The sequence below is a fragment of the Fulvivirga sedimenti genome, from assembly GCF_020328055.1.
Genome location: NZ_JAIXNE010000004.1, coordinates 634,385 through 692,055 on the forward strand (window position 1 = coordinate 634,385; position 57,671 = coordinate 692,055).

Annotated in this window: 54 protein-coding genes (2 of these 54 running past the window's edge); 43 read left to right on the forward strand and 11 right to left on the reverse strand. The window is 44.3% G+C overall.

All coding sequences use genetic code 11. The features are described 5' to 3' along the window. The 7 genes from LDX50_RS20830 to LDX50_RS20860 form a co-directional block, all read left to right on the forward strand. A protein-coding gene (locus LDX50_RS20830; protein ID WP_225698137.1) for a hybrid sensor histidine kinase/response regulator transcription factor crosses the window boundary here: on the forward strand, positions 1 to 3,088 show its 3' portion. Its footprint begins 980 nt before the window's first position; 3,088 of the gene's 4,068 nt are visible here — the last part of the coding sequence; the start codon falls outside the window, past its left edge; the stop codon is at positions 3,086 to 3,088. Positions 3,089 to 3,296: 208 nt separating this feature from the next. Continuing rightward, positions 3,297 to 3,767: a hypothetical protein gene (locus LDX50_RS20835; protein ID WP_225698138.1), complete on the forward strand. Its 471-nt coding sequence runs from the start codon at positions 3,297 to 3,299 to the stop codon at positions 3,765 to 3,767. 204 nt (positions 3,768 to 3,971) lie between these two features. Then, on the forward strand, positions 3,972 to 5,240 hold the full coding sequence (locus LDX50_RS20840) for a hypothetical protein (RefSeq protein ID WP_225698139.1): 1,269 nt from the start codon (positions 3,972 to 3,974) through the stop codon (positions 5,238 to 5,240). 149 nt (positions 5,241 to 5,389) lie between these two features. After that, on the forward strand, positions 5,390 to 6,139 hold the full coding sequence (locus tag LDX50_RS20845) for a DUF6090 family protein (RefSeq protein WP_225698140.1): 750 nt from the start codon (positions 5,390 to 5,392) through the stop codon (positions 6,137 to 6,139). Between the two features lie 20 nt (positions 6,140 to 6,159). After that, complete coding sequence (locus tag LDX50_RS20850) at positions 6,160 to 6,975, forward strand: alpha/beta fold hydrolase (protein ID WP_225698141.1); 816 nt, start codon at positions 6,160 to 6,162, stop codon at positions 6,973 to 6,975. A 13-nt stretch (positions 6,976 to 6,988) separates the two neighbouring features. Beyond that, entirely contained in the window at positions 6,989 to 7,915 is a 927-nt protein-coding gene (locus LDX50_RS20855; RefSeq protein WP_225698142.1) for an alpha/beta fold hydrolase, read from the forward strand. 182 nt (positions 7,916 to 8,097) lie between these two features. Continuing rightward, positions 8,098 to 8,763 carry a hypothetical protein gene (locus LDX50_RS20860; RefSeq protein ID WP_225698143.1) on the forward strand — a complete coding sequence of 222 codons (666 nt, stop codon included), beginning with the start codon at positions 8,098 to 8,100 and terminating at the stop codon, positions 8,761 to 8,763. Between the two features lie 46 nt (positions 8,764 to 8,809). On the opposite strand, the gene LDX50_RS20865 is transcribed toward LDX50_RS20860, so the two are convergent. After that, on the reverse strand, positions 8,810 to 9,703 hold the full coding sequence (locus tag LDX50_RS20865) for a LysR family transcriptional regulator (RefSeq protein WP_225698144.1): 894 nt from the start codon (positions 9,701 to 9,703) through the stop codon (positions 8,810 to 8,812). Positions 9,704 to 9,797: 94 nt separating this feature from the next. Here LDX50_RS20865 and LDX50_RS20870 point away from each other — a divergent pair, with 94 nt between their 5' ends. From LDX50_RS20870 to LDX50_RS20885, 4 genes are all read left to right on the forward strand, one after another. After that, the gene (locus tag LDX50_RS20870; RefSeq protein WP_225698145.1) at positions 9,798 to 11,453 is read left to right on the forward strand and encodes a proton-conducting transporter transmembrane domain-containing protein; all 1,656 of its coding nucleotides are present in this window, start codon (positions 9,798 to 9,800) and stop codon (positions 11,451 to 11,453) included. Between the two features lie 40 nt (positions 11,454 to 11,493). Then, positions 11,494 to 13,998, forward strand: a complete 2,505-nt coding sequence (locus tag LDX50_RS20875; protein WP_225698146.1) for a YbcC family protein — start codon at positions 11,494 to 11,496, stop codon at positions 13,996 to 13,998. Positions 13,999 to 14,004: 6 nt separating this feature from the next. After that, on the forward strand, positions 14,005 to 14,844 hold the full coding sequence (locus LDX50_RS20880) for a DUF6671 family protein (protein ID WP_225698147.1): 840 nt from the start codon (positions 14,005 to 14,007) through the stop codon (positions 14,842 to 14,844). Between the two features lie 116 nt (positions 14,845 to 14,960). Continuing rightward, positions 14,961 to 15,599, forward strand: coding sequence for a hypothetical protein (locus LDX50_RS20885; RefSeq protein ID WP_225698148.1), 639 nt, complete (start codon positions 14,961 to 14,963; stop codon positions 15,597 to 15,599). Between the two features lie 4 nt (positions 15,600 to 15,603). Here LDX50_RS20885 and LDX50_RS20890 read toward each other — a convergent pair whose 3' ends face one another. Next, on the reverse strand, positions 15,604 to 16,401 hold the full coding sequence (locus LDX50_RS20890) for a 3-keto-disaccharide hydrolase (RefSeq protein ID WP_225698149.1): 798 nt from the start codon (positions 16,399 to 16,401) through the stop codon (positions 15,604 to 15,606). A gap of 159 nt (positions 16,402 to 16,560) precedes the next feature. Here LDX50_RS20890 and LDX50_RS20895 point away from each other — a divergent pair, with 159 nt between their 5' ends. The 21 genes from LDX50_RS20895 (at position 16,561) to LDX50_RS20995 (ending at position 36,397) form a co-directional block, all read left to right on the forward strand. Then, positions 16,561 to 17,502, forward strand: coding sequence for an aldo/keto reductase (locus LDX50_RS20895; protein WP_225698150.1), 942 nt, complete (start codon positions 16,561 to 16,563; stop codon positions 17,500 to 17,502). Between the two features lie 127 nt (positions 17,503 to 17,629). Further along, on the forward strand, positions 17,630 to 17,986 hold the full coding sequence (locus LDX50_RS20900) for a bleomycin resistance protein (protein ID WP_225698151.1): 357 nt from the start codon (positions 17,630 to 17,632) through the stop codon (positions 17,984 to 17,986). Positions 17,987 to 18,137: 151 nt separating this feature from the next. Next, positions 18,138 to 18,620, forward strand: a complete 483-nt coding sequence (locus LDX50_RS20905; protein ID WP_225698152.1) for a hypothetical protein — start codon at positions 18,138 to 18,140, stop codon at positions 18,618 to 18,620. A 187-nt stretch (positions 18,621 to 18,807) separates the two neighbouring features. After that, the gene (locus LDX50_RS20910; protein WP_225698153.1) at positions 18,808 to 20,442 is read left to right on the forward strand and encodes a glycoside hydrolase family 43 protein; all 1,635 of its coding nucleotides are present in this window, start codon (positions 18,808 to 18,810) and stop codon (positions 20,440 to 20,442) included. A gap of 237 nt (positions 20,443 to 20,679) precedes the next feature. Next, positions 20,680 to 21,015: a MoaF-related domain-containing protein gene (locus tag LDX50_RS20915; protein ID WP_225698154.1), complete on the forward strand. Its 336-nt coding sequence runs from the start codon at positions 20,680 to 20,682 to the stop codon at positions 21,013 to 21,015. 92 nt (positions 21,016 to 21,107) lie between these two features. Next, a complete protein-coding gene (locus LDX50_RS20920; RefSeq protein ID WP_225698155.1) occupies positions 21,108 to 22,382 on the forward strand; it encodes a phosphatidylserine decarboxylase in 1,275 nt (424 codons plus the stop codon). Between the two features lie 5 nt (positions 22,383 to 22,387). Further along, positions 22,388 to 23,212, forward strand: a complete 825-nt coding sequence (locus tag LDX50_RS20925) for an alpha/beta hydrolase (protein ID WP_225698156.1) — start codon at positions 22,388 to 22,390, stop codon at positions 23,210 to 23,212. Between the two features lie 3 nt (positions 23,213 to 23,215). Beyond that, positions 23,216 to 23,410 carry a hypothetical protein gene (locus tag LDX50_RS20930; protein WP_225698157.1) on the forward strand — a complete coding sequence of 65 codons (195 nt, stop codon included), beginning with the start codon at positions 23,216 to 23,218 and terminating at the stop codon, positions 23,408 to 23,410. Next, entirely contained in the window at positions 23,407 to 24,195 is a 789-nt protein-coding gene (locus LDX50_RS20935) for a DUF6090 family protein (RefSeq protein ID WP_225698158.1), read from the forward strand. The genes LDX50_RS20930 and LDX50_RS20935 overlap by 4 nt, the downstream gene beginning before the upstream one ends. Further along, on the forward strand, positions 24,188 to 25,006 hold the full coding sequence (locus tag LDX50_RS20940; RefSeq protein WP_225698159.1) for a DUF6090 family protein: 819 nt from the start codon (positions 24,188 to 24,190) through the stop codon (positions 25,004 to 25,006). The genes LDX50_RS20935 and LDX50_RS20940 overlap by 8 nt, the downstream gene beginning before the upstream one ends. Positions 25,007 to 25,011: 5 nt before the next feature. Beyond that, complete coding sequence (locus tag LDX50_RS20945) at positions 25,012 to 25,398, forward strand: nuclear transport factor 2 family protein (protein WP_225698160.1); 387 nt, start codon at positions 25,012 to 25,014, stop codon at positions 25,396 to 25,398. Between the two features lie 90 nt (positions 25,399 to 25,488). Next, entirely contained in the window at positions 25,489 to 27,429 is a 1,941-nt protein-coding gene (locus LDX50_RS20950; RefSeq protein WP_225698161.1) for a S41 family peptidase, read from the forward strand. Positions 27,430 to 27,459: 30 nt separating this feature from the next. Then, on the forward strand, positions 27,460 to 28,431 hold the full coding sequence (locus LDX50_RS20955) for a zinc-binding alcohol dehydrogenase family protein (RefSeq protein WP_225698162.1): 972 nt from the start codon (positions 27,460 to 27,462) through the stop codon (positions 28,429 to 28,431). Positions 28,432 to 28,517: 86 nt separating this feature from the next. Next, positions 28,518 to 29,795: a neutral/alkaline non-lysosomal ceramidase N-terminal domain-containing protein gene (locus LDX50_RS20960; protein WP_225698163.1), complete on the forward strand. Its 1,278-nt coding sequence runs from the start codon at positions 28,518 to 28,520 to the stop codon at positions 29,793 to 29,795. A 38-nt stretch (positions 29,796 to 29,833) separates the two neighbouring features. Then, positions 29,834 to 31,366: an amidohydrolase family protein gene (locus tag LDX50_RS20965; RefSeq protein WP_225698164.1), complete on the forward strand. Its 1,533-nt coding sequence runs from the start codon at positions 29,834 to 29,836 to the stop codon at positions 31,364 to 31,366. A 17-nt stretch (positions 31,367 to 31,383) separates the two neighbouring features. Then, entirely contained in the window at positions 31,384 to 32,181 is a 798-nt protein-coding gene (locus tag LDX50_RS20970; protein ID WP_225698165.1) for a DUF6090 family protein, read from the forward strand. After that, positions 32,178 to 32,930 carry a DUF6090 family protein gene (locus LDX50_RS20975; protein WP_225698166.1) on the forward strand — a complete coding sequence of 251 codons (753 nt, stop codon included), beginning with the start codon at positions 32,178 to 32,180 and terminating at the stop codon, positions 32,928 to 32,930. The genes LDX50_RS20970 and LDX50_RS20975 overlap by 4 nt, the downstream gene beginning before the upstream one ends. Positions 32,931 to 32,973: 43 nt before the next feature. Next, positions 32,974 to 33,849, forward strand: coding sequence for an ATP-grasp domain-containing protein (locus LDX50_RS20980; RefSeq protein WP_225698167.1), 876 nt, complete (start codon positions 32,974 to 32,976; stop codon positions 33,847 to 33,849). A gap of 56 nt (positions 33,850 to 33,905) precedes the next feature. After that, positions 33,906 to 34,628, forward strand: coding sequence for a class I SAM-dependent methyltransferase (locus LDX50_RS20985; protein WP_225698168.1), 723 nt, complete (start codon positions 33,906 to 33,908; stop codon positions 34,626 to 34,628). 163 nt (positions 34,629 to 34,791) lie between these two features. Continuing rightward, entirely contained in the window at positions 34,792 to 35,562 is a 771-nt protein-coding gene (locus LDX50_RS20990; protein WP_225698169.1) for an SDR family NAD(P)-dependent oxidoreductase, read from the forward strand. A gap of 55 nt (positions 35,563 to 35,617) precedes the next feature. After that, a complete protein-coding gene (locus LDX50_RS20995) occupies positions 35,618 to 36,397 on the forward strand; it encodes a DUF6090 family protein (RefSeq protein WP_225698170.1) in 780 nt (259 codons plus the stop codon). Between the two features lie 46 nt (positions 36,398 to 36,443). Here the strand turns inward: LDX50_RS20995 and LDX50_RS21000 are convergent, their stop codons facing one another. Next, a complete protein-coding gene (locus LDX50_RS21000) occupies positions 36,444 to 38,855 on the reverse strand; it encodes a glycoside hydrolase family 3 C-terminal domain-containing protein (RefSeq protein WP_225698171.1) in 2,412 nt (803 codons plus the stop codon). A gap of 84 nt (positions 38,856 to 38,939) precedes the next feature. Between LDX50_RS21000 and LDX50_RS21005 the strand changes: the two genes are divergently transcribed. The 4 genes from LDX50_RS21005 (at position 38,940) to LDX50_RS21020 (ending at position 42,716) form a co-directional block, all read left to right on the forward strand. Beyond that, on the forward strand, positions 38,940 to 39,650 hold the full coding sequence (locus LDX50_RS21005) for an NUDIX hydrolase (protein WP_225698172.1): 711 nt from the start codon (positions 38,940 to 38,942) through the stop codon (positions 39,648 to 39,650). A 126-nt stretch (positions 39,651 to 39,776) separates the two neighbouring features. Beyond that, positions 39,777 to 41,438: a serine hydrolase domain-containing protein gene (locus LDX50_RS21010; protein ID WP_225698173.1), complete on the forward strand. Its 1,662-nt coding sequence runs from the start codon at positions 39,777 to 39,779 to the stop codon at positions 41,436 to 41,438. 64 nt (positions 41,439 to 41,502) lie between these two features. Beyond that, positions 41,503 to 42,132: a class I SAM-dependent methyltransferase gene (locus LDX50_RS21015; protein ID WP_225698174.1), complete on the forward strand. Its 630-nt coding sequence runs from the start codon at positions 41,503 to 41,505 to the stop codon at positions 42,130 to 42,132. 29 nt (positions 42,133 to 42,161) lie between these two features. Continuing rightward, positions 42,162 to 42,716: a nuclear transport factor 2 family protein gene (locus LDX50_RS21020; protein ID WP_225698175.1), complete on the forward strand. Its 555-nt coding sequence runs from the start codon at positions 42,162 to 42,164 to the stop codon at positions 42,714 to 42,716. Here the strand turns inward: LDX50_RS21020 and LDX50_RS21025 are convergent. From LDX50_RS21025 to LDX50_RS21060, 8 genes are all read right to left on the reverse strand, one after another. Next, complete coding sequence (locus LDX50_RS21025; RefSeq protein WP_225698176.1) at positions 42,682 to 43,305, reverse strand: pseudouridine synthase; 624 nt, start codon at positions 43,303 to 43,305, stop codon at positions 42,682 to 42,684. The two genes, LDX50_RS21020 and LDX50_RS21025, sit on opposite strands and share 35 nt — an antisense overlap. A 139-nt stretch (positions 43,306 to 43,444) precedes the next feature. Beyond that, a complete protein-coding gene (locus LDX50_RS21030) occupies positions 43,445 to 44,590 on the reverse strand; it encodes a hypothetical protein (RefSeq protein ID WP_225698177.1) in 1,146 nt (381 codons plus the stop codon). Positions 44,591 to 44,615: 25 nt separating this feature from the next. Next, positions 44,616 to 45,323: an ABC transporter ATP-binding protein gene (locus LDX50_RS21035; RefSeq protein ID WP_225698178.1), complete on the reverse strand. Its 708-nt coding sequence runs from the start codon at positions 45,321 to 45,323 to the stop codon at positions 44,616 to 44,618. Positions 45,324 to 45,334: 11 nt separating this feature from the next. Then, positions 45,335 to 46,555 carry an ABC transporter permease gene (locus tag LDX50_RS21040; RefSeq protein ID WP_225698179.1) on the reverse strand — a complete coding sequence of 407 codons (1,221 nt, stop codon included), beginning with the start codon at positions 46,553 to 46,555 and terminating at the stop codon, positions 45,335 to 45,337. 12 nt (positions 46,556 to 46,567) lie between these two features. Then, the gene (locus LDX50_RS21045) at positions 46,568 to 47,791 is read right to left on the reverse strand and encodes an ABC transporter permease (RefSeq protein WP_225698180.1); all 1,224 of its coding nucleotides are present in this window, start codon (positions 47,789 to 47,791) and stop codon (positions 46,568 to 46,570) included. A 4-nt stretch (positions 47,792 to 47,795) separates the two neighbouring features. Beyond that, positions 47,796 to 48,536 carry an outer membrane lipoprotein-sorting protein gene (locus LDX50_RS21050; protein WP_225698181.1) on the reverse strand — a complete coding sequence of 247 codons (741 nt, stop codon included), beginning with the start codon at positions 48,534 to 48,536 and terminating at the stop codon, positions 47,796 to 47,798. After that, positions 48,526 to 49,110 (reverse strand): TetR/AcrR family transcriptional regulator, encoded by a 585-nt coding sequence (locus LDX50_RS21055; RefSeq protein WP_225698182.1) that lies wholly within the window; start codon positions 49,108 to 49,110, stop codon positions 48,526 to 48,528. Before LDX50_RS21055 ends, LDX50_RS21050 begins: the two co-directional genes overlap by 11 nt. A gap of 110 nt (positions 49,111 to 49,220) precedes the next feature. Next, a complete protein-coding gene (locus tag LDX50_RS21060; RefSeq protein ID WP_225698183.1) occupies positions 49,221 to 50,183 on the reverse strand; it encodes a DUF6807 domain-containing protein in 963 nt (320 codons plus the stop codon). 182 nt (positions 50,184 to 50,365) lie between these two features. On the opposite strand from LDX50_RS21060, the gene LDX50_RS21065 reads away from it, so the two are divergent. The 7 genes from LDX50_RS21065 to solA all read left to right on the forward strand — a co-directional run. After that, the gene (locus LDX50_RS21065; protein ID WP_225698184.1) at positions 50,366 to 51,439 is read left to right on the forward strand and encodes a serine hydrolase domain-containing protein; all 1,074 of its coding nucleotides are present in this window, start codon (positions 50,366 to 50,368) and stop codon (positions 51,437 to 51,439) included. Positions 51,440 to 51,592: 153 nt separating this feature from the next. Beyond that, entirely contained in the window at positions 51,593 to 52,561 is a 969-nt protein-coding gene (locus tag LDX50_RS21070) for a cytochrome c (protein WP_225698185.1), read from the forward strand. A gap of 32 nt (positions 52,562 to 52,593) precedes the next feature. Next, the gene (locus LDX50_RS21075) at positions 52,594 to 53,379 is read left to right on the forward strand and encodes a hypothetical protein (protein ID WP_225698186.1); all 786 of its coding nucleotides are present in this window, start codon (positions 52,594 to 52,596) and stop codon (positions 53,377 to 53,379) included. A 91-nt stretch (positions 53,380 to 53,470) separates the two neighbouring features. Beyond that, a complete protein-coding gene (locus tag LDX50_RS21080) occupies positions 53,471 to 55,474 on the forward strand; it encodes a glycoside hydrolase family 97 protein (RefSeq protein WP_225698187.1) in 2,004 nt (667 codons plus the stop codon). 160 nt (positions 55,475 to 55,634) lie between these two features. Then, positions 55,635 to 56,417 carry a DUF6090 family protein gene (locus LDX50_RS21085; protein ID WP_225698188.1) on the forward strand — a complete coding sequence of 261 codons (783 nt, stop codon included), beginning with the start codon at positions 55,635 to 55,637 and terminating at the stop codon, positions 56,415 to 56,417. A gap of 16 nt (positions 56,418 to 56,433) precedes the next feature. Beyond that, entirely contained in the window at positions 56,434 to 57,360 is a 927-nt protein-coding gene (locus LDX50_RS21090; protein WP_225698189.1) for an ester cyclase, read from the forward strand. 11 nt (positions 57,361 to 57,371) lie between these two features. Next, positions 57,372 to 57,671: the 5' portion of an N-methyl-L-tryptophan oxidase gene (solA, locus tag LDX50_RS21095; protein ID WP_225698190.1), read on the forward strand. Its footprint extends 915 nt past the window's final position; only the first 300 of its 1,215 coding nucleotides appear in the window; the start codon lies at positions 57,372 to 57,374; the stop codon falls past the right edge of the window.

Consider the following 57,671-nt stretch of genomic DNA (forward strand, 5'->3'; position numbering starts at 1 on the left):
GGATGGTGGTTTCTGGAATGGCCATTTTTTTGGCGCAGTCCGGTTTAAAAAGCGGGAAAAATTATTCAATACCTACTTCAACCAGGCAAGTCCGTCCGAAAGCATCAGAGCATTCAGCGCCCGGGAAATCATTGAGCTTTCACCGGATGTGTTGCTGGTGAAGGAAAACGAGCAAGACCTCTACACGGTAAACCTGGTGACTGGTGAAACCACTCAGATTAAAAGGCAATACAGAACAAGCTCTGGCGAAAATATCTCAAAATGGTTTTATTCCATGGTATTAAACCGTGACGGATACCTCTGGACAAACCAGGCTGATAAACTGATTAAAACAAATATTGTAACAGGCGCCGAGGAAGTTTATGCCATCCCTGTTTCTCCATTGGCAGAGAATTTTACTGAAAATGCTTTTCAAAAGTATTGGCCCAGAATTTTCGAAGATGCCTCAGGAAAACTGTGGTGGTGTGGACCGGGTGATATCAGTATATTCGACAGGAAGAATAAAAAAATGATTCCGGCAGACCTAAGACCGGGTCCGGCTGCAGTACATGCAGATTTCAAATTCGCGCGGTATGATCCAGTGCATGATGCCATATATGGCAGCTATGACCAGGGTATTTACCTCATTGATTGCAGCAGACAGGAGGTTTCCCTTCTTGAAGTTTACTCAATCCAGGAAGGCTATGATATCATGATCACCTCGGTATTAAACTGGAATGATGAGTTCTGGCTGTCAACCAATAAAGGTCTGATAAGATATAATCCGCAAACGGGCGACAGGCAATTCTACACCAGAAAGGACGGACTTCCTTCCAATGTGGTTTACAATGTATTAGGATCCAAGGATCATTTATGGCTGGCAACACGTGATGGTTTATGCCAGTTAGATCCATATGAAAATGTAATGGTTAATTACTACCAGGAACAGGGCCTGGCATCTGATGAATTCAATTTATGGTCCTGTCATAAAACCTCATCAGGCCGGTTGTTTTTTGGCGGACCGAATGGCATCGTAGGGTTTAATCCTGAAAATTTCAAAATGACCACAGGTAAAAAAGGTCAATTAAACCTTGTGGGGATATCAAAATACAATCAAAAGGAGGATGCACTCATCAATATTCCAAACCTTCCCTATACAATAGCTGATAAGATCATTTTTAATGCCAACGAAAGAACCATTACATTCAGATATACGCACACCATTTATGGTGACGAATTCAGCAGCAATTATTCACATATCCTGGAGGGGTTGGACAATCAATGGATTGACGATGGGTTCCGCAATGAAGCCAGGTACCTGGAAATTCCACCGGGAGACTACATATTCCACGCAAAAGCGGTTGGACCCAATAATATTTCCGCGCTGAATGAAATCGCCATACCCATCAGTATAAAACAATATTGGTATTTAAGGTGGTGGGCTGTTCTGATTTATATTTTCATAGTGGCTGCCGCGATCTATTTTATCTACCGGATGTTGCTGAAAAGAAACCTGGAAAAGGAAGAAGCCCTCCGGATGAAGGAGCTTGATGAAGTAAAAACGAAAATGTACACCAACATAACACATGAGTTTCGCACTCCCCTAACTGTTATGCTGGGAATGAATGACGCGGCAAAGGAATATGCTGAGGAAGGCGAAACGGATAAGGTTCTCCACGCGGTTGAAATGATTGACCGAAACGGAAAAAACCTACTGAACCTGATCAATCAAATGCTTGAGCTTTCTAAACTGGAAGCAGGTGTACTGTCGGTCAATAACCAGCAGGGTAACATTGTCGATTACCTGAAATACCGAATGGAATCATTTCAGTCCTATGGTGAAGCAAAACAGGTACAGATTTATTTTGATCCGGAAGAAGAGGAGATTATAATGGATTTCGATGTTGATAAAATCTCCTATATCGTCGGGAACCTGGTGTCTAATGCCATTAAATTTACACCCGGCAGCGGGAACGTTTATGTTCAGGTACGGAAGACTTTTGCAGACCAGGGGCAACCTTTTCTGGAGTTTAAAGTAAGAGACACCGGCATTGGCATTGAAGCCGATAAAATTAATCGAATATTCGACCGCTTTTACCAGGTGGATGACTCCAATATCCGGAAAGGTGAAGGAACCGGAATCGGATTATCCCTGGTAAAACAACTTGTGAAGTTACTTAATGGTAATATTCAGGTCGAAAGCACGATAGATGAAGGGTCGGAATTTACCGTGCTGTTGCCGATAACTCAGGATGCTCAAATCGCCGAAATGATTCCATTGGAAAATGCCCGTGATGAATGGTCTGAGAGTATATCTAATTTCATCGAAACTGAAATGGATTCTGCCCATGAAGACATGGATAAACCCTTAGTCCTGATAGTGGAGGATAATGCAGATGTTGCTCATTACATTGGTGCCAGCATCAAAGAAGGCTACCAGACCATCAGGGCTACAAATGGTGTTGAAGGAATCGAAAAAGCCATTGAACTCATACCCGATATCATTATCAGCGATATCATGATGCCGGAAAAGGATGGCTTTGAGCTTTGCGAAACATTGAAAAAGGATGAACGCACCAGCCATATCCCAATCATTCTGCTCACAGGTAAGGCAGACGGAGATTCCAAAATTCAGGGCCTGGAGCATGGCGCCGATGTTTATCTGTCAAAGCCTTTTAACCGTAAGGAACTTTTAATCCGTCTCAAGAATTTACTGGCGCTGCGCGCAGAAATACAGAAGCATTATTCAGAATCTGATTTTTCCAAACCGGTCAGCGGCCTGTCCGGAACCGAAAACGCTTTTTTATTGAAAATACGAAATGTCATATTGGAAAATATTGAACATGAAGATTTCAACATCACCAAACTGTGCGATCTTGTCCATTTAAGTCGGCCGCAACTGCATCGAAAACTGGTTGCCATTACTGGGGAATCTACCTCAAACCTCATACGAAAGGTGCAATTGGAAAAGGCCAGGGAATTACTTTCTTCAGGAGAATTTAATGTAAGTGAAGTAGCTTACCAGACGGGTTTCAAGACCCAGGCACATTTCAGCAGGGTATTTTCTGAGGCCCTTGGAGCTCCCCCAAGCTCCTACGTAAAAAAATAAACAGCCCAATCAATCCTTGCTATGAAGGCAGGAAAACCTGCTTTTTAAGCCTCAAAATCGTTTCAAATGCCGGAATTTCGGCGAATGAAACATACAGACACGTCTTTGAAACACAGAGACAAATTATGCCCGGATTATTTTCAGAGCTTTAAATCATCGATCTGCAAACGGCATCTCGATAATTTATGTAAACCAAAAAAACACTATCATGAAACGCTTTGAAATTATTGTACTTGTATTTATCGTCCTGTTCGGGTTCAACTGTTCCAGTGATGATTCCGAACCAACACCGCAGGTGACCATTGAAGATTTCGAGGGAAGCTGGATTGCATCTTCTGCGATTTTTACAAATAAATCCAATTCCTCGGAGGTCGTGAATTTTATTGCCGCAGGAGGAGAAATTCGCTATACCATGCTGCCGGGGGGAGAAGGACGCACCCGAACCTGGATTGAATTTCAAAATAATCCGGTTGATGAGTGGGATGCCATCATATCACTGGGTCCGAATAAAACTTATATATCAACTCCTGCAGAGGCAGGCAGGCCCGTAGTTACCGGAACGTATGAAATGGGGAATAATACGATCACACTCACAAACAGTAATGACAGTTTTGATTTTGCAAATTCCGGAAATGAAGAACCTGCAACGTCTGTTATTGTTTTTGTCCCCAACAATTAGGATTTACCAGACTGAAATATATCGCAAAGAATCTGCGCTATAATTGGTAAAATTCAATTAGGGCACTAAATTGATTGTGAAGGATTGATCAGAACAAATTAGCTGCGGACATTCTCTTTCGTCCAAGGTTGATTTACCGGACGTTTCAAGATCTGATGATTTCTTTATCCATCGTAAACATTAATCATAAGCCCCGTTGAAATTATGAATACCAGTGAATTTGTTAAGGATCTTAATGTTCAATATTTCAACGGGGAATTGTCCCCGAAGTTCCAGGCCAAACTAGAGCGATTACCCATTGACAGGCCCGATGTTTTCGCCTTTATTCAACGAATGTTTGGCTGGATCAGCAGTTCAGGGTTGCCGGCAAAGGACATGTCCCTTCTTCAGGCAGATATATTCGGGACGCTCCTGGCACGAATACTGCCGGGTGCCTGGGAGGGCAAAGTGCCTCCCATCACCATCCAGGGCCGACATGCGGTCATTGATCAATATGTTAAATCAAATTCCTGGTTGGCTTCCGAGGGGAAAGAAATGCTGGACATAGGCTGTGGATTTCCTCCATTTACAACGCTCGAAACAGCGGGATTCCTGGATGACTGGAAAATCACCGGCGCAGATCCCTCACTGCCAGCCTATCTCATCTTTGATTCTGATGGAAATTATGCCACGCTTGATGAGGATAAATCTACCGTTTATTTCCAGCCAGCTATTCCATCCATCGAGAACTGGAACAAGTTACTCACGGATTCAAATGCCACAAGAACACGCTTTGAAAATTTACTGGAAGAATTACTAAATAACCCTTCCGGGGAAGACTATCCTTCCCTGAAGCTAAATCCCATCAAAAGCTATGAGACCGAACAACTGACATTTTTGAAGGGTGGAATTGGTCAGATTGACATCACTCCCAAGGATGTCATCCGATGTTTCAATGTCCTGTATTACTTTGACGATGCCTTTCTTGAAAAAGCGCTTGAATGGTTTGCTCAAAAAACAAAAGAAGGCGGGATCGTTTTAATCGGCGGTGATTGGGCAGGATCAACCGAATGCTATTATCATGTATATCAAAAAAACGGTAACCAGCTGGTGAACCGTGAGTTTGCCTTCAGCATCGATTGTCTCTGCCCCATGGGGATTGTTACCTGGTACTCCAATCATGCCGATGACAGGCAAAAAGCCGAATTGGTTAAATACATCAGTATTATCCGTAAAGATCCTGAATTCATGAATACATTTTATGCATTTCATGATGATCAGCGAAAGAATTACGACCTCTGCCCGCGGGACAGTGAAGGCTATTACGGGGGTGTGGATCCTGCCGTTCCACCTCAAATTCTGTGGACAAATGCGAGTAATATACTCAAAGAGCTTAACGAAGAAGGCCTTAATCAACTGGCGGTCGATGTACTGCGCCGCGCAGGATTCACGGCACGGGTGAACGAGGTAGGCCATATTGCTGTGGCTCCCTAGCCGGGATGCCTATCCTGACAACAATTAGTCATCGGCGTTATAAAGATTGCTTTTTTGCAATTCTATCCTGTTATTACGGTTTGTTGGCGTGAGAAAAAGACCGCCTGATGTTACCAGGTAAGGCCGGCGCCCTCATCACACAGAAACACATGATAAAATTTTTTCGGAAAATCCGTCAGCGTCTGCTTACTGAAGGTAAAACAGGCAGCTATCTCAAATATGCTTTCGGTGAAATCATTCTTGTCGTCATTGGAATTTTAATTGCACTGCAAATCAATCTCTGGAATGAGGATCGGAAATTGAAAATTCAGGAAACAAAAACGCTGCAGAACTTCGTATTGAGTTTGTCACAGGATTCCGCTTATCATGCACAGAGCACTGTGAATTACGAGAAGGCCATAAATTCAATCAATTACCTCATAGATTATATGGAGAAGGACCTTCCATATAAAGACACACTGAAATTTCATTTTTCAAATATGACCAGCGACTGGGGATTGCGATATGACTTTTCAACTTATGAATCACTTATGTCGAACGATATTAACCTCATTTCAAATGAATCGTTGAGGTCCGATATTATCAGCTATTACAACTATGCGGGCGGATTGGCAGCAAGCCTCTCTCAACGATATACCGAAGTCATTGAAGATGCTTCCAAAGCTATTCTAAGCAAGCATTTTGATCAGATGTGGAATGGGCGACCAGATGTGGTGGGCGAAATGGTTCCCATTGACTACGAGGAACTTAAAAAGGATCACCAGTTCAAATATTTCCTGAAGACACTGAAAAATCAAAATTTCTGGCTTATTCAACGTCCATTAAAGATCTCGAAGGAAAGTTACCAGCAACTTGCAAGGGATATCGAACTGGAAATAAAAAAGTTATCCAAAGATTAGAAACTTTGATCGGAGAAATTATGAGACTGAATTATCCTCTGCTTATCATCGCTTTTTTAGTTACATTTTCAAATTGCAACCCTCCCGTGGGAGATGATTCGGAATCTTCCTTTTACTCCTTTGATAAAACCAGGATCGCCTACACCGATGAAGGAAAAGGAGAACCTGTCATTCTGATTCACGGGTTTATATCAAATGGGAGTTCGTGGAACAATACTGCCCTGAAAAAACAATTGATGGAAAATGGTTACCGCGTCATTATTCCCGACCTGCGGGGTAATGGCAATTCCGATAAGCCGCAGTCCGCAGATGCCTATAAGAACAATGCCGAAGTTAAAGACCTGGTCGCCCTCGCAGACCACCTCGGCTTAACTTCGTTTATGGCCATAGGATATTCCCGCGGATCGATTGTGCTTGCCAGGTTACTTACCCGGGAAACCCGAATTTCCAAAGCTGTTTTTGGAGGTATGGGGCTTGACTTCACCAATCCGGAGTGGGACCGGCGAATTGCCTTTGCCGATGCTTTTTCGGGCCGCGCTGAGCCAAATGAAATGACAGAAGGGGCCATCAATTATGCAAAATCCATCAATGCGGATCTGAAGGTTTTAGGGTTTCTTCAGGACTATCAGCCGGTTACATCAACGGAAGAGCTTCGGAAAATTAAAAATGAAATCCTTGTGATTTGCGGAGATCAGGACAGAGATAATGGTGATCCGGAAGAGCTCAAAAATCAATTCCAGAACAGTACCCTGATCATCGTTGAGGGAGATCATAATAATACCTACAAACAGGACAATTTTGCGGTAGGTGTTCTGACATTCTTAACCAGCAGTTGATGACGTTCTTATCATGAAAGCACTCAAAGCCCTACTTTTTGTCACACCGCTCCTGTTGCTCATCGTTTTCCTGCTGTTTGGGTACCGGGATATTCCCATTGAAACGCTGACAGAGAAATATGCGCCTCCTCCCTCCTCTTTTATTAACGTTGAAGGGATGAATGTCCATTACCGGGATGAAGGAAGAAGTTCAATACCCGTTGTGCTTATCCACGGCACCGGTTCAAGTTTGCATACGTTTGAGGAATGGGCATCACAGTTAAAGAAAGATCATCGTGTTTTACGAATGGATCTGCCGGGGTACGGCCTAACAGGACCCTTTCCGGATCAGAATTATTCGATGGACCATTATGTAGAATTCGTGAGGGATTTTCTGAAGGCTTTGGAAATAAAAAAATGCATACTCGGTGGAAACTCTCTGGGAGGTAATATCGCGTGGCGTTTTACCGCCGAATACCCGGAAATGGTTGAGAAGCTCATTCTGATTGATGCCTCCGGGTATCCACAGAAGGCAAAAAGTGTTCCGCTTGCATTTAAAGTGGCACGGATCCCGGTGATTAAAAATATATTCACGTATATCACTCCCAAGTCCGTAGCCAGGTCAAGCGTAAAAAATGTGTATGCCGACAAATCAAAGGTTAGTGAAGCGTTGGTGGATCGTTATTTTGAACTTACACTGCGGGAAGGAAACCGGCAGGCATTTATTGACCGGTTAAATACACCCCTGGATACCACCAGCTATAAAAGAATCAAATCCATTCAGCAATCAACCCTGATAATTTGGGGTGATCAGGATCAATTGATACCCATTGAAGCTGCCTACAGGTTTCATGATGATCTGCCTGCAGACACCCTGGTAATTCTGAAAGATACAGGACATGTTCCCATGGAAGAAAGTCCGGATCAGAGCCTGGAAGCAGTTGTGGCCTTCCTTAAGTAGGCAAAATCATAAATTATCCTTTGGGCTAAACATCTGTAAGCCAACCGGATATAAAATTTGAATCATCAGCCTTTGAAAACATGTACCTAAAAGGATGAAAATACAGCGGTTTCTTTGAAAGATTATTGATTAATTTATGATCTGGAACTCTATCGTTATATTAATATTAGTTACTGAGAATAATGAAATATTTTTTGACATGCATCCTGATATTGTTAATGCAGGAGGTGAATTCACAGATTAAAGCAGTTACTGAAAAAGGAGATACCATTTACGTTTATGACAATGGTACCTGGAGTTTTGAACTTCTTGACGAACTGCCTGACGATTCCGATGAATTGAATTTTCTTTCGGATGTGCTGGTACCGGATACCATCGCCCAACATTTTCTGGTACCCGGCAATGCCACAAAGGAAGTGAGTGATGCCAGGGGTATGTTTACCATCAGGTATGACGAAAATAAGTGGAGACGGGTTCCGCCGGCCACATTGAATGAGGAAGCAGATTTTGCCTTCCAGGCGAAGGAAACGGATATATGGAGCATTGTAATCGCAGAGGAGATCACCATTTCACCTGATAAGTTATTCCTGATCGCTAAAAACACAATGAAGGAACGAATCGGTTACGAACCGAAGGTAATCAAAACAGAAGTCAGAACAGTTAATGGTTCCGAAGTAGTGAGAGGAGTTTTGCTGGCCGAGTTTTCAGGGATCACGTTCATTTTTGATACGTACTACTTTTCCAATGACCTGGGGTCTGTTCAATTTACCACCTATACAAGTGATAAAATCTGGGAGAGAAATGAAGATCTGATTTTAGAGCTGTTAAATGGGTTCATCGGTAATTAATATATCACCCATTATTAGTGCTGCATCGGACTAAATTGATCCGGAATCAATACTTCAGATACCAATCAAAGTATTCTTCCCTGATCTTCTGCTTTTCGGTGCGGATGAATTCCAGGTAATACTCACTCACCGGGGACATCTTCTTTCCTTTCAGCCAGATCAATCGCCATTCTGTTTTTATGGGTAAACCCCTGGATGGCAACAAATGAAGTTCATTATTCAAAAGTTCATTCTTCATACCGATCAACGGCATAATGGAATAGCCAAGCCCGGCGATCACTGCCTGCTTCACCGCTTCATTGGAAGTAAGCTCCATTCTTTTTCTTTGCTGACCTTCGTGCTTGTCAAAGTACTGCTCCATGGCCATGCGCGTAGCAGAACCCTCCTCCCTGTAAATAAGCGCCTTGTCCTTCCGCCTCCTGCTTTCATTCCCAAACAGATAGAGTTTATTTTCAATGAGCAGTTCTTCCTCAATATCCAGTTTATCCGGCAGAACGGAGACCAGGGCAAAATCAGTCTCGTTGTTCTTCAGGCTTTCAATCACCCTGCTCTTGTTGGTAACATCAAGCACCAGGTCAATCCCTGTATTCTTCTCCAGGAAACCGGATAAGAAATATGGAATTACATATTTTCCTGTGGAAGCTGAAGAAATATTGAGCCTCCCGGTTAATAATCCCTCGTAAGCCTGGGTCTTGTAATTTATATTTTCCAGTTCCTGAATCACCTTCTCCGCTATCTTGCCGATTTCGATTCCAAAATCAGTAACATATAATTGTCGCCCAATCACCTCGGTAAGTGGAATATCAAACTGATCCTGGAATTTCTTAAGCTGAATGGATACGGCAGGCTGCGTCATAAAAAGCTCCTCCGATGCCTTGGTGATACTTCTGGTCTGAATCACCTTCAGGAATATCTGCAATTGATGTATCGTGTAATTCATAACTTTTACTTATGTATTATATAATAAATATAAATAAAAATATATGATTTTAATTCACAAACTTTGCACCGGATTAAAAATAAAACGTATCTGCATGAATTTAGATTTTATCATATTGATCATCCTGCTGTCACCGCTCGCATTTTTAGCGACAGCCATTGTTTCATGGTTTCAGCCGGGTATGCGGCCAATACTTACGAAAAGAATGGGAATCTCATCCGCTTTACTAAGTATTATAACCGCCGCGATAAGCGGTTTTTTTGTGATTAAATACGGACTCCTTGAATCGTCCTTACTGGGCGTCAACAACCTTGGATTTAGCGTACGCCTGGATTCTGTTAGCATGATCATGTTCTCAATGATCGCAGTCATCGCATTCATTGTGATGAAATTTTCCCTCAATTATCTCGACGGTGATCGTAACCACGGCCGCTTCATCGGACGCCTGGCGGCTACAATCGCATCGGTACAACTTTTGGTCCTTTCCGGAAACCTTGGTCTGCTGCTGATATCCTGGATTCTGACCAGTATTTCATTGCATCGGCTGCTCGTTTTTTATCATGACAGGCCCGGAGCCATCAGCGCAGCACGAAAAAAATTCATTATGGCCAGACTGGGTGATCTCTGCCTGCTGATCGCCGTTTCCCTCCTCTACGCTCAATTCGGAACAGGGAACATGGAGACCATATTTCAGCAGATCAACCTGGCTTCACTTCCTGTAAATGTGGAAGCAGCGGCCATCGCACTGGTATTTGCTGCACTCTTCAAATCAGCCCAGTTCCCCACCCATGGATGGCTGATCGAAGTAATGGAAACCCCTACCCCCGTATCCGCATTGCTCCATGCCGGATTACTGAATGCAGGCCCTTTCCTGCTTATCCGAATGGCATTCGTAATGGATGCAAGTATATATGCACCCATCTTCATCATCACAATCGGCGGATTTACCGCGATGTTTGCCTCCCTGGCATTCCTTACCCAAACATCGGTAAAAACTGCCTTAGGTTATTCCAGCGTTGCTCATATGGGATTCAGCCTGATGGTGTGCGGACTCGGAGTTTATCCGGCAGCCATGCTGCACCTGGTAGCCCACTCATTTTATAAAGCCCACTCTTTTCTTTCCTCAGGAAGTATTATCGATTCAATCAGGACATCAAAGGTGAAGATGACGAAACGTACCGGCAGCCCCATCAAAATCGCTGCCGGATTTATGCTGGCACTTGGCATTTACGCCGCATTTGCTCTTCTCTGGGGTATTGACCCAAATAAAGAACTGGCACTTCTGGCCATTGGCGCGATCATGGTAATGGGACTATCGACGCTCTTTACTTCCGCTCTCGATTCAAACGGAAGTTTCCAGCTGGTCATACGGGCATCCATACTGGCACTGATTGTCGCCACCTCCTTTTTCACACTTGAATCAGGTTTTCACTATCTCCTGGCAGGCCAGGTTCCTGACCTATCAGGATTGAGCCTTACAGAAATGTGGCTGATCGGTGGAGTACTACTGGCTTTCAGTATGGTCGTTTTCTTTCAAATCCTGGCACCATTATTTGGTACCAGTCAGACCTATACAGCAGTTGCCATTCACCTGCGTAATGGCCTGTACGCCAACGCGGTACTTGACCGTATCATCGGATCTCTGCGGATTCCTGCTCCTGCTCATGGTTCCATCGCAATCGAGCAACTGGAAATGAATAAACGCCAGGAATCCGTAACCATCGAAAAACTCGAAAAGGAAGTTATATAGCCTGTTTGTCAACAGTTTGACTCATACTAACAAGAAAAGAATGAACAAAAATAATCCTGAAATAAACAATATGTCAGCCGACTCAAAAAACCGGAAACAATTACTGGAAACCATGCGCACGGCGGCAAAAAAGATCGCGCCGGTATGGCCACTCGAAAGGTTTGTGGCGGTAAACCCGTACCTGGGTCTTACAGATAATCGCTTCGAAAACGTTGCCCGGGATCTCGCTATGGCCGGAGGAATTCAGATGACCCTTCCCACCGCCTTCTACCTTCAAAAGATGGAGGAAGGAAAACTATCCCGGCAAGATATTTTTGAAGCGCTCAACCGACATCACAATGAAACAAGCGTAGATGAATTCCTGGATTCCGCGAAACAAATTTCGGAAATCCACACTTTTGAACTCATTCCCACCATGGCCGACGTTGCCCAAAAGGTTACCGAAAAAGACTGGACCCGGTTCATGATCGCACGGATCTCCACCTGGGCGGCTTCCTATTTCGACCAGGGTCAGGCGATCTGGAAAGCAGCAGACCAGGAAAAAAGTCCGTTCGCTGCCTGGAAACTTGAGGCCAGCGTAGATCTTACCACAGAAATGAGCGGACTGAAGGGATTCAGAAAAGCGGTAAAAGCGTTCCCCGAAAATGCGGTTGACGCGGCACAGGAAGCACTAAAAACCCTGAATATACCCGACGATGGAAAAGACATCTACCTCCACAGCCTGCTCCTGCGCGTCGGGGGATGGGCGGCCTACGCTGCACGTGTAGACTGGGACAATGAACTGTACGGAGGAAAGGATGGAGTACTGATTGAATTCCTGGCAATTCTTCTCTGCTGGGAAGCATGCCTGCTGAAATGCATACCGCATAAAGAACTTGAATCGGAATGGAACACAGCAAGGAAAACTTTGCCCTTCGCTACCATTCAAAAAGAACTTAACCAGCAGCTAACACAAAAGCTCATACTGCAGGAAGCCTATGACCTGGCCGCACAGCGTGAAATTGTCAGCAAATTCAACGATTCCGGTGAGATACTGAAAAAGTCAAAAGAACAGGCTAAAGCCCAGGCCATATTCTGTATCGATGTGCGCTCGGAGGTTTATCGCAGAAACCTTGAAATGGCCGACAGCGATATTGAAACCCTCGGTTTTGCTGGGTTCTTCGCCTTCCCGATCAACTATGTCCCCATAGGACATGAGACCGGCGAGGCACAGTGCCCGGTACTGCTGAAAACAGGTCCGACGATCCTGGAAGAAATGCCGGATAGCGAAACAACACAACGGGCGTTGAATAACCGGGTATTGTACCGACAGGTTAAACAGGCCTGGAAATCATTCAAATCGGGTGCCATCACCTGCTTCAGTTTTGTAAGCCCCATCGGCCTGTCATACCTGCCTAAGCTTTTTACCGATAGCTTCGGACTAACCCGGCCTGTCCCACACCCGGATCAGGATGGTTTGAAAAGTGAGTTTGTTAAAAATAAACGGGTAAGTCTTACTGCCTCAGGGCATGACCACCCAACAAGTGGAATTCCACTGGATCAGCAGATCAGCATGGCAAAGAATGCACTTTCGGCCATGTCTCTGACCGATGATTTTGCCAGATTTGTGCTGATTGTGGGTCATGGCTCTACCATGGTGAATAATCCGCATGCCACCGGATACGACTGCGGAGCATGTGGCGGACATACAGGTGAGTCTAACGCCAGGGTTGCGGCCGAGGTCCTGAACAACAGGGAGGTGCGCGCCGGTCTGCAACGGGAGAATATCTTCATACCTGTAAATACAGTATTTCTCGCCTGCCTCCACGACACGACAACAGATGAGGTTACGATCTTCAATGAATATGACGTGCCTTCGGATCGTCACGCCGAACTTTCTGAATTAAAGGAATCACTGCGGAACGCAGGTCACGGTTCACGAACAGAGCGTGCACTCCGACTGGCATCAGAAGACGGGCTGGATGCCGACAAATCAATCATGTTCAGAAGTAAGGACTGGTCACAAACAAGGCCTGAGTGGGGATTGGCGGGCTGTTCAGCCTTTGTGGTTGCCCCGCGGGAACGCACAAAAGGAATCGATTTCGGCGGACGCTCCTTCCTCCACTCCTATGACTGGAAAAATGACAAGGATTTCGGAGTCCTGGAACTGATCATGACCGCTCCCATGGTGGTCACCAGCTGGATCAGCCTTCAGTACTACGCCTCCACTGTCGATAACCGCCTCTTCGGATCCGGGAACAAAACGCTTCACAACGTAACCGCTGGCGTGGGTGTGCTGGAAGGTTATTCCGGGGATCTGCGGGTTGGTCTGCCATGGCAGGCAGTGCATGACGGAGAAAATTTCCAGCATGAGCCTGTCAGGCTGAATGTGATCATCGAAGCACCGATCAGCGCGATGAACAACGTCCTTGAAAAACATAGTGCGGTAAAAGATCTGTGTGACAACGGATGGATCAACCTGCTTGCCATGGATGAAACCGGATCCGTTTCACATCGCTACCGCGGCGAGCTTGGCTGGGAAGAAATGAACGTTCATGCAGCCTGATCCCCGATGGATTTCTTCAAAGGCCGGCGGCTGGTCATAGCCACCAAGCATCAAAAAGAAATAATCATTGGTCCGAAGGCAGCATCGCGACTGGGGGTGCTGCCTTTTGTACCTGAGGATTTCGATACAGATGTTCTCGGAACTTTCTCCGGCGAGGTGCCGCGTGAATCGGATCCGCTATCCACTGCACGCCGTAAATGTGAACTTGCGATGGAACTCACGGGCTGTGACCTGGCCATCGCCAGCGAGGGATCATTCGGAGCGCATCCCGCATATGTCTTTATCCCGGGAAACGAAGAAATCGTCATGCTCAAAGACCTCAAAAATGATCTCGAGATTGTAGGTAAAAAGCTGAGCACAGATACCAATTTTGGCGGAGAGGTCTGTCGGAACCAGGAAGAGCTGGAAGCCTTCGCCATCAAATCTGGTTTCCCAGATCATGCCCTGATTATTCGTAATGCCCAGGATTCTGCCGAAACAATCTTCACGGGCATCAATTCCTGGGATAACTTACGTTCCAAATTCCAAAATATAATGGGCAGGTATGGTGACGCCTTCATTGAAACTGATATGAGGGCCATGTACAATCCTAAACGCATGAAGGTAATTGGCGAAGCAACAGATAACCTGCTGGAACTGGCCTTAACTTCCTGCAGTGAATGCGAAACACCCGGATATGGAATAACAGATGTTGTAAAGGGATTGCCCTGCGACTTGTGCGGGGCCCCCACCCAATCAATTAAGTCCTACATTTATTCCTGCAAAAAATGTGGACATCGAGAAATCCGGCCCAATCCACACAAATCGGTTGAATCACCCCAATACTGTGATTTCTGCAATCCGTAGTACTGAGATAACTCAAATAATAATCCGGGACCCATCCTGATATTGTATCTTCCATTGCTTTTTCACTTCTTGTGTTATGTTTAGCCATCCCAAAGGATAAATCAATCAGATTATCAATGAAAACTGTGGTCTTCCTGATGCTGTCCCTTTCTATCCTTTGTAAACATCTTCCTGCTTTAGCTCAACAATCAGACCCATCATCCAAGAATAAATGGAGTCATGACATTGAGGCCTGGCTATATCTTATACCGGACGGCACCATATTTTCACCCATTTATGCGGCCGACAAAGACCGGATTCACCTGGAAGCCCATTACAATTATGAAGACCTGAATACTTTCTCCGCCTGGTTCGGATACAATTTTAGTGGCGGAAATAAACTCTCTTTTACCATCACCCCCATGGCAGGAGTTGTTGTTGGAAATCTGAACGGACTGGCCCCCGGACTGGAGACAAATTTTGATTTTGGAAGATTCAATTTCAATTCAACTTCTCAATATGTTTTTGATTTTTCAGATAAGCAGCTCGACTACTACTATAACTGGACAGATTTCTCCTATTCACCGCTCGACTGGTTATTTTTTGGGGGGAGTTTGCAACGAACCAGGCTTTACGAAGGCTCCCTCGAACTGCAGCGGGGCGCCCTGCTTGGCATAAGTTACAGATGGCTTGAGTTATCGGGTTACTGGTACAATCCCGCTCATAGTGATTCCTATGTCGTACTAGCAATCACTATGTCCATCCCTGAACCCTAGCACATTATTCGGATTTCAGCTCCAGTATTTCAATTTTCCTGAATTGTGTCGGATGACTTTCAGCCTGGATAGCAATATATCCCGAGCCCATGGGTTTACCCTCCTGGTATACTAGCGAATCATACCCGCTGATGGCTCCGCCTCCCATCTGCATGTTGGTATAGGTAAATACGGTATCCCCCTCAACAAGATGGTGAATAACCGAATCCCCCAGCACGATCATTTCAACCTCTACCCACTGATCTCCCCGGTAGGTTTTGGATGTTGAATTCATGCAATGGTCTGTCCTGAACTCGCCATCAATGAACACATTAGATCCGGGCGTACAAAGGTTCATGGTTGATCGCTCGCCCTCTTCACTTCCGCCCAGGATCTGAGCTTCCAGGCAAATTGGAAAATCCTGGTTCAGACCCATGCTTTCTGGGGACTGACAATGCAGCATGAACCCATTATTTCGAAATGCCCAACCTGGTCCGCCTTTCACCTGATCCCCGATGAATCGATATTCAGCCCGAAGCCTGTAATGCGAAAAGGGCTTTTCATAGAACAGGTGACCGAATTCAAAATTAAAAGAATCATATTCGTCGTAGGATACCGTTAACATTCCATCCTCAACACGAAACGTATTTTTATAATTATCTCCGAGTTCAGCGCCCCGGATCTTAATCTTCCATCCACTTAAATCCTTACCATTGAACAATTGGACCCATTCAGGCTGCCCATTTTGCTCGGCCGAATTTCGGGTATCAGTACCGCAGCCTAAAAGACCTGCCAGGAGGAACAAATAGCAAAGTTGTTTCATAAATCTGGGTTGATTTTTGAATAAATATAGTAAAATAAAACCGGGCTGGATGAACACCTTTTATCCACCACTTTCCGGAATTCAGTTACCTTCCCGGTATACGAATGCTAATCACAATGTTTGTAACTTCAGGCAGCAACAAGTATTATACTCATTGATATGAAATACAACAAATATATTCAGGATGCACCACCGGTTTCTGAAATCGGACTGGGCGCATGGCAGCTGGGCGTCGACTCCGGCTGGAAAGTCATGTCGGAAAAAGAGGCAATGGAAATGGTGCATAAAGCACTTGACTACGGCATCAACTTTTTCGATACCGCCCCGAATTACGGGTATGGAACAGGGGAAGATCGGCTTGGCCGCGCACTGAAAGGTACTGACCGAGACAAGATCGTGATCAATACCAAATTCGGACATACAGATTCCGGAACCATGAATTACGAATCGGACTATATTCGGAAGTCGCTGGAGGGAAGCCTCAGAAGACTGCAGGTCGACTATGTAGACTCCCTCATTATCCATAATCCCCCATCCCACTACCTGGTTGGCAACCAAAACGATCATTATGAAATTCTGGAACGCCTGATTGACGAAGGAAAAATTAAGGCTTATGGTGCTTCCCTGGATACGTACGACGACATGAGTCTGCTCATGCAAACAACCGGCGCAAAAGTGATTGAAGCTTTTTTCAATATCCTTCACCAGGATGCTGCCCGGGCGTTTGACATGGCCATTCAAAAAGAAGTTGGCATCATCGTAAAGATTCCGCTCGATTCCGGCTGGCTTTCCGGGAAGTACGATGTTAATAGCACCTTTGATGATATCCGAAGCCGATGGACTCGTAAGGATATCCAAACACGAGCCCGGTTGGTTGAAAGAATTAAGGAAATCACCACGGCCAGTGACAATCTGGCCCAACTTGCCATTGCATTTTGCCTGAGCTATGATGCTGTCTCAACAGTAATTCCGGGGAATGTGAACCTGGCCCAGCTGAAAAGCAATGTTGAAAGCATCAATCACCGAGTTTCGCCTGAAATAATTCTAGAGCTGGAAAAATTCTATAACGATGAAGTGAAGCATCTGAATCTTCCCTGGTGAGGTAATCCGGAAGCAGAATAGCAGAAATAACTAATAAGAAAAAATCTTAATATTGGTCTAAAATATTTTATTTGGATATTCTGTATCCATGCTGGATATTGAGGTAACCAACTAATTATCAGCCCATATGCTTAAATCCATTCATCCGAAGTTGCCGATGCGCAACAAGAAAATTACACGGGACTATTACCTTAATCAATTAGGGTTCCAGGATGCCGGAAGTGCCGACTATGATGGCTACCTGATGATAAAAAAAGACAATATTGAAATACACTTTTTTGAATTTCCTGAACTCAACCCGCGCGAGAATTACGGGCAGGTCTATATTCGAGTTCGCGATATCGAAACATTCTATAAAATGCTTCTGGATAGAAATGTTAAAATACATCCGAATGCCCCCCTCCAGGAAAAGCCATGGGGTCAAAAGGAATTTGCCCTGCTGGATCCGGATACGAATCTTTTAACCTTCGGGGAGCCAGGCTGAAAAGATCATCATTCGAGCCTTCCAGCTCCCTTTTCGATGTGATTACTTTTTGCTTTCTTAAGGGAATAAACTACCACACCATGGGTCCAGGGCATAGCCTGATCCGTCGTGCTTAATGTAGGAAAACGAGAATATTCAAATAAGGAAAGAAATGATAGAAACATTAGAAGAATACGCATTAATCGCAGAAATTATATCAGCAATTGCTATAATCATATCATTAGTATTTGTTGGTGTTCAAATTAAGGCGAATACCAAAGCCACACAAGCATCATCATTTCATGAAATTGCTGCTCTGGATATCAACATACTCCTGAATTTTAGTAGTTCTCAAGAATTAGCAAGGTTAATCACAGTTTTTAGAGATAATCCTGACTCATTGAGTGAAGAAGAGAAGATGCACGGTTTTTACTTGTTTGGTGCTGAAGTCCGGCACGTTGAAAATTTATTTCTACAAAATGAAAATAAAATGTTGAGTGCGAAAAATTGGAAATCTCGAAAAGCACTGGTTGATGGCGTGGTGCTATCTGCTGGATTTGGAGCATTACTAAAACATCCTTTTCGTAAGTTTTTTGATGGCTCATTTATTGATTACGGCATAGATCAAAGAAAAAAATCTGGACTAACTGATTAATTTTGAATGCTAGCTATTCAAAAATAAGCACAACAACGACAATCATTCTGAATCTTGACTACTAGGCATTTTATCACGACATTGATAATTATAATCTGCTATAGTATGTGATGCTTCCACCGCAAGTACGTTGTCGTTCATTATAAAAAACTACCAGCTGTGCAGCCATTTATCCTTGTTTGAAAACATGAAACTTTTAAGAAGCCGTAACCTGATCTGTTCATATATGAAAGTTTCATTCCCAATACTTGTCCTGCTCAGTGCATTGCTGCCCTGCCATGCCCAAAAAACCCACAGCGATAATGGTGACGGAACCTTTACCAATCCTGTAATTGCCTCAGATTTCCCGGATCCGGATGTCATCCGGGTTGGTGAAACCTATTACTTCCTGTCAACTACCATGTTTATTTTCCCGGGTGTAACAATCCTGAAGTCAAAGGATCTGGTAAACTGGGAATATTGCGCAAATGTGGTCCCCCGAATGGATGAAGGTCCGTGCTACAACCTGGACGGCTGCAACAGGTATAGTCACGGTCAGTGGGCCAGCAGCATCAAATATCACCAGAGCAAGTTCTACTTGTTATACAATACACTTGATGAAGGCGGTTTCCTATGCACTGCGGAAAAAGCCGAAGGTCCCTGGACAATTACACATCTTCCCCGGGGATTTCACGATCCGGGATTGTTGTTTGACACGGATGGTAAAATTTACGTAGCACACGGTTATAATAAAATATACATCACAGAACTTGATCTGAATTTTAATGCCATTGGCAAGGATGTCCTCGTGTATACCGGCGATATCCGCCCAGGACTTGAGGGGGCTCACCTGTACAGGATCAATAATTACTATTATTTATACAGCACTTACGGGGGTCTTGACGGATTTCAGGTAGCGCTGCGGTCTGAGAATATTTATGGGCCTTATGAACAGCATATGGTTCTGAATGATACCACCGACGGGCCTAACTATGGAATACACCAGGGTGCGCTTATACATACGAATACAGGCGAGTGGTGGACCGTGTTAATGGTTGACAGTGGTCCTTTTGGCCGGTTCCCTTCCTTACAACCTGTTACATGGGAAAATGACTGGCCGATAGCAGGATCGAATGGAAAGGCGGTTGTTACCCATAAGAAGCCCGGTGTAGGTAAATCATACCCGGTTAAATCTTTACCCACATCCGATGAATTCACTGAAAAGAATTTAGGTATGCAATGGGGATGGAACCATAATCCTGAACCTTCAAAATGGTCATTAACAGAACACCCTGGCTATTTAAGGTTAAAGACCGCTACCATAACGGACAGTTTGCCAAAGGCCAGAAATACGCTCACACAGAGATTCTTCACGTATTATTCTGATTCTCTTCTGACGGTCGGAACTACGAAAATAGACCTTGATCACATGAAGGACGGTGATATTGCGGGTCTTGCGATTTTCCAGGATCCCTATGGATTTATTGGTGTTGAAAAAATTAATGGCGAATATTATGTAATCATGGTGAATAACGGGGCAATCATTGATTCTGTGAAAGTGAATACATCATCCATCTATCTTCGCGCTGATCCCTTTCATGGTTCAGGAGCTGCCATGTATTACGGTGGTGAAACAGTTGACGGTACCGGCACAGTAACATTTTCCTACAGCCTTGATAATAAAACGTTTACAACCCTTGGTGATGTCATGCAAATGCAATTCAAACTGACTGTTTTTACCGGAAACAAGTTTTGTCTATTCAACTACGCTACTGAGGAGTTGGGGGGATATGTTGATGTTGACTGGTTCAGGGTCGAAGCGCGGCCAATAACAACACGGTGATACCTGTTCTTAAACTGATAAAACGCAACTATGCGATCACCTGGTTTCACAAAAAACTGAAATGGCAAATCGCCGTTGGTTTCCTGGTCTGGGCAGCGGGATTGACAAACATAATCCTACATATGAATTAACTTTCGGGTAGAATTGCGATAATTATCCCGTTCCGGTACTAATTGAAAAGGTAGATTGTGAATGATAATTTCACTAGATTGGATTGTACCAAGCAATCTCACCACAATGAATCAGACTAATCCACTGGATGGTAAAACCATCACATACACCTACGATGACCTCGGAACCGTTCGGGTCTCATTCAAAGACGGACTCGTAAGCTTTGAATGGATTGCCGGTCCTTTCGCAGGTATGGGACGGACCGGCATTGATTATAACGCAAAGCTGATCGTACCCGGTATCTGGTTTATTAATTGGTATGAAAAGAACGATGCCTCATTTGTGACCCTTCTGATCAACCTGAATGATCAAAAAGTTCATTCTTCGGGCCTGCTGAATGCTACCAAAGACGATGAAGCGATCCTCTTTCATGAGGCTAAAATTGAAAGCTCCGGCTTCTAATAAAAAACCATTCGTTTTTTGAAAGAGTATATCCTGTAAATTATTTAATGTGGGATTTTACTATCTTGTGACTGACCTAATCAACCACAAGAATGAACCAACGTTACTCCCTGTCACCTCTTAATGTAATTATCCTTTCTTTAATCCTTATCTCTGGCTGTAATTCCACAGAGAAGAAAATTGAATACGCCCCTGCAACCAAGGAGCTCATCTCTCTTGTTGAAAGCAGCCCGGAATTAAAATCAATGCTTATCTCCTCTCTCGAACAGGCACGGAAGATCAACCCAGACCCAAATACAAATCCTGCGCAAAGCCTGGAAGAATACTATTCATTTGTTTCACACTGTGAGACCGCAATGCCCTGGGCGCTTATGGAGAAAGAAGAATATCCCGAGATATTTGATCATATTTTTCAAAGCCTTACCTGCTTTTACTTTCTGATTGATCAGCCGTTGCCGGAACTGGAAGGAAAAGACCTTGTTAACAACTCACTGCAATATGCAGAGCCCTTTGCCTCCTGGCTAATCACATTCAGTAAATCTTGGGGGTCTTATCTTGATACAGAAGATTCCTGGAATGAAGAGTATTACCAGGCCGCTTTGAATGACCCGAATTTCGGACTACAAAATGGCTGGTATGAAGACCCGTCAAATTGGAAGACATTCAACGAATTTTTTGCTCGTTATCTCAAGTCTCCTGAAATGCGGCCCATTGCCTCCCCGGATAATAACTCCGTTGTGGCATCATTCGCGGATTCTGAACCCCAGGGGGTGTGGGCGATAGACAGCAATTCACTGCTCATTGCTGATGATGTTGTTGTAAAATCTGCATCGCTCCGATCAATTTCCAACCTGATTGGCGATGACAGTGAATATAAGGATGCTTTTGCCAATGGAACCTTTACGCATTCTTTCTTAAATGTGAACGATTACCACCGCTATCACTTCCCCATGAGCGGAACTGTGAAGGAAGTAAGAATCATCCAGGGCATAAATCCTACCGGCGGAGAGCTTTGGTGGGATGCGGAAAACGGCCGTTACGCCTTCGACCCTTCGGCCAAGACAGGATGGCAAACTATAGAAACCAGGGGCTGTGTAATTCTGGAAACTGAAGAATACGGATTGGTGGCATTAATGCCAATTGGCATGGTGGCTGTCGGCTCGGTGAATTTTGAAAATAACCTTAAACCCGGGGTTCAGGTAAAGAAAGGCGACATGCTTGGCAACTTCGCGTTTGGCGGATCTGATTTTATCATGATATTCCAGGATGGGGTAAACTTCTCTATTGACAGCCCGAGAAATTCTGATGGCAGTGCTTACGAGCATATTCTGATGGGTGAGCGACTTGGTACCGTGTCATTAAATTGATCCGGGTGACTAAATTCAAATTAACCCTTTTCGCATTCCTTACCTTTCACGCCGGCATTGCCCAAATTATTGACAGTGGGGAGTTCACGATTGGCGAAACACTGCAAATCGTATCCGAGGCATTAGGGGAAAACCGGACTATCAATCTATACCTTCCAGCCAGTTATCATGACGATACTTTGCATACATATCCGGTGATTTATCTGTTGGACGGCTCGAAAGATGAAGACTTCATTCACATTGCCGGACTGGTCCAGTTCTGTTCGTTTTCATGGATCAACATCATTCCCGAATCCATTGTAGTCGGTATCGCAAACACCGACCGAAAACGAGACTTTACGTATCCTAGTATGTCGGAAGATGATAGACAGGAATTTCCAACCTCGGGAGGCTCTCAGAATTTTATAAACTTCCTGGAAAAGGAACTTCAGGAAATTATTGCAAAAAATTATCGGCTAAATGATCAAAAAACACTCATCGGACAGTCACTGGGCGGCTTACTCGCAACGGAGATTCTATTTAAGCACCCCGGAATGTTCGATAATTATATTATCATCAGTCCGAGTTTATGGTGGGATGACGAGCGTCTGCTTTCCCGGAACATAGCTCCGCTTACCTCCCCTGTGAAAGTCTACGTAGGGGTTGGAAAAGAGGGTGAGGTAATGGAACGGGTAGCCGTAGAATTACATGAGAAGCTGCAGCAACACCAAAATCAATTCGATGTGCATTTCAGATACTTCGAAAATCAGAACCATGGTGATGCACTTCACCTTGCCGTGTATGACGCATTTGAAAAGCTTTTTAAGAAAGGATTAGAAGAAGAAAATTAAGAAATGAAGTTCCTTGAATCACCCAAATATCAGTGGATCGGACCTGCATTGGTCCTGATTAGTGGAATAGTCAACCTGATGAATCCGGATTTGGATAAGGAGTTGGTTTATATCTGGTATGTGCTAACCTCATTTGCCGGAATTCTGACCGCAGCAGGATTATACAGGCTTTATAAACCTAGAGAAAAAGAGAAATGATCAGTTTTTTTCGAAAAATCAGACAGAAGCTTCTTGCCCAAAACAGGCTCAGCAAATACCTGCTGTATGCACTTGGTGAAATTCTCCTTGTGGTTATAGGAATATTGATTGCCTTGCAGATCAATACCTGGAACGACGCAAAAAAACAGTCAAGACTGGAACAAGAGTATTATTGCAGGCTTCTTGAGGACGCCTTGCAGGATAAGGAGCAGCTTATTGAATATATTTCTCTTTCAGAGGCCAGAATAATAACCGCAAATGAAGCACTAAGATTACTTCAGAAAGAGACTACCAGAAAAGCGGAGATCGGAATTCAGATCAATCGCTCCATCAGTGCAATATACGTTGATTTCCGGCCAAACAACTCGGCATTTGAAGATCTGAAGTCAGGAGCCAACCTGAATATCATTGGCGACAAAAGTATCATAAAGGCGCTGAATCATTATTTCAACAAGATTGAAAGCTACTTTAGTATTGTACAGGTGAACGGACAAAAGGCGGTTGATCTCTATTATGATCAGAAAAACAATTTCGAGAATGGCTGGCTTGAATCAAATTTAACAACCGACAGATTTTTAGATAATCTGGACAAAGATGTGCTGGAGTCCCTCCCGATTGATAACCAGGGGGCCATATCGGATGAAATAAAAAGAGCACTATACATTGATGCACTGTATTATTTTGCCACCAATACCCGGCAAAAGGAACTATATCATCTTATGAAAAATGAAAATGCCGTACTCATTGAGATTTTAAACACGAAATGCGCTGTAGCCAATGATTAAGTTTTTTAAAAAAATCCGTCTGCGACTACTTTCCCCGGGTCCCGGGGGTTCGCCCAATACTTCTTCCCGGATTACTAAATATCTGCTATATGCCATTGGAGAAATCATTCTTGTGGTTATCGGAATTCTCATTGCAATTCAAATTAATGGCTGGAAGATCGCATCGGATAACAAAAAGCTGGAAAAAGCAACCTTGATCAACCTAAGAAGAGACCTGAACGATGATATCCGGGAATTACAGCGTGTTAGTTCCTTTAAAACAACGCAGAAAGAAACCTGTGACCGGTTGCTTGCCTATATCATCAATCCCGAAATCCCGGTAACAGATGCATCGCAATTCGATAACGATGTAACGCGATTGGTGTATTTCATTTTACCCAGCTTAAATAGTACAGCGTTTGAAACAGCTAAGAACAACGGGCATATCAATTTCATCCGCAATGACAGTTTGGTCGATCTTATTTCAAAATACTATTCCGACATTACCCTAGATCAGCATGTGACAGAGACCAAAAGATTTACCAATAGTTTTTCAGAATCGGTTTTGATGAAAAGGTATAGGATTTTTAACAAAAACACTTACGCCCTGGATGGTCTGGACGGATCCTATTTACTTCCGGGATATGAGAATGATAACAGATTTCAGTTTTCCGCCGAGGCTTTCCGCCGGGATATGGAAGTTGAAAATTATATCAACTCTTTCTCTATCCGGCTAAAAATTGGCATTAATTTTCTTGATAATAAACGTTTGTGGGCAGAGCAATTGATTGAAATCATAAATATGGAAATAGAAAATATTGATCAGAAATAAATAACATGAGCACAGCGAATCAGGAGCAAAATAAACAGAACGCTATCGACTTTTACAGGACAGCATTTGAAGGAGACCCTGAAACGGCCGTCCGCAAGTATGTCGGTATCGAATACATTCAGCATAATCCGGCTGTAGTCGACGGCACTGAAGGATTCATCGATTATTTCAAACGGATGCAACATGAATATCCTGAAAAAACCATTCGGTTTGTACGCTGCATCGCTGAAGGTGACCTGGTCGCCCTTCATACGCACCAGATATGGCCCGGGAATGACGAATATGTCACCATGGATTTCTTCAGATTTGACCATCATGGCAAGATTTGTGAACATTGGGATGCTATCCAGCAGGTACCTAAAGAATCGGCCAATCCCAATACCATGTATTGAAAAACCTGCTCCCACAACAGAGAATTTGATTAGTCGGTCTGATTTTCACTATTTGTGATTCCTATTTAATTAATACTCAAAATAACAACCATGAAAAAGGTACTCAAAGGTTTGAAGTGGACGATACTGTCGTTAATATTCCTTGTGTTCCTTATTTTGGTGCCGCTCGGTTTGAATAAGCTTTACGAAAAAATTCAGGCATCATTTCTTACGGAAAATGAAAAACGACTCGAGGACATCGACCGGCTGGAATATATTTTCAAAAATGAATTCTCGGGATATAATGTACTTCCCGGAAGGCAGTCCTTTGATGAGCAAATAGAGGCTTTGCGGCAAGCAGCAGCAAAGGAACCGCTTCAAAGCCAGGAAGAATTCAACATCGCCGTAATCAAGACCGTTGCCTCTTTCAGAGATCCTCACACGAACATAATGAATAAAACGTCCCTTGTCGGACCGCGATTCCCATTCTCACTAACCTGGTCGGAAGGGAACTTCTATCTGATGGGGGGTCAGGTTGATCCGCGAACATTAGGCGCCAGGGTGGTAAGAATCGGGAACATGGATAGTCAGGAAGTCTTCAAAAAACTGTCATCCTACTGTAATTCACCTAACGAAGCGGGAGCTGCCTATTTCATTGGCAGTATCATTTCTTCGTCCGAAGTCTTGTACCATGAAGGTATAATTCCGGATAAAAATGAGGTTGAACTGGAAATCCTTCAGGACGGCAGACTGTCTACCCTTACCTTTCAACCTTTATCGGAAAATGAAATCGCCGGGCTGACAGACTATGTAAGAATGAATGATAAATGGGATACTGATGAAATCCCTTTGTACCAAAGGAATCCTGAAAAGAACTACTGGTATACGACTATAGAGGATGATAATATTTTCTACCTTCGGTATTCAGCGTGTATCGCCCAGGGTGACATTGAAGCATTCTGGAATGAGGTATTTGAAAAAATACATAATACCAGACCAGAAAAGGTAGTGATCGACGTACGGGGCAATGGTGGTGGTGACACGCAGAATCACAACTCCTTCCTGAACCGGATTGCTGCGGACACACTCATTAATCAATATGGTAAGCTTTATACCCTTATCGACCGGGGTACAGGTTCAGCTGCTGTGAGTTTTGCGAGTGACATGGAGAGAATGACCCACACCATTCTCGTGGGTGAGAAAACGATGGATACGCCGAACACGACATCAGACCCTACATTTTTTACGCTGCCACATGCCAAAATCAAAATGATTGTTCCCAGTTTGTACTCACTTCATTCACATCTGAATGATCACCGGGATGCTGTAATTCCTGATATTCCAATCCCGCAAAATCTTGAAGGTGAGGCCTATTTGCATGATGAGGTCCTGGATTCCATCGGTCACATCCATCTCACTGACAATGCGATTTATGCCAGTCTTCCAGAAAATGCAGGCGGCAATTATATCTTCTCAGAATTAAGAAACCTTACTATCCATCCTCGTGATTCTGTTTGGTATGTAACCATAGATGGCTTAACTGAAGCGCCTCTCTTCCAGAATGATACGGCATACTATACCCTCAGGTATGGCATTAGACTGGAAATGCTGGACAGCCTTGGGAAGGAGCTGATTTTACATTTACATGGTTCATCCCTGAAGCTAACTGGATCTGGCGATGCACTGAGTATCGAAAAGCTCATTTCAGAAGGAAAATATGAGGAGGCAGAAAAAAATATAAGGCAACTGGAGACGGAAGGCCGGCTACCATACTATCTTGAACGCCCCTATTTTCAATCCAGGGTTTATACAACTTATAATCAACAGGGCTTTGATAATGCCTATGCATTGAATCAGCTGGCAAAGTCCTTTTACCCGGATGATCCGGTGGTATACATCGTAGATTTCGAACTATATCAATACGAAGGTCAATCGCTGAAGCAGTTTACTTCCTTTTTCCCAGTAATTGGTAAATTGTTAAAACGATATTATCGTGTCATAACCACCGATAAAGTTATGAATGATGAATACAATGCATTTATCGGCCGGTAGTATATAATTTGCACTGAACAACCCACCTCTATGAAAGCAGCTGTGACAGTAACCCCCGGAAACCCAGAAGTGATCCTTCTGAGGGAAGTAATGAAACCAAAGGTCAAACCGGGTTGGGTGCTGATCAGGGTTAAAGCATTCGGACTAAACAGGTCGGAGCTTTTTACAAGAAGAGGAGATTCACCGGGTGTTGAATTCCCGAGAATTCAGGGTATAGAGTGCGTAGGTTATATTGAAGAAGATCCCTCGAATACTTTTGCTAAAGGGCAAAAGGTGGCCGCTTTAATGGGTGGTATGGGCAGGTTTTATGATGGTGGCTATGCCGAATTTACCCTCGTGCCGCTTGAAATCGTATTGCCTTTTGAAAGCAGGTTACCTTGGCATATCTTGGGAGCTATTCCGGAAATGTTCCAGACAGTATCGGGCTCTCTGAATCAGGCACTGGAAATTTCGGAGGGAGAAACCCTTCTCATTCGGGGAGGAACCTCATCAATCGGAATGCTTGCCTGTCAGCTGGCAAAAACAAAAGGGCTGACCGTCTTATCCACAACGCGTACTGATGAAAAAGTACAAGCACTCAAAGACAATGGCGCAGATCATGTGGTAATTGATGATGGCGAGATTTCCTCAAAAGTAAAAACAATATATCCTGAAGGAGTCAATAAAGTCCTTGAATTAATAGGCACACGCACATTGAAAGACTCGTTAAAGTGCATCAAGACGGGTGGTATGGTATGCATGACCGGGATCCTCGGGAACGAATGGACTATGAAAGAATTCACGCCAATGGGTGATATCCCCTCATTGGGGAAACTTACCGTATACATGGGTGAATCATCCAATCTCCCGAAAGGATTGCTTCAGGAATTCATCGATGAAGTGGAAAAGGGTTCGGTAAAATTAAATATTGACAAGGTATTCACACTCGAACAGGTTCCTGAGGCCCACAGGTATATGGAGGAAAATAAGGCGAAAGGTAAGATTGTGGTTGAGTTGAAATAACTCCTTTCACCCTCCTTTTACAGCCGGAATTATCCATTAATTCATGTATATTATCGGAAATTTTGTGCCGACCCACCCTGTGAAATATGATATATCAATTCAAAAGCCTTTTCATCAGAATCATATTTTTAAGCAGTCAGATGCTGATCTCTTCATGTGCTTCGGATAAACCTTCGGAAAACTCATTATCGGTAGGTGCAGCCTTTGGAATTATAAACCCCGCACCAGGCGATTTCATCGCAGGTGATAGAAATAACCGTAAATTTTCAGGTGTTCATGACCCGCTTTTTGTAAAGGCCGTCGTTGTTTCTGATTCTCAACACACCGTGGCCATAATAACGGTCGATTGCATTGGGTTGCTTTACCCAACACTTCTTGAAATCCGTGAAGCCGTAGCCCGGCAGATCTCCCCTGAATTGTTGGATCCGTCACATATTGTATCTTCATCTACCCACACCCATAGCGGTCCGGATGTGGTCGGTCTGTGGGGGCAAAATCAGCAGAGTTCTGGTGTGAATACGGAATATATGCAAAGACTTGTACAGATAGCCGCAGCCAAAATTATCGAAGCATTTGAACAGAAGCAGCCTGCTGAGTTGCACTATGCAGAAACTACCTACGGAGAAGATTGGGTCTATAATATATCGAAACCGGAAGAACTTGACCGATCACTTGGCGTGTTGCAATTCACCGATTTAAACGGCAACTCGATCGCCACACTCACAAATTTTGCTTGTCATCCAACCTTTATGGACGGAACCAATGATGAGGTATCATCCGACTTTATTGGAGGTTTTTATGAGGCGATGGACCAGGAATTAGGCGGAACAAACCAGTATTTGCAAGGTTCCATCGGAGGATGGGTTCAACCCGAGTATGAAGAAAAAAGCTTTCCGAATGCATTTAAAAGAGGTCGCGAACTGGCCGATGCGGTACTCTCCTCCCTCAAAAATTCAAAAGCAACGGTATCAACCGATATTCAATTCAATCGAAGTGTGTTTTCATTGCCGGTTTCGAATGAAGGATTCAGGCAACTCGCATCAATGGGAGTTATTGATCGTGCTATCACCGATAGTGTTGAAACCGAAATTGCCTGGTTCAGGGTCGGGGATGCTGAGTTTATTACCCACCCGGGTGAAACATCCCCGGTTTATTCACTGGAATCAAAAAAATTGATGAATACCACCGGGCCAAAATTCGTCCTGGGATTGGGTATGGATGGTTTGGGATACATTGTAACACCTGATTTCTTCGACGCGGAAAATGAAATCCCCCATTCAGAATACCTGACCGGAATGTCGGTCGACAAAAATGCCGGCGAAATCATTTTGCAGGTAATCGAATCATTGACAAACCCGGAATGATTATCCCAACCACTGCTAACTATTTATTGAATAACAAAATGACTGAATATTTAATCCTCCTGAAGAATTCCAATCATCATATATTCTTTTCACTATTAGTTGTCCTGGCTATTTCGGCTTTGGGCACATCTGTCGTTAATGCTCAATCTGAAATCCAATATGACATAGTCCTTAAAGGCGGCCGTGTGATTGATCCTGAAACCAAAATGGACGACATCCGGAATGTGGGAATCAGTGATGGCAGAATCATGGAAATTTCATCCGGAAGTTTGTCAGGCAAACAAACAATTGATGTTTCCGGATTGGTGGTTTCTCCCGGTTTTATCGACCTGCATGTACATGGCGTTACCAATGTGGAACAGGAATATCAGGTAAGAGACGGGGTAACTTCAGCGCTGGAGCTGGAATGGGGTGTACCGATGCTCAGGGCTTGGTATGAATCAAGGGCTTCAAATGCGCTGATCAACTACGGAGCAAGTGTCAACTGGGCTTTTTGCCGAAGTCTGGACAATCCCGAAATGAAATCAGGCGTTGAAGAAATTGAAAAACGGATATCAGGTGGCCAATATAAGGGCGTGGATATTATCCTCGACGAGGTAAAGCCGGCATTATATACAGAACTATCAGCCGATCAACTTCCGGGTATGCTCGAACATGTGAAGGAGTCCCTTCGGGAAGGCGGTGTTGGCATTGGATTGGTACCTGCATATGTAACCGGGTCCAGTCGGGAAGAGATCTACCGAATATATCAGCTCGCGGGAGAAATGCAGGTGCCGATTTTCACCCATGTACGGGAAGGCGGAACGATGGCCATACAACAATCCATTTCAGATGCGGTCATAACCGGTGCTCCTCTGCATATCGTTCATGTGAATAGCATGGCCCGCAGTGAAATTGGCCTGGCACTGGAAATGTTACAAGCAGCACAGCAGCGGGGCTTTGATATCACTACGGAATTATATCCCTACACCGCTGCATCAACGGGGATTGAAACCGCACTGTTTGACGACGGATGGCAGGAGCGGCTCGGTATTTCCTACAACGATCTACAATGGGTTGCAACAGGTGAACGATTAACGGAGAAGACTTTTATCGAGAAGCGAAAAGAGGGTGGTATAGTGATAGTTCATATGATGAAGCCGGATTGGATTCGCACAGGTATTGCCGCAGATAAGGTGATTATATCTTCCGATGGTATGTTTTACGCAAAACTTGCCCATCCGCGTACTGCAGGTACGTTTTCCAGGGTCCTGGGTAAATATGTTAGGGAAGAGAAAGTAATCAGCCTGCCCACGGCTATAGAAAAAATGACACTCTTACCCGCCAGAAGACTCGAAACGATATCTCCCATGATGCGGTTCAAAGGAAGAATCCAGGTAGGAGCCGATGCCGATATCACTGTTTTTGATCCGGATAAAGTGATCGATCGCGCAACCTTTGATGAAGGTTTAAAGTTTTCGGAGGGAATTCACTACGTGCTGGTGAACGGGGTTCTTGTGGTGAATGAAGGGAAAACCGTTAAAAATGTTTACCCGGGTCAGCCTATTTATGGTAAATTCAAAAAACAATAAATAGCTGACCGTGTGATATGATCAAATTCTTCAGAACAATAAGACTTAAACTGATTAACCGTAACAGCCCTTCCAGCGCTTCGGGAAGATTCAGCAGGTATTTGATTTATGCCATCGGGGAAATCATTTTGGTCGTGATAGGCATATTAATTGCCCTGCAGATCAACACCTGGAACGAACAAAAGAAACAACGGGCAGAAGAGATTTCTACGCTGCGTAATATACGGACGGATTTCATCAACGCGATCATTGAATTTGAGGAGAATAATGCCTTCAGGGAGGAGATTATTTCAAAAACATCTTCACTGTATACACTAATCCGGGACGAACAAATCAACTATACAAAACAGCGCATAGACAGCCTGATCGCCGGACTTCTGATAAACCCCACATACAATGGACAGTCGGAAACACTGAATATTCTATTCAATTCAGGTAAAATAAATATTATAAGCAACGATTCAATTAAGAATGCGCTGGTCCTCTGGCCTCAACAGGTCGCAGACATTACCGAAGATGAAGTATATTCGAGTAACGCCCTATATAACATGGTACTTCCCGTGGTCCGGCAATATGTTGCGTTGTACGATGTATACCGGAGCATTGATTACAGGGGATATGCTTTGTTCCAAAGCCAGTCACCAAGTCCGTTTGAAAGCGATTACGCTGGTTTATTAAAAGACCCCGACTTTGAAAGTTCTCTTACTACCAGGGAGCTCACGATATCCGTTTCATTGCTACAATCCAGGGAACTCATTGAAACAGCACAGGAAATTATCAATATGATCGATGCCGAAATAAATAAATCCGAATGATTAATTTCTTCCGAAAAATCAGGCTAAAAATGCTGAGTGAAAGTAAAACTGTCAGCTATTTCAAATATGCCATTGGGGAAATTATCCTGGTAGTAATCGGCATACTCATTGCACTTCAAATCAACACCTTGAATGAACAGAGAAAAACGAGATCGGAAACTCAGAGCCTCCTGGTTGCCTTGAAAGGCGATCTGATCCAGGATACTTTGCTGATCACCGATCGCTTGCCCTTTATAACCCAACAATATGAATTCAATGAAACGCTGAGGTCACGGGTCGCCCAGCCGGCTGCCACAGTAGATACTTTAATCCGGATCATGCGCTTTGAATTCAACCCTAACTGGAGCGCCCAAATTATTTACAACACAAATTCCTTCAACAGCCTTAATCAGACCAGTTTGATCGAAGAGTTGCCGGATTCGCTCAAATCGAAGATCAAGACATTTTACAACCGTAAATTTTCCCTGAAAGACCGGGTCGAAAAAACTACCCGTGACTATCAGGAAAAGATCACCTCCTACGTAAATACATATACCTTTGGGTCCACACCTATTCACGACCAGGGGCCTCTGATCGATTCCCTCGTTTGGTCGGAAATCGATTACAGTCACCTCGCAGCCACTTTCCAGGGCATCAGCAATTTCAAACGCATCCTGTTCACAGAAACCAAAGAGGAGCTCGAATATTCCTTATCCAATTCACGTGAAATAATTCATGATGTTGATTTATATTTAAGTCAGGTAAAGTAAACAACCCAAACAATTTGAATTCTGTCGCTAACAAGTAGCCTGTATGCCAAAATGTGCTTTTCTCTCGATCGCGAATACTGAAGGTTGGTTTATCGATGACGATCTTGTTCATGAGCCCTTGACAAAATTGGGATGGGAAGTCGATAATATCCCCTGGAACCAGCCCACCGATTGGAATGCCTATCATGTGGTTGTGATTCGCAGTCCTTGGGATTACCAGGATCACCTGGAACAATTCCTGGATGTACTCGAACAAATCGAGAAATCTTCTGCTTTATTGCTCAATGATATAAGTATTGTCCGCTGGAACATCAATAAGAACTATCTCTTTGAGCTGGAACAAAAAGGCATACAGCTTGTCCCGTCCATTCGAAAAACAGGGCCGAATCATTCAGACATTGAAAAGGCTTATAAAACCTTCAAAACCAGTGAGTTGATCATCAAGCCCATCATTGGCGCCAATGCAGATGACACCTTCCGGATCCCAAAGCAGAATACTGAAGTTTCTCACAAGGTCATTCAACTGTTCCAGGACAGGGAATGCATTCTTCAACCGTTCATGAAGTATATTGTGGAAGAGGGCGAGTTTTCACTGATGTATTTCAATGGTGAACTGAGCCACGTAATCCTGAAGACGGTTGGTAATGGAGATTTTCGCGTCCAGGAAGAGCACGGCGGAGACGTGATTCCCATCATACACCCGGAACCGAGGCTTCTTGAGGCAGCCGGGAAAGCTATGAAGGCGCTTCCGGCTGTACCCATGTACGCCCGTGTCGACCTCGTTCGCACAGCCCGGAATGATTTTGCATTGATGGAACTGGAATTGATCGAACCATGCCTCTATTTCAGGTTTGATCCAAAATCGGCCACACGTTTCGCCGCCTGCATCGATGACCAATTGAAAAGGGTTCAGGCATGACATTTTCCCGATGAAATTTCACCTTGTGAAGGAGATGGTTAATAACGGAACCGCCTGTGAGTAAACCCAATACAGACATCTATGATCCGGAGTTTGTGAGCGGAATGTTCGACAGAATGTCCAAGACCTATGGCCTGGCAAACCTCATTACCTCGTTTGGGTTCACAGCGATCTGGAGAAAACAATGCCTGAATCAACTTGCATTAACGAAAAGTACCCCAACCGGATATGATCTCATGTCTGGAATGGGAGAAGCCTGGGGGGATATTCAGGAACGGCTGGGTGATGGTTGCAGGATTATTGCAGTAGATATTTCAGACGAGATGAATCGGAAAGCGGCGAATCATCTCAACAGGCTAAAGTCAAAAAATATTGAAATCAGGAATGCTAATGTGCTGAAAAATAATATACCTGATCAATCAGCAGATTTTATCGTTTCCACATTCGGACTGAAAACATTTAAGAAGGAACAGCAACAAATTTTAGCTGCGGAAGTTCATCGTATTTTAAAACCCGGCGGAACCTTTTCGTTTATTGAAATCTCAAAGCCCAAACCTTTGGTGCTGAAATGGCTCTATATGTTCTACCTGAAAATAATCATTCCATTAATCGGAAAGATCTTCCTCGGAAATACTGACGACTATAGAATGCTGGGCCGGTATTGCGCCGATTTCGGGACATGTGAATATTTCCATTCATGTTTGGTCGAAGCCGGACTTAAGTCAAATGTGAAGAACTTCTTCTTCGGCTGCGCGACAGGTGTTTACGGAGCAAAATAAGTATTACCCCTGGATCTGATTTCAGATTAATTGGAAATAAATGACTAATTTATCTGTCGTTCCGGATGGGCATCATAATTTATTCTTCAATTCAATGATCAAATTCTTTCGTGACTAAACGAAGTGGACAATTAGATATTTATTCATTTAAACCATACCATTAGTGAGTACAATTAAAGATAAAGTAGCCCTGATCACGGGGGCCAGCAGCGGGATCGGAAGATCAACCGCCGAAGCTTTTGCCGCAAAGGGAGCAAAAGTTGTCGTTGCCGCCCGCCGAAAAGATGAACTTGATAGCCTGGTGGAATCAATTGAAAATATGGGGGGACAGGCATCTGCCATTAAAACAGATGTGTCCAATGCAAAGAGTGTTGAACAAATGGTGGAACATACGATGGATGTGTTTGGCCGTCTCGACTATGCGGTTAATAATGCCGGGATTGAAGGTAATTTCGGTGCCATCACCGACCTGTCTGAAGAGGACTGGGACAACGTCATGAATATAAACCTGAAAGGAATATTTCTTAGCATGAAATACGAAGCCAGGGCGATGATAAAACTTGGAAATGGCGGTTCCATTGTGAATATCGGCTCGGTGAATTCATTTCTGGGCTTTCCAACAGGATCTGCCTATGTAACCTCTAAGCACGGGTTGATCGGGTTGACGTCCAGCGTTTCCGCAGAACTTGCGCCACAGGGAATTCGGGTGAACCTTCTTTGTCCGGGTGTTACCGATACTCCCATGCACCGCCGACTTCGGGGCATTGTCGGTGATGAACTTTATGATCAGGGATTACTCCCTACGGTACACCTGAGACGTGCAGGTCTTCCCGAAGAGATGGCGAAATCGATATTATTCCTTTGTTCGGATGAATCCAGCTATATCACCGGTTCAACACTTACCGTTGATGGCGGACTTACCCTGACTATGTAGTGCTGACCTCAAAAAAATTAGTATTATTCCAGACAGGGCTTCTGCTCAATAATCCATGATCAAACTATTCAGTCAAATCAGGAAACAATTAGTTTCCCAAAACAGTATCAGGAAGTACCTTCTCTATGCCCTTGGCGAAATTTTTCTGGTCATGATTGGAATACTCATGGCCTTACAGGTAAATACATGGAATGACGAACGAAAATCAAGAAAAACTGAAATCAATATTTACGAGGAAATACAGGATGATCTGAGTGCCTCTTTGCGAGATTTGATGTCTGGTCTGGCAACACACAATGAGCGACTTGACATGACAACAAAACTCAGGGATCATCTCATCAAAAAAAATCCATTAACAGATTCACTCGTGGATTATCTAAGAAATACCAATAACGACGATCAGTTTTTCCCAAAAACATCCGGTTTTGAGGCGTTGAAATCCGTCGGACTAAGAACGCTTCGAAATGATACGTTACGGGAAAATATTACAAATTTATACCAGCTGGGATTCGAAAGGGTTGTGGGCCTTGGAAGAGATAAAGCGCCCATCCGGAATTTTGAATTTATGACACCTTTTGCCGATAAATATTCACAAGTAACCGACGGCAGCGGTTATTATTTACCCAACTTCCAGAACGACAGCATTTTTATCTATCCGACGATGATCCACAACTATGAGGAGATGCTAAAGGATGACCTCCTGATATTAAAATTACAAGAGGCTATCTGGTTACGAATATTCAAAATCAGAAACTATACCAGGATTATCCGATGGACAAATGGGCTCAACAGTCAAATCGAACAGGAACTCGACCGGCTGCGGAATGCAGATTAAATGCATAGTCCGGAATGATCACCAACGGGGCATTTCCTACAGTAAATTACAATTCTATCTCATTTTCCACCCTTATGTCCCTGGAAGACGCGCCAGCCTGTACTTTATAACTCCCATTTTCCAGTACCCAGCCCCCCTGATCTTCGTTCCAGTAACGTAATTCAGCCACCGGTATTTTTATGGAAATTTCAATGGAATCCCCTGGATTAAGTTCCGGTGTTTTACTGAAGGATTTTAATTCCCGGGGGGCCCGATCAATCGAAGAATTGGATTTGGAAACATAAAACTGTACCACTTCCTTACCCGCCAGGTTACCAGTGTTGATAATGGTCAATTTAACATCGACGGTGTCATTCACGACTTCGGTTACCATAGCGGAATATTCAAACGTTGTGTATGAAAGGCCAAAACCAAAGGGATAGGAAACATCAAGACCGGCTTTATCAAAATGACGGTAACCCACATAAATACCCTCTTCATACAGGGTATAATCTTTATTCCTGATCTTTTCATCCTCAGCTCTTTCACCACTGGAAAACATCATCGTCTTCCAGTCAAAAGGCTCGCCGTCCAGCGGGAAGTTAGCATTTGAAGCGTGATCATTAAGATGTACTGGAAACGTCATGGGTAACTTACCGCTTGGGTTCACATTTCCAACCAATATGTCTGCAACGGAGTTTCCTCCCTCCTGTCCGCCCTGCCAGGCCAGCAGAATGGCATCCGGCTGATCTTTCCATGAGGCTGTTTCGATCACTCCCCCAATATTCAGTACGACGAGAAGCTTCTTGTTCACTGCATGAAATGCCTTACTCGCACGCTCAATCATATCCTTTTCCACCTGGGTTAATAAAAAGTCATCTGTTTCAACCCTGTCATAACCCTCGCCGCTGTTCCTGCCAATAGTAACAACTCCGATATCCGCCGTTTGGGCAAATTCCCCGAACATGGCATCTGTATAGCTGATTTGTGGTGGATTATACGGTTCCAGCATGGCATTAATGCCTTCAGGCTTAAAAAATGCATCAGTATTGGCTGCTTTGTGCTGATTATAGATTTCGACAGCTGCAGCATTGATCTCGAAGCCGGCATTTTCAAGTCCTTCCCGGAGAGAAACCGTATAGGCCTCATTCACGTCACCGGATCCTGTACCACCGGCTATAAAATCGTAGGATGTAACACCCATCAAGGCAATATTCCTGGGCTGCCTCAGTGGCAGCAACTGATCATTCTTAAGAAGCACAATGCCTTCGGCAGCAGATTGCCGGGTGATCTTTGAATGTGCTTCCAGATCAGGGTTATTCCCGTTAACATAGGATTGCATCTTTCGCGACTCAATGACCAGGGTTAGAATTCGTTTTACGGCTGTATCGATATCGGCTTCCGACAGTTCCCCTGATGCAGCCGCTTCCCGAAGCGCATCCCACTGACGCCTGGTGCCGGGTTCGAGGAGATCATTTCCTGCTGCTATTTGCGCAGGTGCATTCTGTCCGCCAAACCAGTCGGACATCACGATCCCTCTGAATCCCCATTCATCCCGCAAAATATCTGTAAGCAATTCCCTGCTTTCCGAAGCATAGGTCCCGTTAACTCTGTTGTAGGACGACATGATCGTCCATGGCTGGGATTCTTTAACGATGATCTCGAAACCTTTCAGGTAAATTTCACGCAGTGCGCGTTCAGAAACGATGGCATCATTTTGAAGTCTGCGCGTCTCTTGATTATTGGCAACGAAATGTTTGACCGATGCCCCTACTCCATTGGATTCAATACCATTCACCATAGCGGCTCCGATATAGCCGGTAAGGATCGGGTCTTCTGAATAATATTCGAAATTCCGCCCGCATAAGGGATGGCGATGAATATTCGCTCCCGGGCCAAGAATTACATCAATACCGTACTCGACGGCCTCATTCCCCATGGCAGTACCTACTTTCTCAACCAGACTTGTGTTCCAGGTTGAAGCCAGCAGGGTTCCAATGGGAAAAGCCGTGCAGTAATAGGTGGCATCATCATTTTCACGGATCGGTACAATACGCAGACCGGCGGGTCCGTCTGACAGGTATACCGTGGGAATGCCCAATCGCGGTGTCGCCACAATCGTACCGGCAGCACCCGGAATTCCTTCTGTCGCATCTGTATTTCCTAAGGCCGATGCCAATCCCGATCCCTTTAGCAAGTGAATCTTTTCTTCAAGGGTCATCTGTGAAAGCAGATCATTGACACGCTCGGATGTTGAACGCCTTGAGTCCTCGTAAATATCAAGCATACCATTTCCATTTCGGTCAGGAAACGTGTAGCCATCTATTGTAACCTCCTGAATATCTTTGTTTTCAGTGTATTCGTTTTCAAAATTCAGGAATGTAGAACGTACGTAAATCCAACCTACAGTAGCCGCGATAAGCAGGAGTCCAAGTAAGGAACCAAGGACAATCAAAGAAACTTTCAAACCCTTTTTCATTATTTCTGATTATATTTGTGTCACAACGCCACAAATATACATATTTTTTGTGGCATAATGTCACAAACATTGTTGTTTTCGTAAATGGATTTAAAAGAATTTCTGGAAAAGGGACAGGATCATTTCCTGCCAAACCTTTCGATTGATCTGGTGATCATTGGCCAGGAAGACAGTGTTCTGAAATGCCTTTTGCTGCAGATTGGTGACAAGTGGATCCTTCCCGGCGGGTTTATACAGCTTGATGAATCTGTTCAGCAAGCAGTGGAACGTAATCTGAGAGAACGAACCGGTCTGGAAAATCCCCATTTCAAATTCCTGTCGGTATTCGGAGATTCACAGCGCAAATTCAGTCATGAAATAAAAGAATTTCTCATTCATACCGGTCAGCCATGGAACGATGACTTCTGGCTGAACACCCGATTTGTCACTCTGGCATACTACTCGCTGGTAAATATCGGGGAAACCCACCCTACTGTCTCCAATTTCGATAAATCGTTTGCCTGGTTCAGTCTGGATGAGTTGCCGGATATGTGGATGGATCATGCCTCCATTGTTCAGGAAGCCAGAAAACGTCTCAAGGAGGATATTATCAGTGAGCATATTTCCTACAACCTGCTGCCTGAGCAATTTACCATGCCTGAATTGCACCAGCTTCATGAATCCATCCTGGAAGAGAAACTCGACCGCAGCCGGTTCCAAAAGAAAATGCTGGCCTCCGGAAGATTCAAGCGGCTGCCGAAGTTAAAAAAAGAAACACCGGGAAGGAATCCGTACCAATATTCCATTCGAAAATAGCCTCGTGCTGAACCTGAACCCTTCAAAATCACCTATTTAAAATAATATTTAATCATTATCTTGTTCAGAAAGTGAATTGAGACTGCAAGCACTTACTTAAATATTAATTCAACCATCCTTCCCGTTATGAAAAAAATGTTCCTGTTCCTGGTCTGTCTTCAAATCATGATTCATGCACACGGGCAGCCAGATCAATTTTCCTCAATCGACAGTATTTTTGCGGAATGGTCTCAGCCCGGATCACCGGGTGCCGCGTTAGGAATCATACGTAACGGTGAACTCATCTATGCCAAAGGATATGGGTTTGCCAACCTGGAGTATGATATCCCCAACACAGCCAACACGGTGTTTCGTATTGGCTCCACCTCCAAACAGTTCACCGCTGCCTGCATTGTACTCCTGTCTGAACAGGGAAAGCTGAGCCTCGATGATACACTTGATAAATTTTTTCCGGATTTTCCGGCCTATGCCTCATCCATAACCATTCGTCATTTATTGAATCATACAAGCGGCATCAGGGACTACCTGGCAATCTCCTATTTGAAAGGGCATGGTGATGATACCTTTTACACCGATGAAGATGTTATGAAATGGCTTATCCGGCAGCAAGACCTGAATTTCCTGCCCGGGGATGAGTACCTCTACAGCAATTCCGGCTATTGGCTTCTAGGGCAAATTGTAAAAGAGGTTTCAGGAATGAACATGGCTGATTTTGCGCGGAAGGAGATTTTTGAGCCCCTGGGAATGACAAATACGCACTTCCATAATGATCATACTATGATCGTTAAGAACCGGGCTTCGGGTTATTTGCCCAAACGTGAGGGAGGATACCAGATCAGTATGACAACACTTGATATGATTGGCGACGGGGGTATTTTCACCACGATCAATGATATTAAAAAATGGGATGATGCATTTTATGATTCAGATATATTCACCCGACAATTCTGGTCGGTCATGACAGAGCCAGGCAAACTGAACAACGGTAAAGAACTGGACTATGCAGCAGGATTGGGAATTGACACATACAGAGGATTAAAACTCATCAGTCACGGCGGAGCATTCGTAGGTTTCAGGGCAGATTTTTTTCGTTTCCCGGAGCAACGGTTATCAATCGCGCTTTTTGCGAACCGTGGAGATGCGAACCCAACCGCCATGTGTTATCAGATTGCCGACATTATGCTGGAGAATGAATTCAGGGATTTACCGGAAGAACCACAACAGAGAAAGAAAACAGCAACTGTTAAAAAGATTTCGGCACAAAAGCTTCAACAGTTTGCCGGCGATTTCTGGAGTGAAGCAAACAGTTACTCGAGGAAAATTTATGTAAGGGATGACACCTTACGTTATTACCGCAATGAAAACAGTGAGAATGCCCTGGTTCCAATCGGTCCTGATGAATTTAAAATGATCAATGTGGGAGCCAGCGTCCTGGTGAAATTTGAAACCAGCGGTGACCGGTCCATGGTCGTTACAGTAAATGAGGAACCACCATCGCGGTTTGAAAGATATCAGCCAAGAAGCTACAGTGTTTCTGAACTCACCGATTTTGAGGGAACCTATTACAGTGAAGAACTGGATGTCCAATACGTCCTCAGACTGGAGAATGAATCCCTCATGTTGTATATCAACGATAACAAAATTTCACCCCTTGATGCGGTTATGTCTGAGATGTTTTCAAACGATCAATATGGAACTTTTCTTTTTAGCCGCGAAGGTGATGGAAGCGTCGGAAGCTTCAGGCTTGCTGCCGGCAGGGTAAAGAATCTATTATTTGTGAAGCGTTAGAAACATATTTAGCATGTAAAGCGCCATACACTGAAAAATGGATTCTATCTGATTGGATGCATCAATGAATAAACTAGATAGAAAAAAGCATTGGGATACGATTTATAATACAAAAGAAACAAAGGATCTGGGGTGGTATCAATCTGTGCCTGTCATATCCCTCGACATATTTCTGAAATGTCAGCTGTCTCTAAACGCGAAAATTATAGATATCGGTGGCGGAGACAGTTATTTTGTCGACGAGTTGATCAAACTTGGATACACCGACATTACTGTTCTGGATATATCTGAAACTGCTATAAATCATGCAAAAAACAGACTGGGAGATGCCGGAAAAACAGTGAACTGGATCATTTCAGATGTGACTGACTTTAAACCTGTAGGCAAATATGACCTTTGGCATGATCGGGCAACATTTCATTTTTTGACAGATGAAAAAGAAATTTCAGCATATGCGGACATCGCCGGCAATAACATGAATCATGATGGCATCCTGGTTATAGGAACATTTTCAGAACAGGGGCCTGATACATGCAGCGGCATTAATATCCGGCAATATTCGGAAAAAACTCTTTGCCAGCGGTTTCATCCTTACTTTGAGAAAATCCATTGCTTTAAGACAGATCATAAAACACCACATGGATCACTTCAGAACTACATTTTCTGTACCTTCCGAAAGATCACTGTGAAGTGAAATGAATAAAGTATTAAATATCTATCAAAATGAAGCCATTCATTTGGATTATACTCATCAATCTCATCCTCACCGGATGTCAGAATTCAGAACCCACATCTTCTGAAGGCATGGATTTACCGGTTGAACGCCCCGGAATTTCAAATATGCAGGATGATCTTTACAAACAGATTAAATCACTGGATAGCCTGTATTTCGATGTTGCCTATAACCATTGCGACAGTGCACTGGCGCGAACCCTGATAAGTTCTGATTTTGAATTTTATCACGATAAAGGAGGTGTTCTGCTGGATTCAGCTGATGAACTGGCTTCGGAGGTCATGGTTGAAGATTTCAGCTGGGTGTGCGAAAGGACCTATAGAAAATTAGTTAACAGTTCAATGGAGGTTTTCCCATTGTATGAGGGTGAGATACTATATGGCGCAATACAAAGTGGCGACCAGGAATTCTATGACCGGGAAAATGACACACCAACAAAACTGAGGACCACAGCCAAATTCATTCACCTTTGGATTATTGAACCAAAAGACTGGAAACTTCGGCGTGTTTTTAGTTTTGATCATCAGTCTGTGAGTCAGGATTAATAGTATCGAAAAAATCCATTAATCCATCCAACTCCATTGTCTCGCCCGGGGCGAGATTGTCCAGATTTATATTTCCAATCCGTATTCGGATAAGCCGTAATGTAGGGAAACCTACAGCGGCTGTCATTTTGCGAATTTGCCTGAATTTTCCCTCTGTAAGGGTAATGGAAATCCAGCTTGTCGGTCCGTGCCGTTCATCCCTTATCTGTCGTTTTCTTGTAGGAAGATCCGGAACCTCATTCAGCCGAAATACCGCGCATGGCAAGGTTTCATATTTCTTTCCATAGATACTTATCTCAACCCCTGTTTTTAACTGTTGGATTGCATCTTCAGAAATAATTCCATCCACCTGAACATAATACTCTTTTTCGACCTGCCTGCTCAAAACCTGCGCACTCACTTTGCCATCTGTTGTGAGGAGTAACAATCCTTCTGAGTCCTGGTCCAAACGCCCGATCGCCATGGTACCGGGAACAAATTCATACAGCTCGCCAAGCAACTTTTTATTTTTCCTTTTGGTCTGATTATTTACAAACTGCGAGAGATACCCATATGGTTTATGAAGGATATAGTGATGGTGTTTATTCATGAAATCGATTTTATAAGGCGCCACCTGGAATAAACTGATTATGATTAAATTAACTATACCTGAATAAATTAACGAAGATATCTCACAGCAATGACTACTGACTACCTGCCTGCCGGCAGGAGGGCTGACTATTGACTAATCAAAAGCTCCATTTCCCTCTCAGAAAATAAGACGTAGAGAGTGACTTAAATTCACCTGAAATAAAATCTTCCCCATAAAATCCCTGGACAATAAAGTCAAGGTCAAAATTCTGAAGCATATTCCAGGTCACGAAGGGAGACAGGAACATGGCCTTGTTGGGTGGAAACAGCATTATCCCCATGCCGGCATTAACCAATGGATGGATCTGGTAACTACCCTGAACAAATGCCGAATGCCGGTAGGGTGACAGGTTCTTAGCGGTAAGCGCCCGGCTGCTTAGCCGGATCAACCCTTCCGGGCCCAGCTCAACAGGTCCCGCAGAATTAATAAGATATGAAACATTGTAGAAGAAATTACCAATGGAATGGTCAATGGAAACAGTGGCTACCAGGGCCTTTGGATCCTCGGGCCTGATATTTCGGGGATAGAAGTAGGTCATCTCCCCTTTCAAACTGGCGCTTCCCAGATTTCCTGCCCAGCCGGCACCCAGTACCCATTTCTCCCGGCTATAACCACCCAGGAACTGAAAGTCGTAATCCCACTTATTGGTTTTATACATGATGGCAGCAGACATTGTATTGTTTTCTTCCCCTGTGATACTTCTGGATTCAGCCGGAAGGCTCACAGCCACGTCAATGCTGGAATTGGTTCCTGTAAAGTATTCCAAACGAACTGCATCGGTGCCCGGGCGCTCCTCATAATCAAAATCAAAATAGGAATAGGCATTGAATATATCATTGGGATTCCAGACCGTATTGATGCCCCAGTTGATACGCTGCCGCCCTACTTTCAGCGTAAAGTCCTTCCTAATCCATTCCATATAAAGCCTGTCGATCATGGTGTGCAACAGAACAGCGTCTTCATCTAAAACCGTCCAGGTGAGGTCGAAGAAATAAGTGTCATATTCTATAAAATCACTGAAGTTTTCATAATATTTCGTCGTTTCCCCAATGAACAGCCTTGTCCTGAGTGAACCGTAAAACCGCAAATTGTCTTTTGGAAACCACTTGAAATTAAGACGGTTATGGATGAGATTATCCACCAGTGAACTATCGCCAATATGATTCACGGAAATCATTTCCTTCAGGTACCCGTTAACAAAGAACTTTTTAGGCTTTTCTTCCTGTGCCTGGAGACTACCCATTAGAAAAATTAAAAGGAATATGGTGCTAAGAACGTACCTCATCAGATTTGACAACTCCGTCTTCAAGCGTTACTACCCTGCGTGCCTTATCGATGACGCGCTGATCATGCGTTGAAAAAATAAAAGTGATACCCTCTTCCCTGTTCATACGAGCCATCATATCCAGTAGATTGGCTGCTGAAACGGAATCAAGATTGGCCGTGGGTTCGTCGGCAAGGATAAATTTCGGTCTGGACGCCAGCGCCCGAATTACGGCCACACGCTGCTGCTGGCCTCCGGAAAGTTCAGAAGGTCTGACATTGGCCTTGTCCTCCAGTCCCACCTCCGCCAGTAGCTTCATGGCTCGTTCCTTCATTTCATGGCCCGGTCTTTTCTGAAGGAGCATTATGAATTCCACATTCTCCTTTGCGGTCAATACAGGAATGAGGTTATACTGCTGAAATACAAACCCGATGTTATGCAGCCTGAAATCAATCAGTTCCGATTCCTTCAACTTCGAAATATCCGTCCCGTCAATTTCGATCGTCCCTGTTGTCGGGTTATCAAGGCCGCCGAGAATATTCAGAAAAGTTGTCTTCCCGGAACCTGATGGACCTACAATTGCCGTAAATTCTCCTTCAGCAACCTCCAGGTCAACATCCTTCAGTGCCTGAACAGGAATTTTAGATTCATGGTAGGTTTTTGAAATGTCCTGTGTTCGGATTACTATCTTTTTTGCTGTTGTTGGTTCCATAAACGTAATTTTTATACGGTATGTAAAGCTTCAGTTGGATTTAGCCGTATGGCCTTAAACGCAGGATACAAAGCCCCTAATATTGCCGTAATTACCACACCCACAGCAGCGATCACATACGTTTTATTCTCAACAAACGGATACAGAATATTGCTGTAGCCAAATTCCTTGAGGCCTTCTGAATACGCGCTCAGATCTATGCCATGTATCCCCAACCAATGAATGGTAAGCAATCCGGCAAGAACTCCGAGTGGACCTCCGACAAGGGAAAGAAACAGGGTTTCAATAACAATCATCAGGAAAATCCGCATTCTGTTCATCCCAATCGCCATAAGCATTCCCAGTTCACGAAAACGTTCCAGGACTGCCATCAGCATGGTGTTGATGATTCCAAAAACCAGTGCAATCATGATGATGCCAATAAGAACCCATAACATGCTGTCGGTCATCGACAGAAACAATTCAAGCTCCGGCGCGATTGTTTGCCAGGACTCAGCATCCATCTCTGGCAACATCGATTCAAGCTCACTCCGCAATGCGGGTACCTGGTCGGGGTTATCGGCAAGCAGGGCAATCTCGTGAATATCATCGGATGTTCCGAGAATTCGGTTCAGATCCTCTATCTGAACATATGACCGTGCTTTGTTGATAGCTGGTGAAGTTGTTTCCAGCAGCCCTTCTACCCGGAATGCTCCTGCCACAAGATTCCGGTCCATGTCCTGAAAGGTAAGCACCACCTTGTCTCCAAGACCCACTTTCAATTCCTCGGCAAGTTCTTTTCCCAATACAACAGGATTTCGCAAGTCACCGGTAAAATAATCTCCTTCCACAATAAGTGAGTCATGGCGCGTAACACGTTTTTCAGCGTCCGGAATAATACCCATGATTCGCACACCGCTCGCTTTTCGGGGAGAAGAGATCATTCCATCCACAACACTCCTGGGGGAAACAGCCTTAATGCCGGGCTTGTCTGAAATTTTTTCAGCCACTTCAAATCCATCCGGAATGAAATAATGGATGTCATAATCATCCTGAAATTTCGGATGGTGGATTTGAATATGGGATATCTCATAGCGGATTGCTCCATTCACATATGAGATCGTAAACCCGTTCATAAATCCGAGCATGGCAATTAATGCCCATATTCCTACCACAATGGAGCCGATTACCACAAGGCTGCGGCCCCTGCTTCGCCAGACATTTCTCCACGCTATTGTTAATAACATTTTCATCTTATAAATTCATCAACGTCCCTCGTGCATCGCTTCCACCGGTTGTAATTTCCAGATTCTGTACATCGGGTAAGCGCTTAAAATCAGTGCCATAAAAAACACGACCCATGCCTGGCTTGTAAATACTACCGGCTGAATACTAAAGACATAAATCGCCTCAATGCCAAACTTTTCAAATGCTTCCTTATATTCTCCCGGAAGCTGAATCGGGTGAAAGTACAGGTAGCTGATAACCGGCATGCTCAAGGCAAAGCCCACCAATACCGAAATCAGCGACAGAAGAACAATCTCCAGGAATACAACTAATTGAATTCGGAAGCGACGCATTCCTACGGCCAACAGCACACCAAATTCATATAACCGTTCCATGGTCATCATCAGAAATGTTCCAAACATTCCGAATCCGATTACGATGTATAGCATCATGAGCATGATCTGACCGGAGACATTGTCGATCTCAATTCCCTGGATAAGCTCAGGCATCATTGTCCGCCAATCCATGATCTCAAGTTTTCCCTCATCGATCAATTCGCCTCCACCCTTCATAATATTCGGAACGTGTCTTGGGTGAGTGGTGACAATCGAGATGGCTGTGAGCAAACCATCGGCACCATAAAAGTACTGTGCCGCCGGCATCGGCATGAAAACAACCTGGTTTGTCAGCTGGGGCAGACCAAATTCGACTAATCCCGAGACCAAATATTTCCCGGCAGCATTAACACCGTGATACCCCTGGCCAATAAGCACGATCGTATCACCCACCGACATTTTAAGGTAATCTGCAAGGCCCTTGCCGATCAGAACGGACTGATCATCAATATTCACAGGACTGCCCTCTACGATTCGGGAGTCGATGTTGGTAAGAAACGCTTCCTTTTCGGGATCCATGCCGATTACGAGTGTTCCCTTGGTTTGTGTGCCGAAGGATGCCAGCGCAAAGGATTCCAGCCGTGGTACGACTGCTTCAACATCCGGAATCCCGGCCAGTCCATCGATTAAAGTATCGGAAGGCATGAATGCATTGTTCAGCGTTTGTTCGTCCCAATAGCCGTTTTTATGAATTTGGATATATCCTGTGTAAAACTTGACACTGTTATCGATCATGCGTTCATAGGAACCCAGCTGCATGGAGCGCATGATACTGGAAAGAACCACCGCAAAGGCAATACTCACGATTGTGATCACCGTTCGCTTTTTGTTACGCCAAATATTCCGCCATGCCAGTTTGAACAACATAAGATTAACGCATTCGTTTCATATTCTGAATAGAAAAATAACTCTCTGAAAGGTCGATATTAAATTCCATTTCCTGGTAAATGATCACGGTCCGCTGATCCGGATTCTCTGCAGGAATCATATCCATGCGGGTAGGGATAACCCTGCCATCCATTTCCCTTATTTCTGAAAGGACCATTGTATTGATCAGGTAATTATCCTCATCATAATACCTGATCAGCAGCTCAATATCATCCTGTTTAGCCACGTATATCATAATGCGTCCCCAGACAACTGCTGCATCCTCCTTTGGAATCATTTCGATTTTCCAGCTGTCGTACCCGTTGATGGTTGTATCGCCGCGAATGAAGTGATTGTAGTCATAAACCACCGATGACTCCTTTACCAAATCATCATTTGTAAAATCAGAGCCCATCCAGGACTGACTCATCATTGAAGGCGGCAGCTTCACCACACGGTCGATAGTAGGCTGCCAGTTCCAGATCTCCTTCTCCCGCTTGAGAAATGCGGTTCCGGCATCACGCGCCGGAGATTTGATAAGTATCAGAGAATACGTGGTTCCCAATGACCATCCTTCCATGGTTATTTCACGTGTCCAGTCGGGCCGTATGATCTTCATTGTCATGGTAGATGAAGAAGAGTTTCCTCTCATTTTAGCATCCACACGTTTAATGATCTCCGTAGCGTCCTGCGAATATGAAATTAGCGGCAGCAGTAAGAGCAATGTGACAATTCTAGTTTTCATAGCGGCAATATTTTTGAATGAGAAAATCCTTCATCTCTTCCAGGGGGTAATCCTCCCGAATAATGAGATAGTGCAACCCAATCCCGTCAAAGAGCGCTGTCAGGAGCTTTGTTTCCTTTTCTGCATTTGGATACCCGATCTTGAGTAACTGCCTTCCGATCAATTCATTCCAGGCGTTGAATTTCTGCTGGGCCATGTCATGGATGAAGTCAAACTTATCCAGCTGAAGGGAAAGAGCAGTGATCATGCGCCAGACACGTGTATTCTCCTGAATTTCCTGAAAGAAAAGTGTAAACATGTTTTCAAGAACTGACCGGGCATCATCCTCCTTAAATAGCTCAAGATACTTCTCCTCACCTTTCTGAAGGTTTTCAATCATCGCATACAGCATTTGTTCCTTGCTTTCGAAATAATTGTAAATAAGCCCCTTGGATATCCCCGCTTGCCTGGCAACCTGACTCATCGAGGTATATTCATAGCCATGGGAAGAAAACAACTCTAATGCAGCATCGAGTATTTTACCAATGCTTGCCTCACGTATCTCTTCGTTCCTTGAATGCCTTCTGGAGGTCATAATTTTTGGTTCATTATTAATTGACTGACCGGTCGGTCAATATTAATAAATGATATGGGCAATCACAAAGAATTATTTCTGATTTTAATCATCTGTATGGGCGTATTCGTCTACTTTACCCCTGTCCAATCTTGCCATTCCTGCTCCATCCATTCAACTGTCGGATTGCCATCATAGGTAATGATTCTGTACCGGGAGACAAGTGTATCACCAGGTACCAGGTCGAACGGGCCATCGACCATGGGTGATATGGAAAAGTAAGGCATTACAGGATGCAGTCGGACGGCCTGCGGAAACCGGAAATTTTCAGGATGCGCCATAATCAGTACACCGGCGGAATCTCCGTCAATCTGTCCGTGAAAGCTCACCCAACGCTCATGACTATGGTTGCCGTCCATCCTCGTTTTACCCGTTGAGGTAAGAAACCCTCCCTTTCCTTTTGTCCCGATATAATTGACATCACCCGGCTGTTCAAATTCAAGGTCATTCCATTCCGCACTTCCCCTGAAACCAAGTCCGCCATACAAATATTCATTGACGTGAACCGTATCAAATGCAAAGAGCCGGCTGATAAAATCCACCCTGTAAGCATCGGTAGAAGGCAGAACCCTGATTTCCCAAAATTCTCCAAGCGCGCGAGTCGTATCACCGTTGTGAATTGCCAGGTGCTCAAGTTCTGAAATAAATCCGGATGATGCGGGCGCATCATATCTCTCCGATAATTCAACATGTCGTACCGTACCCGTACCATTTTGCTGATTCCAGAAATCGGTATGCATGCCGCGGAAGGTGGTATTAACCAGCGCAAAAAATAATCCGTGCTGGTGTGGATGTCCGGCAGGAAATCCATCGGTAACAACTTTCCCATTCGGAGTATACAGTGGATGTATGAACCCGCTTCGCTGATAATAATCCGGCATTGTATCAGGGGGAAACTGAATGGTCTTATGATAGGTAAGAACCGGACTTCCACCTACCTGCAAAGTGAGCAAATTATCGTTTTCGTCCAGCTCAATAGATTCCCTGACTGTACAGGACATCAGCACAGCGACAAGCAAGACAACTTTCTTCATCAAATATTGTACGTTGGTGTGGAGAGGAAGATGGCAGAATAAGTTGAGGAATGCAAGGTGGATCAGGCAGTTTTGCACCTTTCCTATCTTGCATAAACGTACAAAAATGCTGTTTACAAAATCCTTTTAAGGCTTTAACTTGTTAATATCTCCAGCAGTGTTAACCTTCAGTTTATTCCACCATGAAAATTACCTACTCATTCTGCTTACTCCTTGCATTTGCCATTTCACTTATTTCAATAAAAACCAAAGGACAGCGATTGTCAACGATCGATAGTATTGTGACGTCAGCCGCTTCGGAAAATTACTTTGAAGGCACAGTCCTTTTGGCCGACGGAGGTTCAGTGATTTATCAGAAATCATTCGGATATACCGACGCCAGCAAACAAACGCCTGTCGGGAACTCCACGCGTTTCGGCATTGCCTCTATCACTAAAATGTTTACGGCTATCATCATAATGCAGCTTGTCGAGGAAAGCAAACTTAGCTTGACTGATAATCTTGCTGAGCTGTTGCCCGGGATCGATATACCAAAATCCAGCAAGATTACCATTCATCACCTGCTCTTGCACATTTCCGGATTACCAAATGAGTCGGACCTGATTTATCAATCCAAAACGTCTCCGGAAGAATTTGTTGATGCTACCCTGCAAAACAAATCAAGTCGGTTTGAGCAGTTCAATTACGCCAACATCGATTATGTGCTGCTCGGAATGATCATCGAATCAATCGATGGCAGAAATTGGCAACAATCAGTGAAGGTCCGTATTTTGGATAAAACGGGAATGAATGACACGGGTTTCCTTGGTAAAGATCAATATCCCGAAGATTTTGCGTACTCCTTTTCAATTGATCCGGACAATAACCGTATAGAAGATCCCCTTTTCCATATTGAAAACTTTTATGCCGCCGGTTGCATGTATTCAACCGCTCAAGATCTGCTAAAACTCGACCAGGCAATGTACGGAAATTCACTCCTGACTGAAGCAAGCAAAGAAATGATGTTCAAATCCTATCCCGAATATAATTATTCAGGGTATAGCGTATGGACCTACAAGTATCCGTACGTTTCACCTGCACCGTACATCATGGAAAGAAGAGGTGGAATCCTTGGATCCAATTCTGCGCTGGTACGGATTCTAAGCAGTAATAAAACCATCATTATTCTGAGCAACAACAACCGTTTCAACCCGGATTCATTCGGTGACAAAGCAAATCTCAAAGAAGCACTGATCATGGAGTTGACTAATCCATGACGTGACTTATTTACCTGGAGTTTTATCCTTCGCGGTTATATATATCTCATAACTTATTGAAATAAAGTCTCTTGTGAAAAGAGGGTATATTCCAATTTATTCGCTACCTTGATTTTGGCAGAGGCGTTGGCAAAACCTATAACCCTATTACCAATGCTCAAACGAATACTACTCGGACTGGTCGCAGTCATCGTAATTGCACTTCTTGTTTCATTCACCTATGTTCAATTTACCTGGGACAAAGTGTATGACATCCCCTACCCCTCATTAACATCTTCCACGGATTCAGCCGTAATTGCACTGGGTGAATATTATGTGAACGGTCCGGCACATTGTTCAACTTGTCATACTGAAAATCTTTCCGGGGGAGAAACGTTCAATATGGGCCCTATGGGGGAGGTTACGACAGCAAACCTTACCCCGGATTCCGAAACCGGAATTGGTCGTTATGAAGATAAAGAGATCTTTCGCATGATGCGCCATGCAGTGAAGCCGAATGGCCGTGCTTCCATTGCCCTAATGATGCCATTCTGGAATATGGCCGACGATGATATGATTGCAGTCGTTTCATACCTCCGTTCCCTCGAACCTGTAAAAAAAGAAATTCCTCCACCAAATTGGTCAATGATGGGAAAGGTACTTCGAAGCTTTTCTTCCACTTTTGAACCAGTATATGAGCCAAGCCCTATGAAGAAAGCCCCGCCAATGGAAGCGACAGTGGAAAGAGGAAAATATCTGGCCAATTTTGTGGCGAACTGTGTTGCCTGCCATACAAAGAGGGATGATATGACATTCCAGGCGATTGCCCCCGAATTCTCAGGAGGCCTGCTCATGGAAACAGACGCTGAATACAATATTGCCAACGGCCTCGATCCGAACCTGATGTTCGAGACCCCCAATTTAACTCCTCATCCGCAAAGCAAGCTCGCACAGTTCAAAACCATGGAAGATTGGATCACACGCTTCAGAGCCGGCCGGGTTTTTGCAACCTCGCCTATGTCATGGGAATGGTTCAGCCGAATGACGGATGAAGACCTTGGGGCTATCTATGTCTACCTGAATTCTCTTGACCCGGTTGAAAACAATATCGTAAGCACGGCATTCATCAAAACTGAGGAGTAGCATATCTATATACCTGGCCTAATTCTCTACCCGTGAAACTAATCCACAAAATCACTATTATCTTTCTGCTGATCTCGCTTATCCGCTGCGGTTCCGATGGTGAAGGCGAGAATATTCAACCCCCTCCGGCACCTGCAGTGCCCCCTTTTGGCGGAACGATCTTCCTGGATCCCGACATTATCACCGAAGACGACCCTACCACTTTTGTTAGTCTTTCCTACTCCGGTCAGGCAGAGCGGGTGATGTATGACAGGCGGGTAAATAACTGGATAAACAGTACCCCTTTTCTTTTTGATGCTGTCTTTGATGACGGACTTGAAATTGAGATCCAGGTGAACCCCGAGTTTGGAAAGGATGCCGGTGAAGTTTTATCACTTAAGTATGCCGAAGTCATCGGTCGATTGCCCACCGCGCTTCGCAAGGATGTCGAAACCGTCTGGATACATCGGGGGACAGAGCCTTTTGGCGGTGGAAATAATAATCTATTGATCCATACCGGCCAGTCCACACTCTATGAAAACGATGGAATCCTGGAAGAAACCTTTGTTCACGAGGCATCCCATACGTCCCTCGACGCAGAACATGCCAGCTCAAGCGGCTGGATAGCAGCACAAAAGGCCGACGGAAATTTCATTTCTACCTATGCACGGGACAACCCGCAGCGGGAGGATATTGCCGAAACCTATCTTCTTTACTTCGCCCTTCGCTACCGACCCGGGCGTATCTCGGAATCCCTCAAAAATACAATCACACGTACGATTCCAAATCGTATTGAATATTTCGAAGGACTGGAATTAGATATGCATCCGGTTGAATGATGAATTAATCAAGTCCGACGGCAAAGCATGATGCCTTAATTACGCTCATTATTAAAAATTTGTAATTTGTAATTCAATCTAATTACATAAAATGATCAACCGTCTGTTTTTAATCATTCTTACATTATTCTTCATTACTGCCTGTGCTCCGGCCGATAGTCCCGAAAGTTTTCAATTATCTTCCCCTAACATGGTGAATACCATAACCTTTGAGTTGATTGACGGAACACCGGTATATCGCGTTTCACATGGTGACCAAATGGTACTAAACAACTCAACACTTGGATTCCGCTTCAAGGACAGTGAGCCATTGTATGGGAATTTAGAAATGATTAAAAGTGAAGAAACAACATTTGATGAGACGTGGGATCAGGTTTGGGGTGAGAAAAGCAGAATACGAAACCACTTTAACCAGTTGTCGGTCACGCTACAGGAAACAGGCGAATCAGGGAGAAGCATTGAATTGCAGTTCAGGGCTTATGATGATGGTGTCGCTTTTCGTTATATCTATCTGAAGCAGGACAACGACAGCCTCGTCATCATGGACGAGCTAACAAGCTTCAACCTGAGTGAAGACGGTCAGGCATGGTGGATTGGGGCCTACCAGGACAACCGGTATGAATACCTGACAAATAAATCATCCGTAAGTACGCTGGATACTGTGCATACTCCTCTCACCATTAAAAGTAATAGCGGGCTTTCCCTGAGCTTCCACGAAGCCAACCTGAAAAATTATGCAAGTATGACATTGGCAAGAGTCGGTGGCACAGAATTAAAGGCAGATCTTGTACCCTGGGCTGATGGTGACAGGGTAAAGACCGATGGTGGCTTCACTACCCCCTGGCGTACAATTCAAATTGCTGAAACACCCGGGGAGCTCATTACCTCCTATCTCATTTTAAACCTGAATGATCCAAACGAACTGGAAGATACCAGCTGGATAAAGCCGCATAAGTATCTCGGTATCTGGTGGGCCATGCATATAGGTAAATATTCCTTCTGGGAAAGTCCGATCCAGGGTGCCACCACCCAGCATGCCATGGAATACATTGATTACTGTAAAAAATTGGGGATCGACCACCTGCTTATCGAAGGATGGAATAAAGGCTGGACGCCGGCCTGGTACGAGAATGCCATGCATATGTTCAGCTTTACCGAGGAAGCCGACAATTTCGACCTTCATAAAGTAACTGATTATGCCAGGGAAAATGGTGTGAGTATTATTGGCTACCATGAAACCGGTTCCAATATTATTAATTATCTCAAGCAGATAGATGCGGGCATGAAATTATACCAGGAGGCAGGGATTCATGATGTAAAGATCGGCCAGGTAGGTTCGCGCCTCAATATGAAAGAGTGGCACCACGGGCAATTCGGAGTCAATTATTACCGGTATGTCCTTGATAAGGCTGTGGAATATCAGCTGACCGTTAACTTTCATGAACCGATTAAGGATACTGGTGAAAGACGAACCTATCCCAATATGATGTCCCGCGAAGGCGCGCGCGGACAGGAATACAATGCCTGGAGCGAAGGTAATCCGCCGTCCCATACGGCAACACTTCCCTTTACCCGGTTCCTCGCAGGCCCGATGGATTTCACCCCCGGAATCCTTGATGTGGATATAAAGCAGGGCTATGAAGGGCGTGATGTACATACCACAGCAGCCAAGCAACTGGCGCTTTATGTTGTGCTCTACTCGCCTATTCAGATGCTGGCAGATCTGCCGGAAAATTATGACGGCAATCCGGCATTCAAATTCCTCCAGGATGTTCCTGTAGATTGGGAAGACACCAAAGTTCTCAATGGAGAAATCGGGGAATATATCACCACAGTTAGAAAGGACCGTTACAGTGATGACTGGTATTTGGGCAGCCTGACGAATGAGAAGAGTCGCTCATTGCAAATCAGTTTATCGTTTCTTGATCCGAATTCCATTTATGAGGCGCAGATCTATGCGGATCCCGATGGGATTACCTGGAATAAAAATGCCTCGGAGGTAGCCATCTCAACCCGGGATGTAACAGCTTCGGACACGATACAATTGAAACTGGCGCCAGGCGGCGGTACGGCCATTCGGTTCGTCAAAAAGTAAGATGACATTGCAGCCCTTCCCAGGAATTTAACGGACGGAAGCATTTACTATACCTCAGAAAATCGAATTCCATATGTCGATAGGAAATTACTGCCAACTTTATTTTATTACATACCGGTAACATTGAATATTGCCGGCAACTAATCTGGATCATAAAATATTGTTAAAATTCTTCAGGAAAATTCGCCAGAAATTGCTTGGCGCAAATGAAATCAGTAAAGCCTCGTCGCCGGCAGGCAGGTACCTCGTCTATGCCCTTGGGGAAATAGTGCTTGTGGTTATCGGCATTTTAATTGCCTTGCAGATCAATAACTGGAATGAAGGAAGAAAGCAGGACCAACAGGAAAAGTTGTACCTGGAAAGATTAATGCTGGAAAACCAGCAGGACTTGCTCACATTCAACCAGGGCATCGAAGAACTGCAAAAAGGAAATCAAACGATTCGTGATATGTCGGCAGCGTTCAATGATGCCGAGAGCGGTGATACTTTACTATGGAAGACTGTGACAGACTATCTCATGTACGGTTGCCATTATCCTTTCTTTAATCCATCGACCTCAACCTTTGAGGATCTGTCCAGCACAGGCAACCTGGTTGTTATCAAGGATACTGAATTGCGGGATCTTATCGTAAATCACTATGCGAACTACAAATTCGTGGAGTCCAATTTTCAGGTCAACACCAACTGGGCTCTACCCGTGGATGCGCCATTCTATACTGAGAATGACGCATTGAAATATGAACCCTTCACAGAGCCGCTTTTCGGAAATCAGACGATCAGTGAAATATCAAACGACCTGAGAAACAATAAGCAGAAGTATCTTCGAAATGCTGCCGTTCATTACTGGATCAACGAAGACTGTATCAATCATCTGAATGGTGTAATTGAGGAAACGTCGTACCTTGTACAGCGCCTGGAAACTGAGTTGAAAAATCGAAAATAACCAAACACCCTAAAAAATGAACAGATCATCATTTAAGGATTTGACTATATGCATGATCCTGCTGATAGTATTTATCAGTTGTGATTCAACCCCTTCTGTCAACAATAATTCAGATGAAGTTGCCGCAGAAACTCCATTCAATTCTTCGGATCCTACGGAAGGTGAAGTAAAGTCGGCTGTAGAAAGAATTTTGCTTGCTGCCGGCACTTACAACGTAGAGGACCTTAAAAGCTTGCTAAGTGAAAATGGCTTTATCAGTATCACTTCCCAAAAGGATGGTTCCTGGCAAAACAGGGAGATTACTTTCGGGGAATTCATTTCCGGCATTGAAAATGGTGACCCAACCCCCTATGTCGAAATTGTAAGCGAGTATGATATGATCATTACGGATGGCAGATTGGCCCTGGTTCAGGCCGATGCCGTTGTTAACCGTTTCGGAATTCCCGGCAAACGTGAAATCAACAATATGATGCTCGTAAAAGATGGAGACACATGGAAATTGCTGAATATTGCCTGGACGGTCCATGAACTGCCGGAAAATCAGAAAGGATTCAATATGGAAATCTTTGCCCGCGGATATGCTGAGGCTTGGTCCTGTAAAAGGCCGGGGTTCGTAGCCATGTATTTTGAGGAAAATGGATCACTACAAGTCAATGAAGGCTCACCTGCTATTGGGAGATCCTCCATTACCGAGGTTGCAAGAGGATTTATGACAGATCTGCCCGACATGGTCGTCAGCTTCGACAGCCTTGTTACCAAATCGGATGGCACAGAATTTCACTGGACTTTGACCGGCACAAATACAGGACCAGGCGGAACGGGAAATGCCGTGAAGGTAAGTGGATTTGAATTCTGGCAAATGGGAGAAAATAACCGCATTCTAAAGTCAATGGGGCAGTTCTCTGCTGAAGAATATAACCGACAAATCCGCGAAGGAATATAATATTATACGTCATGCCCGGGCAGTCATTTAACGAGCTACTTGAAAATGTTCATTTAAGGCTGAAGGATCCGGCCCCTCAAATGAATTTCGATGTGATCGTCATTGGCATGGGCAGCATGGGGTCCTCTGCCTGCTATTATCTGGCAAAGCAGGGTTTCAAGGTATTAGGCCTGGAGCAATTTGATATTCCACATTCGTACGGCTCACATACCGGACAAAGCCGGCTAATCAGGAAAGCATACGGTGAGGACACCAGGTATGTACCGCTGCTCCAAAAGGCCTATAAGAATTGGAAGGAACTGGAGGAGGAA

Coding starts and splice junctions, on each gene's coding strand:
- LDX50_RS20835 (WP_225698138.1), top strand. CDS start 3,297: ATGAAACGCTTTGAAATTATTGTACTTGTATTTATCGTCCTGTTCGGG.
- LDX50_RS20840 (WP_225698139.1), top strand. CDS start 3,972: ATGAATACCAGTGAATTTGTTAAGGATCTTAATGTTCAATATTTCAAC.
- LDX50_RS20845 (WP_225698140.1), top strand. CDS start 5,390: ATGATAAAATTTTTTCGGAAAATCCGTCAGCGTCTGCTTACTGAAGGT.
- LDX50_RS20850 (WP_225698141.1), top strand. CDS start 6,160: ATGAGACTGAATTATCCTCTGCTTATCATCGCTTTTTTAGTTACATTT.
- LDX50_RS20855 (WP_225698142.1), top strand. CDS start 6,989: ATGAAAGCACTCAAAGCCCTACTTTTTGTCACACCGCTCCTGTTGCTC.
- LDX50_RS20860 (WP_225698143.1), top strand. CDS start 8,098: ATGAAATATTTTTTGACATGCATCCTGATATTGTTAATGCAGGAGGTG.
- LDX50_RS20865 (WP_225698144.1), bottom strand. CDS start 9,703: ATGAATTACACGATACATCAATTGCAGATATTCCTGAAGGTGATTCAG.
- LDX50_RS20870 (WP_225698145.1), top strand. CDS start 9,798: ATGAATTTAGATTTTATCATATTGATCATCCTGCTGTCACCGCTCGCA.
- LDX50_RS20875 (WP_225698146.1), top strand. CDS start 11,494: ATGAACAAAAATAATCCTGAAATAAACAATATGTCAGCCGACTCAAAA.
- LDX50_RS20880 (WP_225698147.1), top strand. CDS start 14,005: ATGGATTTCTTCAAAGGCCGGCGGCTGGTCATAGCCACCAAGCATCAA.
- LDX50_RS20885 (WP_225698148.1), top strand. CDS start 14,961: ATGAAAACTGTGGTCTTCCTGATGCTGTCCCTTTCTATCCTTTGTAAA.
- LDX50_RS20890 (WP_225698149.1), bottom strand. CDS start 16,401: ATGAAACAACTTTGCTATTTGTTCCTCCTGGCAGGTCTTTTAGGCTGC.
- LDX50_RS20895 (WP_225698150.1), top strand. CDS start 16,561: ATGAAATACAACAAATATATTCAGGATGCACCACCGGTTTCTGAAATC.
- LDX50_RS20900 (WP_225698151.1), top strand. CDS start 17,630: ATGCTTAAATCCATTCATCCGAAGTTGCCGATGCGCAACAAGAAAATT.
- LDX50_RS20905 (WP_225698152.1), top strand. CDS start 18,138: ATGATAGAAACATTAGAAGAATACGCATTAATCGCAGAAATTATATCA.
- LDX50_RS20910 (WP_225698153.1), top strand. CDS start 18,808: ATGAAACTTTTAAGAAGCCGTAACCTGATCTGTTCATATATGAAAGTT.
- LDX50_RS20915 (WP_225698154.1), top strand. CDS start 20,680: ATGAATCAGACTAATCCACTGGATGGTAAAACCATCACATACACCTAC.
- LDX50_RS20920 (WP_225698155.1), top strand. CDS start 21,108: ATGAACCAACGTTACTCCCTGTCACCTCTTAATGTAATTATCCTTTCT.
- LDX50_RS20930 (WP_225698157.1), top strand. CDS start 23,216: ATGAAGTTCCTTGAATCACCCAAATATCAGTGGATCGGACCTGCATTG.
- LDX50_RS20935 (WP_225698158.1), top strand. CDS start 23,407: ATGATCAGTTTTTTTCGAAAAATCAGACAGAAGCTTCTTGCCCAAAAC.
- LDX50_RS20940 (WP_225698159.1), top strand. CDS start 24,188: ATGATTAAGTTTTTTAAAAAAATCCGTCTGCGACTACTTTCCCCGGGT.
- LDX50_RS20945 (WP_225698160.1), top strand. CDS start 25,012: ATGAGCACAGCGAATCAGGAGCAAAATAAACAGAACGCTATCGACTTT.
- LDX50_RS20950 (WP_225698161.1), top strand. CDS start 25,489: ATGAAAAAGGTACTCAAAGGTTTGAAGTGGACGATACTGTCGTTAATA.
- LDX50_RS20955 (WP_225698162.1), top strand. CDS start 27,460: ATGAAAGCAGCTGTGACAGTAACCCCCGGAAACCCAGAAGTGATCCTT.
- LDX50_RS20960 (WP_225698163.1), top strand. CDS start 28,518: ATGATATATCAATTCAAAAGCCTTTTCATCAGAATCATATTTTTAAGC.
- LDX50_RS20965 (WP_225698164.1), top strand. CDS start 29,834: ATGACTGAATATTTAATCCTCCTGAAGAATTCCAATCATCATATATTC.
- LDX50_RS20970 (WP_225698165.1), top strand. CDS start 31,384: ATGATCAAATTCTTCAGAACAATAAGACTTAAACTGATTAACCGTAAC.
- LDX50_RS20975 (WP_225698166.1), top strand. CDS start 32,178: ATGATTAATTTCTTCCGAAAAATCAGGCTAAAAATGCTGAGTGAAAGT.
- LDX50_RS20980 (WP_225698167.1), top strand. CDS start 32,974: ATGCCAAAATGTGCTTTTCTCTCGATCGCGAATACTGAAGGTTGGTTT.
- LDX50_RS20995 (WP_225698170.1), top strand. CDS start 35,618: ATGATCAAACTATTCAGTCAAATCAGGAAACAATTAGTTTCCCAAAAC.
- LDX50_RS21000 (WP_225698171.1), bottom strand. CDS start 38,855: ATGAAAAAGGGTTTGAAAGTTTCTTTGATTGTCCTTGGTTCCTTACTT.
- LDX50_RS21005 (WP_225698172.1), top strand. CDS start 38,940: ATGGATTTAAAAGAATTTCTGGAAAAGGGACAGGATCATTTCCTGCCA.
- LDX50_RS21010 (WP_225698173.1), top strand. CDS start 39,777: ATGAAAAAAATGTTCCTGTTCCTGGTCTGTCTTCAAATCATGATTCAT.
- LDX50_RS21015 (WP_225698174.1), top strand. CDS start 41,503: ATGAATAAACTAGATAGAAAAAAGCATTGGGATACGATTTATAATACA.
- LDX50_RS21020 (WP_225698175.1), top strand. CDS start 42,162: ATGAAGCCATTCATTTGGATTATACTCATCAATCTCATCCTCACCGGA.
- LDX50_RS21025 (WP_225698176.1), bottom strand. CDS start 43,305: ATGAATAAACACCATCACTATATCCTTCATAAACCATATGGGTATCTC.
- LDX50_RS21030 (WP_225698177.1), bottom strand. CDS start 44,590: ATGGGTAGTCTCCAGGCACAGGAAGAAAAGCCTAAAAAGTTCTTTGTT.
- LDX50_RS21035 (WP_225698178.1), bottom strand. CDS start 45,323: ATGGAACCAACAACAGCAAAAAAGATAGTAATCCGAACACAGGACATT.
- LDX50_RS21040 (WP_225698179.1), bottom strand. CDS start 46,555: ATGAAAATGTTATTAACAATAGCGTGGAGAAATGTCTGGCGAAGCAGG.
- LDX50_RS21045 (WP_225698180.1), bottom strand. CDS start 47,791: ATGTTGTTCAAACTGGCATGGCGGAATATTTGGCGTAACAAAAAGCGA.
- LDX50_RS21050 (WP_225698181.1), bottom strand. CDS start 48,536: ATGAAAACTAGAATTGTCACATTGCTCTTACTGCTGCCGCTAATTTCA.
- LDX50_RS21055 (WP_225698182.1), bottom strand. CDS start 49,110: ATGACCTCCAGAAGGCATTCAAGGAACGAAGAGATACGTGAGGCAAGC.
- LDX50_RS21060 (WP_225698183.1), bottom strand. CDS start 50,183: ATGAAGAAAGTTGTCTTGCTTGTCGCTGTGCTGATGTCCTGTACAGTC.
- LDX50_RS21065 (WP_225698184.1), top strand. CDS start 50,366: ATGAAAATTACCTACTCATTCTGCTTACTCCTTGCATTTGCCATTTCA.
- LDX50_RS21070 (WP_225698185.1), top strand. CDS start 51,593: ATGCTCAAACGAATACTACTCGGACTGGTCGCAGTCATCGTAATTGCA.
- LDX50_RS21080 (WP_225698187.1), top strand. CDS start 53,471: ATGATCAACCGTCTGTTTTTAATCATTCTTACATTATTCTTCATTACT.
- LDX50_RS21090 (WP_225698189.1), top strand. CDS start 56,434: ATGAACAGATCATCATTTAAGGATTTGACTATATGCATGATCCTGCTG.